The organism is Ilyomonas limi (assembly GCF_005233845.1).
GTDB lineage: Bacteria > Bacteroidota > Bacteroidia > Chitinophagales > Chitinophagaceae > Ilyomonas > Ilyomonas limi.
In genome coordinates, this window is sequence record NZ_SZQL01000001.1 from 1 (window position 1) to 57,671 (window position 57,671).

At 40.5% G+C, this 57,671-nt stretch carries 55 protein-coding genes and 1 tRNA gene (1 of these 56 running past the window's edge); 24 read left to right on the forward strand and 32 right to left on the reverse strand.

What is annotated here, in order from left to right:
* Window positions 1-83: 83 nt before the first annotated feature.
* The 3 genes from FC093_RS00005 (at window position 84) to FC093_RS00015 (ending at window position 1,531) form a co-directional block, all read left to right on the forward strand.
* The gene (locus FC093_RS00005; RefSeq protein WP_137259688.1) at window positions 84-842 is read left to right on the forward strand and encodes a hypothetical protein; all 759 of its coding nucleotides are present in this window, start codon (window positions 84-86) and stop codon (window positions 840-842) included.
* Window positions 839-1,156: a hypothetical protein gene (locus tag FC093_RS00010; protein ID WP_137259689.1), complete on the forward strand. Its 318-nt coding sequence runs from the start codon at window positions 839-841 to the stop codon at window positions 1,154-1,156. The genes FC093_RS00005 and FC093_RS00010 overlap by 4 nt, the downstream gene beginning before the upstream one ends.
* Window positions 1,157-1,366: 210 nt before the next feature.
* Window positions 1,367-1,531 carry a helix-turn-helix domain-containing protein gene (locus tag FC093_RS00015; protein ID WP_137259690.1) on the forward strand — a complete coding sequence of 55 codons (165 nt, stop codon included), beginning with the start codon at window positions 1,367-1,369 and terminating at the stop codon, window positions 1,529-1,531.
* 249 nt (window positions 1,532-1,780) lie between these two features.
* Here the strand turns inward: FC093_RS00015 and FC093_RS00020 are convergent.
* Window positions 1,781-1,854 (reverse strand) — tRNA-Ile (locus FC093_RS00020).
* Between the two features lie 90 nt (window positions 1,855-1,944).
* Here FC093_RS00020 and FC093_RS00025 point away from each other — a divergent pair.
* A complete protein-coding gene (locus FC093_RS00025; RefSeq protein WP_137259691.1) occupies window positions 1,945-2,559 on the forward strand; it encodes an HAD family hydrolase in 615 nt (204 codons plus the stop codon).
* Window positions 2,560-2,712: 153 nt separating this feature from the next.
* On the opposite strand, the gene mutL is transcribed toward FC093_RS00025, so the two are convergent.
* The 6 genes from mutL to FC093_RS00050 all read right to left on the reverse strand — a co-directional run bounded on the left by mutL (window position 2,713) and on the right by FC093_RS00050 (window position 12,464).
* A complete protein-coding gene (gene mutL, locus FC093_RS00030; RefSeq protein ID WP_137259692.1) occupies window positions 2,713-4,536 on the reverse strand; it encodes a DNA mismatch repair endonuclease MutL in 1,824 nt (607 codons plus the stop codon).
* A gap of 300 nt (window positions 4,537-4,836) precedes the next feature.
* On the reverse strand, window positions 4,837-6,363 hold the full coding sequence (gene gltX, locus FC093_RS00035) for a glutamate--tRNA ligase (RefSeq protein ID WP_137259693.1): 1,527 nt from the start codon (window positions 6,361-6,363) through the stop codon (window positions 4,837-4,839).
* 781 nt (window positions 6,364-7,144) lie between these two features.
* On the reverse strand, window positions 7,145-7,294 hold the full coding sequence (locus tag FC093_RS23615) for a hypothetical protein (RefSeq protein WP_170970938.1): 150 nt from the start codon (window positions 7,292-7,294) through the stop codon (window positions 7,145-7,147).
* Entirely contained in the window at window positions 7,295-9,790 is a 2,496-nt protein-coding gene (locus FC093_RS00040) for a PIG-L family deacetylase (protein WP_137259694.1), read from the reverse strand.
* Window positions 9,791-9,960: 170 nt separating this feature from the next.
* Window positions 9,961-11,562, reverse strand: coding sequence for a Na+/H+ antiporter (locus FC093_RS00045; RefSeq protein ID WP_137259695.1), 1,602 nt, complete (start codon window positions 11,560-11,562; stop codon window positions 9,961-9,963).
* Window positions 11,563-11,861: 299 nt separating this feature from the next.
* The gene (locus tag FC093_RS00050) at window positions 11,862-12,464 is read right to left on the reverse strand and encodes a hypothetical protein (protein ID WP_137259696.1); all 603 of its coding nucleotides are present in this window, start codon (window positions 12,462-12,464) and stop codon (window positions 11,862-11,864) included.
* A 289-nt stretch (window positions 12,465-12,753) separates the two neighbouring features.
* Between FC093_RS00050 and FC093_RS00055 the strand changes: the two genes are divergently transcribed.
* From FC093_RS00055 to hemN, 4 genes are all read left to right on the forward strand, one after another.
* Window positions 12,754-13,425, forward strand: coding sequence for a sensor histidine kinase (locus FC093_RS00055; protein ID WP_137259697.1), 672 nt, complete (start codon window positions 12,754-12,756; stop codon window positions 13,423-13,425).
* On the forward strand, window positions 13,418-14,080 hold the full coding sequence (locus tag FC093_RS00060; RefSeq protein WP_240743134.1) for a response regulator transcription factor: 663 nt from the start codon (window positions 13,418-13,420) through the stop codon (window positions 14,078-14,080). The genes FC093_RS00055 and FC093_RS00060 overlap by 8 nt, the downstream gene beginning before the upstream one ends.
* 300 nt (window positions 14,081-14,380) lie before the next feature.
* A complete protein-coding gene (locus tag FC093_RS00065) occupies window positions 14,381-15,370 on the forward strand; it encodes an aspartate-semialdehyde dehydrogenase (protein ID WP_137259699.1) in 990 nt (329 codons plus the stop codon).
* A 395-nt stretch (window positions 15,371-15,765) separates the two neighbouring features.
* Window positions 15,766-17,139: an oxygen-independent coproporphyrinogen III oxidase gene (hemN, locus tag FC093_RS00070; RefSeq protein WP_137259700.1), complete on the forward strand. Its 1,374-nt coding sequence runs from the start codon at window positions 15,766-15,768 to the stop codon at window positions 17,137-17,139.
* Window positions 17,140-17,254: 115 nt separating this feature from the next.
* Here hemN and FC093_RS00075 read toward each other — a convergent pair whose 3' ends face one another.
* The gene (locus FC093_RS00075; protein WP_137259701.1) at window positions 17,255-17,776 is read right to left on the reverse strand and encodes a DinB family protein; all 522 of its coding nucleotides are present in this window, start codon (window positions 17,774-17,776) and stop codon (window positions 17,255-17,257) included.
* Window positions 17,777-17,969: 193 nt separating this feature from the next.
* Here FC093_RS00075 and FC093_RS00080 point away from each other — a divergent pair, with 193 nt between their 5' ends.
* A complete protein-coding gene (locus FC093_RS00080) occupies window positions 17,970-19,478 on the forward strand; it encodes a GH3 auxin-responsive promoter family protein (RefSeq protein ID WP_137259702.1) in 1,509 nt (502 codons plus the stop codon).
* A gap of 74 nt (window positions 19,479-19,552) precedes the next feature.
* On the opposite strand, the gene FC093_RS00085 is transcribed toward FC093_RS00080, so the two are convergent.
* Together FC093_RS00085 and FC093_RS00090 are read right to left on the reverse strand one after the other, a co-directional pair.
* Entirely contained in the window at window positions 19,553-19,783 is a 231-nt protein-coding gene (locus FC093_RS00085) for a hypothetical protein (RefSeq protein ID WP_137259703.1), read from the reverse strand.
* A 192-nt stretch (window positions 19,784-19,975) separates the two neighbouring features.
* Window positions 19,976-21,781 (reverse strand): ABC transporter ATP-binding protein, encoded by a 1,806-nt coding sequence (locus FC093_RS00090; RefSeq protein WP_137259704.1) that lies wholly within the window; start codon window positions 21,779-21,781, stop codon window positions 19,976-19,978.
* Window positions 21,782-22,155: 374 nt separating this feature from the next.
* On the opposite strand from FC093_RS00090, the gene FC093_RS00095 reads away from it, so the two are divergent.
* On the forward strand, window positions 22,156-22,788 hold the full coding sequence (locus FC093_RS00095) for a DUF4136 domain-containing protein (RefSeq protein ID WP_137259705.1): 633 nt from the start codon (window positions 22,156-22,158) through the stop codon (window positions 22,786-22,788).
* Window positions 22,789-22,792: 4 nt separating this feature from the next.
* Window positions 22,793-23,422 (forward strand): outer membrane beta-barrel protein, encoded by a 630-nt coding sequence (locus FC093_RS00100; RefSeq protein WP_170970939.1) that lies wholly within the window; start codon window positions 22,793-22,795, stop codon window positions 23,420-23,422.
* Window positions 23,423-23,594: 172 nt separating this feature from the next.
* Here FC093_RS00100 and mqnC read toward each other — a convergent pair whose 3' ends face one another.
* Window positions 23,595-24,719 carry a cyclic dehypoxanthinyl futalosine synthase gene (mqnC, locus tag FC093_RS00105; protein ID WP_137259707.1) on the reverse strand — a complete coding sequence of 375 codons (1,125 nt, stop codon included), beginning with the start codon at window positions 24,717-24,719 and terminating at the stop codon, window positions 23,595-23,597.
* Between the two features lie 605 nt (window positions 24,720-25,324).
* On the opposite strand from mqnC, the gene recQ reads away from it, so the two are divergent.
* The 4 genes from recQ to chrA all read left to right on the forward strand — a co-directional run bounded on the left by recQ (window position 25,325) and on the right by chrA (window position 29,971).
* Entirely contained in the window at window positions 25,325-27,604 is a 2,280-nt protein-coding gene (gene recQ, locus FC093_RS00110; RefSeq protein ID WP_137259708.1) for a DNA helicase RecQ, read from the forward strand.
* A gap of 107 nt (window positions 27,605-27,711) precedes the next feature.
* Window positions 27,712-28,221 carry an ExbD/TolR family protein gene (locus FC093_RS00115; protein WP_170970940.1) on the forward strand — a complete coding sequence of 170 codons (510 nt, stop codon included), beginning with the start codon at window positions 27,712-27,714 and terminating at the stop codon, window positions 28,219-28,221.
* Between the two features lie 122 nt (window positions 28,222-28,343).
* Window positions 28,344-28,598 (forward strand): T9SS type A sorting domain-containing protein, encoded by a 255-nt coding sequence (locus FC093_RS00120; RefSeq protein ID WP_137259710.1) that lies wholly within the window; start codon window positions 28,344-28,346, stop codon window positions 28,596-28,598.
* A gap of 125 nt (window positions 28,599-28,723) precedes the next feature.
* Window positions 28,724-29,971 carry a chromate efflux transporter gene (chrA, locus tag FC093_RS00125; RefSeq protein ID WP_240743135.1) on the forward strand — a complete coding sequence of 416 codons (1,248 nt, stop codon included), beginning with the start codon at window positions 28,724-28,726 and terminating at the stop codon, window positions 29,969-29,971.
* Here chrA and nadD read toward each other — a convergent pair whose 3' ends face one another.
* Window positions 29,972-30,544, reverse strand: a complete 573-nt coding sequence (gene nadD, locus FC093_RS00130; protein ID WP_137259711.1) for a nicotinate (nicotinamide) nucleotide adenylyltransferase — start codon at window positions 30,542-30,544, stop codon at window positions 29,972-29,974. It abuts the gene before it with no gap.
* Window positions 30,541-30,774 (reverse strand): FeoA family protein, encoded by a 234-nt coding sequence (locus tag FC093_RS00135; RefSeq protein WP_137259712.1) that lies wholly within the window; start codon window positions 30,772-30,774, stop codon window positions 30,541-30,543. The genes nadD and FC093_RS00135 overlap by 4 nt, the downstream gene beginning before the upstream one ends.
* A 100-nt stretch (window positions 30,775-30,874) precedes the next feature.
* On the opposite strand from FC093_RS00135, the gene ybeY reads away from it, so the two are divergent.
* From ybeY to FC093_RS00150, 3 genes are all read left to right on the forward strand, one after another.
* Window positions 30,875-31,318: an rRNA maturation RNase YbeY gene (gene ybeY / locus FC093_RS00140; RefSeq protein WP_137259713.1), complete on the forward strand. Its 444-nt coding sequence runs from the start codon at window positions 30,875-30,877 to the stop codon at window positions 31,316-31,318.
* Window positions 31,319-31,346: 28 nt separating this feature from the next.
* Window positions 31,347-33,215, forward strand: a complete 1,869-nt coding sequence (mnmG, locus tag FC093_RS00145; protein ID WP_137259714.1) for a tRNA uridine-5-carboxymethylaminomethyl(34) synthesis enzyme MnmG — start codon at window positions 31,347-31,349, stop codon at window positions 33,213-33,215.
* 221 nt (window positions 33,216-33,436) lie between these two features.
* A complete protein-coding gene (locus tag FC093_RS00150; protein ID WP_137259715.1) occupies window positions 33,437-34,123 on the forward strand; it encodes a hypothetical protein in 687 nt (228 codons plus the stop codon).
* Window positions 34,124-34,243: 120 nt separating this feature from the next.
* On the opposite strand, the gene nadA is transcribed toward FC093_RS00150, so the two are convergent.
* Window positions 34,244-35,254 (reverse strand): quinolinate synthase NadA, encoded by a 1,011-nt coding sequence (gene nadA, locus FC093_RS00155; protein WP_137259716.1) that lies wholly within the window; start codon window positions 35,252-35,254, stop codon window positions 34,244-34,246.
* Window positions 35,255-35,722: 468 nt separating this feature from the next.
* On the opposite strand from nadA, the gene FC093_RS00160 reads away from it, so the two are divergent.
* From FC093_RS00160 to FC093_RS00170, 3 genes are all read left to right on the forward strand, one after another.
* Window positions 35,723-36,784, forward strand: coding sequence for a hypothetical protein (locus FC093_RS00160; RefSeq protein WP_137259717.1), 1,062 nt, complete (start codon window positions 35,723-35,725; stop codon window positions 36,782-36,784).
* A 308-nt stretch (window positions 36,785-37,092) separates the two neighbouring features.
* Window positions 37,093-38,052: a retropepsin-like aspartic protease gene (locus FC093_RS00165; RefSeq protein ID WP_170970941.1), complete on the forward strand. Its 960-nt coding sequence runs from the start codon at window positions 37,093-37,095 to the stop codon at window positions 38,050-38,052.
* 105 nt (window positions 38,053-38,157) lie between these two features.
* Window positions 38,158-38,868 carry a YqjF family protein gene (locus FC093_RS00170; protein WP_137259719.1) on the forward strand — a complete coding sequence of 237 codons (711 nt, stop codon included), beginning with the start codon at window positions 38,158-38,160 and terminating at the stop codon, window positions 38,866-38,868.
* A gap of 107 nt (window positions 38,869-38,975) precedes the next feature.
* On the opposite strand, the gene argH is transcribed toward FC093_RS00170, so the two are convergent.
* The 12 genes from argH to FC093_RS00230 form a co-directional block, all read right to left on the reverse strand.
* On the reverse strand, window positions 38,976-40,337 hold the full coding sequence (gene argH / locus FC093_RS00175; RefSeq protein WP_137259720.1) for an argininosuccinate lyase: 1,362 nt from the start codon (window positions 40,335-40,337) through the stop codon (window positions 38,976-38,978).
* A 59-nt stretch (window positions 40,338-40,396) separates the two neighbouring features.
* Window positions 40,397-40,789, reverse strand: coding sequence for a VOC family protein (locus FC093_RS00180; protein WP_137259721.1), 393 nt, complete (start codon window positions 40,787-40,789; stop codon window positions 40,397-40,399).
* Window positions 40,790-40,809: 20 nt separating this feature from the next.
* Window positions 40,810-41,208 carry a four helix bundle protein gene (locus FC093_RS00185; RefSeq protein ID WP_137259722.1) on the reverse strand — a complete coding sequence of 133 codons (399 nt, stop codon included), beginning with the start codon at window positions 41,206-41,208 and terminating at the stop codon, window positions 40,810-40,812.
* Between the two features lie 55 nt (window positions 41,209-41,263).
* The gene (locus FC093_RS00190; RefSeq protein ID WP_137259723.1) at window positions 41,264-42,340 is read right to left on the reverse strand and encodes a M20 family metallo-hydrolase; all 1,077 of its coding nucleotides are present in this window, start codon (window positions 42,338-42,340) and stop codon (window positions 41,264-41,266) included.
* An 85-nt stretch (window positions 42,341-42,425) separates the two neighbouring features.
* A complete protein-coding gene (gene argB, locus FC093_RS00195; RefSeq protein ID WP_137259724.1) occupies window positions 42,426-43,214 on the reverse strand; it encodes an acetylglutamate kinase in 789 nt (262 codons plus the stop codon).
* Between the two features lie 103 nt (window positions 43,215-43,317).
* Window positions 43,318-43,506, reverse strand: coding sequence for a hypothetical protein (locus FC093_RS00200; protein WP_137259725.1), 189 nt, complete (start codon window positions 43,504-43,506; stop codon window positions 43,318-43,320).
* A 238-nt stretch (window positions 43,507-43,744) separates the two neighbouring features.
* Window positions 43,745-44,791: a Rossmann-fold NAD(P)-binding domain-containing protein gene (locus tag FC093_RS00205; RefSeq protein ID WP_240743136.1), complete on the reverse strand. Its 1,047-nt coding sequence runs from the start codon at window positions 44,789-44,791 to the stop codon at window positions 43,745-43,747.
* A gap of 32 nt (window positions 44,792-44,823) precedes the next feature.
* Window positions 44,824-46,020 carry an aspartate aminotransferase family protein gene (locus tag FC093_RS00210; protein ID WP_137259726.1) on the reverse strand — a complete coding sequence of 399 codons (1,197 nt, stop codon included), beginning with the start codon at window positions 46,018-46,020 and terminating at the stop codon, window positions 44,824-44,826.
* 128 nt (window positions 46,021-46,148) lie between these two features.
* Complete coding sequence (argC, locus tag FC093_RS00215) at window positions 46,149-47,237, reverse strand: N-acetyl-gamma-glutamyl-phosphate reductase (protein ID WP_137259727.1); 1,089 nt, start codon at window positions 47,235-47,237, stop codon at window positions 46,149-46,151.
* Between the two features lie 100 nt (window positions 47,238-47,337).
* Window positions 47,338-48,624: an argininosuccinate synthase gene (argG, locus tag FC093_RS00220; RefSeq protein ID WP_137259728.1), complete on the reverse strand. Its 1,287-nt coding sequence runs from the start codon at window positions 48,622-48,624 to the stop codon at window positions 47,338-47,340.
* Window positions 48,625-48,782: 158 nt separating this feature from the next.
* The gene (locus FC093_RS00225; RefSeq protein ID WP_240743137.1) at window positions 48,783-49,577 is read right to left on the reverse strand and encodes a GNAT family N-acetyltransferase; all 795 of its coding nucleotides are present in this window, start codon (window positions 49,575-49,577) and stop codon (window positions 48,783-48,785) included.
* A gap of 321 nt (window positions 49,578-49,898) precedes the next feature.
* Window positions 49,899-50,237: a TfoX/Sxy family protein gene (locus FC093_RS00230; RefSeq protein ID WP_137259729.1), complete on the reverse strand. Its 339-nt coding sequence runs from the start codon at window positions 50,235-50,237 to the stop codon at window positions 49,899-49,901.
* A gap of 193 nt (window positions 50,238-50,430) precedes the next feature.
* Here FC093_RS00230 and FC093_RS00235 point away from each other — a divergent pair, with 193 nt between their 5' ends.
* The gene (locus FC093_RS00235; RefSeq protein ID WP_137259730.1) at window positions 50,431-52,101 is read left to right on the forward strand and encodes a glutamine--tRNA ligase/YqeY domain fusion protein; all 1,671 of its coding nucleotides are present in this window, start codon (window positions 50,431-50,433) and stop codon (window positions 52,099-52,101) included.
* 157 nt (window positions 52,102-52,258) lie between these two features.
* The gene (locus FC093_RS00240) at window positions 52,259-53,170 is read left to right on the forward strand and encodes a restriction endonuclease (RefSeq protein ID WP_137259731.1); all 912 of its coding nucleotides are present in this window, start codon (window positions 52,259-52,261) and stop codon (window positions 53,168-53,170) included.
* A gap of 22 nt (window positions 53,171-53,192) precedes the next feature.
* Here the strand turns inward: FC093_RS00240 and FC093_RS00245 are convergent, their stop codons facing one another.
* The 5 genes from FC093_RS00245 to FC093_RS00265 all read right to left on the reverse strand — a co-directional run bounded on the left by FC093_RS00245 (window position 53,193) and on the right by FC093_RS00265 (window position 55,948).
* The gene (locus FC093_RS00245) at window positions 53,193-53,423 is read right to left on the reverse strand and encodes a Txe/YoeB family addiction module toxin (protein WP_206106474.1); all 231 of its coding nucleotides are present in this window, start codon (window positions 53,421-53,423) and stop codon (window positions 53,193-53,195) included.
* 10 nt (window positions 53,424-53,433) lie between these two features.
* Window positions 53,434-53,643, reverse strand: a complete 210-nt coding sequence (locus tag FC093_RS00250; protein WP_137259733.1) for a hypothetical protein — start codon at window positions 53,641-53,643, stop codon at window positions 53,434-53,436.
* Window positions 53,644-53,754: 111 nt separating this feature from the next.
* Window positions 53,755-54,120 (reverse strand): HesB/IscA family protein, encoded by a 366-nt coding sequence (locus tag FC093_RS00255; RefSeq protein ID WP_206106475.1) that lies wholly within the window; start codon window positions 54,118-54,120, stop codon window positions 53,755-53,757.
* 124 nt (window positions 54,121-54,244) lie between these two features.
* A complete protein-coding gene (iscU, locus tag FC093_RS00260; RefSeq protein ID WP_137259734.1) occupies window positions 54,245-54,661 on the reverse strand; it encodes a Fe-S cluster assembly scaffold IscU in 417 nt (138 codons plus the stop codon).
* A gap of 69 nt (window positions 54,662-54,730) precedes the next feature.
* Window positions 54,731-55,948, reverse strand: a complete 1,218-nt coding sequence (locus tag FC093_RS00265) for an IscS subfamily cysteine desulfurase (protein WP_317129035.1) — start codon at window positions 55,946-55,948, stop codon at window positions 54,731-54,733.
* A 104-nt stretch (window positions 55,949-56,052) separates the two neighbouring features.
* Here FC093_RS00265 and mce point away from each other — a divergent pair, with 104 nt between their 5' ends.
* The gene (gene mce, locus FC093_RS00270) at window positions 56,053-56,460 is read left to right on the forward strand and encodes a methylmalonyl-CoA epimerase (protein WP_137259735.1); all 408 of its coding nucleotides are present in this window, start codon (window positions 56,053-56,055) and stop codon (window positions 56,458-56,460) included.
* 187 nt (window positions 56,461-56,647) lie between these two features.
* Here the strand turns inward: mce and dnaN are convergent, their stop codons facing one another.
* Window positions 56,648-57,671, reverse strand: partial view of a DNA polymerase III subunit beta gene (gene dnaN, locus FC093_RS00275; RefSeq protein ID WP_137259736.1) — the 3' portion only. 92 nt of this gene lie beyond the right edge of the window; the window shows 1,024 of its 1,116 coding nt (coding positions 93-1,116); its start codon lies beyond the right edge, outside the window — the gene reads right to left on this strand; it ends in the stop codon at window positions 56,648-56,650.

The following is a 57,671-nucleotide window of genomic DNA, read 5'->3' on the forward strand; positions in this document are numbered from 1 at the left end:
TATAAACCGGTAAACTTATTATTTTTGACAACTGCTTTTACAGCAAACTATACAACACTTCGCCAGCAAAACAGGTGGTCAATTTGCCACGAAATCACCTGGTCAACTTCTACGAAATATCCACATTGATTGAAGCACTTTCTTTATTAGGCTTTCCTGTCGCTACCAACAGAACACTATTCTTTAATGTCTGTCTCGGACAAAAGAGTTTCGTCATTGGGGAGCATATGCGCTTTGGAAGGGATACTGTTAACTATCAGATTTATTTTAAAGAGGATACTGCGTCAAAAAGGCTTACCTGCTCCTATTATGATACTACTTTGAGAAAAGCAGTAGCGGTTTCGTCTTCTATAGTTAACGGGATTGATGTAATGGATTTAGAAAAGCGAATGGGTGAAATAGACTGGAAATTGCCTGTAGATCACTATTCTTTAAACGAGCTTGATATAGCTGATAAGAATACCTGGAAGCAGGAAGCTGCAGTTGAAGCGGTTACGAGAGATCTGGAGGTGTTAGGTTCTACAGCAGAAGGTGCCGGCTTAGCAAACATGCTGAAATATAAGTTCTGGACCGATTTGACTTTACAAGGCATCATTCCCGAACTGCCTGCCTTAAAAAGCAGGTATGAACTGAGCCAAAGATTTTATATTATCAATGGAGATGGAATTACTGCAAGCGAAGCATATCGGTTCTTAAATAACCGGTGGACGGAACGAAGTATACATGCCAATAACCGTTTATTGCGTAAAAAAGAACCGGAGCAACGGAAAATAAAGGCAGTTACAAAAGGTACAAGTGATAGGACGAGAAATCGGCATTCAAAAGAAATTGTAGGAAAATGAATTGTATTTCGAGCGAAAGGAATGAAGTGCTTACACCTATTGATTCTTTTTATGAATCTGTTAAGAAGGATGCAATTATCAGTGCTACGCACATTAGCCTGTACTTTGCACTATATTATCAATGGCAGCTTAATCACTGCATCAGTCCTTTTGAAATAAAAAGAGATAACATTATGAAGCTGGCAAAAATCAGCTCTAGGAAAACATTTAATAAATGCATGCATGTGCTGCACGAAACCGGGTATATCAGGTATATTCCTTCCTATAATCCTGAAATCAGTAGCATGATTTGCCTTATAATGACAGATATTTAAAAGGCGGTAAAATAGTAAAGGTCATAATTTGTCATGGCAGCAAATGCAAATTGATTATTGCACAAGAAGCAAGGAGAATAGTTATCAACTCATATAGATGTTTTCCATTAACGCGCAAGAGTAGGGAGATAGTTAGTTAAGTATTGATTAGGAAATTACAGGAGGGATAATGTGGAAAATGGGGATAATGTGGAAACAATAAGTTCCAAAATGAACTATATCTTACAAAAGGAAATACTAACCTTTGAAGAAGCATGTATTTATTTAGGCAGAAGTGCATCATCTATGTATAAACTGACAAGCGCGCGATTGATACCGCATTATGTACCCACAGGCAAACTGATCTACTTTAAAAGAACAGAACTGGATGAATAGGTGCTTCAAAATAAGCGAAGTAGTTTGGAAGAAATACAATCGGAAAGCAAAAGGTTCCAAATAAGTTCCAATTACAGAGATAACAATCATTAGTAACATCATTAGCCATCAGTTCGATGGCTTTTTTCATATAATCCCTATCTCCACCAATTAAAATTGAGCTTGTTTAAATGGCATTCTTGTATGTATCTGGTATGTATTAAAAAGAACAAGGAGTTACAGTTTCAACGTAACTCCTTGATTATTAAGTGGGCCCACCTGGGCTTGAACCAGGGACCCCCTGATTATGAGTCAGGTGCTCTAACCAGCTGAGCTATAGGCCCTGAATCTGCTTAAAGATTCGGGAGCGCAAAAATAGAGAAATCCGGCAATTTTCCAAGAGCTAATATCGGCTACAAGCTATTTTTGCTTTTATGCAAAATATCCGCAACATTATCTTCGACCTTGGTGGCGTGTTCATCGAGATTGATTATGCCAAAACACAACAGGCGTTTACCAATCTGCAGGTGCAAAACTTCCATCAGTTTTACACACAAAGCCATGCCAATGATTTGTTTGAAGCATTGGAGATGGGTAAAATAGATGCTGCTACTTTTTACAACAATTTTCGCAGCCATACCAATACCACACTTGCTGATGAGCAGATAAAAGAATCGTGGAATGCTTTATTAGGCTCCTTTTACGAAGACCGGCTGCAATGGCTGGATAAAATAAAGAATAAATACAAGCTATTTTTACTATCTAACACCAATGCTATTCATCACAAAGCATTTACTAAAACATACCAGCAGCAAACCGGCAAGCGAAGCTTCGATGATTATTTTATTAAAGCCTATTACTCGCACGAAATAGGCTTGCGCAAGCCATACGTGGAGGCCTATCAATATGTGCTGAACGAGCAGGGTTTAAAGGCGGAAGAAACACTTTTTATAGATGACACTCTACCTAATATAGAAGGCGCAAAAAAAGCTGGTTTACAAACGATACACCTGAAGCCAGGCCTGTCCCTGCTGGATTTGGATTTGTAAAAATAAGGCTGACGGGGCTTAAAATCCTGTCAGCATTGTAGCAAGTGTACAATTTTCATTAACAGTAATAAGGCAAAACAAAGGAGCAATAACATGTATATCGAACAAATATAAATGCTACCATACAATCAATACTACAATTGCAGCATTGCATCACTTCACAAATAATCTATCTATATACTCTTCTCTAAGTTCAATATAGGTAGGATTGCCGCCGGGCGTAAGATTGGGCGTTTCACACGCAAACAGTTGCGCTATCACCATTTCCATTTCTTGTTGCGATAATGTTTTACCAGCTTTAATAGCCTGCTGCCGCGCCATGCAGCGCACCAGTTTTTCGCGCTTGCTAAACTTTATGTCGCTGGTAAAATGTTTAAATTGTTCCAGCAATAATTCAATCACCTGTTTTTCATTACCCTGCTGCACATCGGCGGGCGTGCCCTGCACTACAAAACTATCTCTGCCAAATGGCTCAATAGTGTAGCCAATCACCTGCAAATCAGGTAGTAAATCTTCCAATAAAATGGCATCTGCCGGCGAGAGCTGCAGCGTAACCGGGAACAAGCTTTTTTGAGTAGCTGCCTGCTTGCCATGAATGGCTGTACTGAGCTGCTCATACAATACGCGCTCGTGTGCCAGTTGCTGATGCACGAGTATTAAATCTTTATCAGCAACAGCAATAATGTAGGTATTGTTGAGTTGATAAACAGGCTTTGGCAGTGCAGGTTGCTTATCGAATGAAGTATGTTGAATTACCTGATTTTGTTCCGGTATTTCTTCCGTTTTTGCAGCGGTAAAGAATTCTTTCCAGTGCCGCAATTCACTTTTTTCATTTGGCTCTATTACATGCGCCTGGTGCTTTTGCGTAAAGGTTTTGTACAGGCTGGAGGAAGAGGCAGTTTGCTGCTCATTTTCTGTAAATGGCTTACTTACAGCTTCCAGTTGTTGGATGTCTGCATTGAGTGAGAAATCAAGCGATGGTGCAATGCTAAATTGCGCCAGCGCATGTTTCACCGCACTCTGCACAAAAGCATACACGATTTTTTCATCTTCAAACTTTATCTCCTGCTTGGTAGGATGCACGTTGATATCTATCTGGCCTGGGTCAAGATCAATGTATAAAACATACAACGGAAAGCAATCCTTCGGAATCAAATCTTCAAAAGCACTGCTTACGGCATGATTTAAATAGGCGCTGCGGATAAAACGGTTGTTTACAAAAAAAAATTGGTCACCACGGGTTTTGCGGGCAGCATCGGGCTTGCCTACAAAACCATAGATATTCATATAGTCGGTTTGCTCTTTTACACTTACTAGCTTGGTGCTGTATTGTGCGCCTAATATCTGTAGGATGCGTTGCTTGTGACTGCCCGCTTCTAAATAAAACACTTGCTGACCATTGCTCGTGAGCGAAAAAAATATATGCGGAAAAGCCATTGCTACACGGATAAATTCATCCATAATATGCCGCAACTCCGCTGTGTTACTCTTCAAAAAATTACGGCGAGCAGGCACATTAAAAAACAGGTTTTTCATGCAGATATTGGTGCCCGCAGGGCAGGCGCACGGCTGTTGTTTGGTTACAATGCCGTTTTCAATATCTATGCAGGTGCCCAATTCTTCCTGCGGTTTGCGTGTGCGCAATTCTACCTGCGCTACTGCTGCAATAGAAGCCAGCGCTTCGCCACGGAAACCCATGGTAGCTATTCTGAATAAATCGTCTATTGCTCTTATTTTACTCGTTGCATGGCGCTCAAAACTCATGCGCGCATCCGTTTCGCTCATGCCTTTGCCATTGTCAATTACCTGCACCAGGCTTTTACCGGCATCCGTTACAATAAGTTGAATTTGTGTTGCGCCTGCATCCACTGCATTCTCCAGCAATTCCTTTACAGCACTTGCCGGGCGTTGTATTACTTCGCCGGCAGCTATCTGGTTGGCTATGTTATCGGGCAACAGTTGTATAATATCCGCCACTTCACAATTCTTTTAAGGAAATCAAAATGTAAAACTAATCCTTCTTTAAGTAGCAACTAAAACCTGCGTTATACTTTTGTGTTATCGGAGTCCAATATCACTTTATCCAATATCAACAACATTATCCGATACTTCCAATATCAAATTCAACAAGCGTGGTTATAGCAGCATTTAAACCAAAGCGCTGCTATAACCATTCATCCAGCGTTATTTTTCAGCAATTATTATTCATGTGTATAAGAAGGGCATGCTACTCCTCAGTTCTATTGTAAGTAATTCCCTAATTTCATTCACCATTCATTACACCAGCAGCTGCAAGGTGTGTTTTATCCGTTTTAGCATTTCTTCTTTACCAATCATTGCGGCTATCTCAAACACGCCGGGGCCAAACTTGCCACCCACCAGCATAATGCGCAACGGCAACATCAATTCGCCGGGCTTCAACACTTGTACCGATGCAATTTCTTTAAATACTTTTTCCAGCGCTTCCGCTTCCCATGTTTGGAGCGATTGATAGGCGCTTATCAACTCTATAAAAAACAAATTTTTCTGCGCATTCCACTTAGGTTTAATAGCCGCAACGTCCACACTTTGTGGCTGCCGGAAAAAGAAAGCAGCTTGTGTTACAAAATCGGGCAATAGCGTGCAGCGGTCTTTTACCAGTTCCAATACTTTATCAAACTTTGCTTCATCCGTAATCGTTATACCCTGCGCTTCAAATAGTTCTTTTACGCTATCCCTGTATCGCGACACAGGCAGTCTTTTTATCCATTCATGGTTGAACCATTTGGCTTTCTCATAATCAAACTTGGCACCACCTTTATGCACGCGCTCAATAGAAAATTTTTGTATCAATTCATCCAGTGTAAATATTTCCTGGCCACTGCTATCGTTCCAGCCCAGCAAAGCCAGCATGTTTACAAATGCTTCGGGCAAAAAACCGGTTTCTTTAAAGCCGGGCGTCAGTTCGCCGGTAACCGGGTCTGTCCAGTTCATGGCATACACCGGAAAGCCAAACCGGGCACCATCGCGCTTGCTTAATTTACCCTTTCCATCCGGCTTCAGTATTAAAGGTAAATGTGCCCATTGCGGCATTTTGTCTTCGCCAAACAAATAACGCCACAGCAGTATGTGCACAGGCGCACTTGGCAACCACTCCTCGCCACGAAAAGCATGTGTTATCTGCATCAGAAAATCATCTACTACCACCGCCAGATGATAGGTGGGCATACCGTCGGCTTTCAATAATACTTTATCATCCACCTGTGCCGTATTAAAACTCACTTCGCCACGAATCATATCGGTAAACGTAATATCTTCCGGTACGTCGGGCATTTTAATGCGTACTACATGTGGCACGCCTTCGCTGAGCAATTGAGCTACTTCATCCGGCCCCAACGTGAGCGAATTGCGCATCTTACTGCGCAATACACTGTTGTACTGTGCGGTAGCATTTTCGGTTTTATAAGTATTGCGCATCGCTTCCAGTTCTTCAGGCGTATCAAAGGCATAATAGGCATGCCCATGTTTTACCAGTTGTTCTGCATAGAGTTTATACATTGCTTTGCGTTCGCTTTGCCGGTAAGGCGCAAAATTGCCACCGTGAATCACACTCTCATCCGGCTCTAACCCGCACCACGCAAGCGTTTCGAAAATATATTCTTCAGCGCCGGGCACATAGCGGTTTTGGTCGGTATCTTCTACGCGCAGTATAAAAGTGCCGCCATGCTTATGGGCAAAGAGATAATTAAACAACACCGTTCTTACACCGCCCAAATGCAAGCCGCCCGTAGGTGAAGGCGCAAAACGTACACGTACATTATTCATTTATAAAAAATTTTTTGTGCGATGAAACAGTACAAATAGTTACTACATTTTCATCAGTCGGCAAAAGTAATCCATTGTTGAGTAAGGCCGGGATAATGAATGATACCGCTTTCAGCCAGGCGGGCATGCATAAGCTGTGAACTTTGAGCATTTAGCAAAATACATTGCCTGGTATGCCATGAAAATGGGATAAGGTGCCCGGACAGCAAGATTTATTTGCAAAAACAGGCAGCGCATGATTGTATAACCGCCTCTTATAATTAGCTGAAAAAAGATAAATCATACAAGCAGGTTACCTTTTTCAAAGTTTGGTATTATATATGAGTTATAAAAACAGTTCAGCAGATTAACAATTGAAAAGGATTTTATTCGCGATCGTTACTATTACATTTGCTGCGTGCAGCAGTCAATCTTCGGTAGAAGCTTCAGGTGATTCGATAACGCAGGTAATGGATACACAAAGAAGTGCAGTGAGAGATTCGGTAACGATGAAATCTGACTCAAACGAAAAAAGAATTGATTCTTCTTTTAAGGTGTTAAAGGATTCAATTAAAAAGGCAAGATAAGTCTTTGAAATTATTATAGGTTTTGTGTTGATAGATTAGTTTCCGACTTGCAGGAAACGGGTATAAATTTTTTTATATGGCAAGCAATCGTTAGAGGCCGTCCCTATTCTTAGGGAGGGCTTTTTTATTGGGATATGGGAGGAAAATACATTGCAGCATTCAATTCCAATATCAGTCTTTTCAGCGGCTTTATCAGTATAATCTTTATTCAAAAATTACTTTCTTCCACCGGCCAGGCTGCCGGCCAGCAAGCCAATGAGTAAACCAATGATAAGCCCTGCCTTTACGTTTTTTAATGCAAAACCAATAGCTACGCCCAGTATTACCAAAAACCAAATACCTACTTCTCTTCTGCTTTTTCTCATCTATTTATTTTGTGGTAATGCAATCAGGTTAGCTATCAGCCGGTAAGCGCCCGCTATGCCTGCCGGCAATTCGCGAAAGAAAACAAGTCCGTCATACACAAAGTTGCCTTTGCCATAAGGCGCAATAATGAGACCTCCATTACTTTCGGCTTCATCAGGATCGTGCATACCCAAGGGGGCTGTATAATGCGCATCCATATTTTGGGCATGGTAGGTACTGCGCTCCTGCACCCAGCCTTCAAAATCTTTTGCTGTTATTTTGTTAGGATAGTTGAGCACCGGGCTGGATGGCAATAAAAAATGCACTTCGGCATTTTCGTCTGTTACGCGCGTGCGGCCAATGGTAAAAGGATATGGACCAATTGTATTGGTGACCAAATCAAGCTGGTTATACTGCACTATATAATTGCCGCCCTGCTGTATGTAGCTCATCAATATGTCGTATTTGGCAACGAGCCACTCGTGCAGGTTATAAGCCCTGACGCCGGCAATCACCGCATCAAACTGCGCAAGGTTGGCAGCAGTGATGTCGTTTTCACCCAACAGTTTTACATCATAGCCCATTTGCTCCAGCGCCTGTGGCACTTTATCGCCTGCACCCACAATATAGCCAATGTGCTTACCACGTGTTTTTATATCTTCGGTTATCACGCGAATATTATCGTGCAGGGTATAATGTATATCGGGAATATGGTCGTAATGAATGCTGCGCAAATACCTGTCATAATGAGCCGTGCTGTTCTTCATTCTCACATCCAGTACCGTATTTATAATATTATCACCGGTTTTATTGTACAGTTTGCTGAGGCTTTCCGAAAAACTGTATTCTTTACCCACTTCTGCATTCACCACCGTATCTTTTTTATACACCGCCTTATTGCCCTGCAATGCCGAGATAGTAACCGGCAATGTGGCTGCATTGATATACGATTTAAAAGTAAATTTCAGCAATGGATCGGGTGCTTTGCCACTTTCGGGGTGTACATTGAGCAGCGCAATACCTGGTGTGGCAGCAACAGAAAACGGTGCAATTACTACCAATGGCTCATATTGCTCTCCTTTGATAGCATCGGTAAATTTATACTGCACCGGCTTTGTTATTTGCAATGGATAACCATTAACCAAAAAATGAAACGTCACCTCATACGCAGCATTATTTTCTGCCTTTCCAATCAACTGCTGGTCGGCTACTTCAAAATAGCCTTTTTGCGAAGGGTTTACCAGCCAATATGGCTGTGAGAGTGGCTTGCTCTGTGCCACAGGAAGCTGTTTTATAATATTTACATTGGTGTTGGTAGCTAATGGCCGACTGATAGTAGTATCGAAGTTATCAAGCTGAATACTGGTGAGCGAAACAGAATTGTTGTTTCGTTTATCAATAAAAAATTGAATAGGCAACGTATCGCCAATAACAGCAAAAGGTTTATTGGTAGTTGCTTCTATAAACAAACCGCTGCAGGCGACAATAATATTGCTTACTTCATCCATTTTTTTATATACCCAATAGCTTGCCGGCATGGCTGCCAGGGCTTTGTGCAATGCTACCAGGCTATCTACCGAATACTCGGGATGCTCAAAGTTGTAATGACTGATGATTGCATTGATTGTAGTTTCAATTGTATTACCACCGGGCACACGCTCCCAGGTAGTATTTACACCATCCATCAGGCCGTCTTTGAAGGGTGCACCGCCGGTGAGTTTAAAGTATTCCAGCGATTGCCCGCGCTGCTTGGTTGCACCAAATCCCTGGCTCTTATGCTGACTGCGACTTTCGGCGGCAATTTCGCCATAACTCTTCCCCAGTAAAGGATTGAAGCCGCCAATATCCATCGTAAACTGGTCGCCGGAGGTAGTATTGTTGCTGCCAAAGTTGTACGTGTTCCAAAAGATTCTCTTTGCCTGCCAGGGCTTTACACCAAGGGCAAACTGGTCTGTAAATTTTGTAGAATCGGCGGCTGCGGTAAACGCTTCATTGGCCAATAAAGCAGAAGCCCAGTGGTGTCCATGGCCGGCGCGCGCATCACCGGGAAAGCGGGTAATAATTACATCGGGGTGGAATTTGCGGATAACCCACACCACATCGCTCAATATTTTATCGTGATTCCAGAAGCTTAATGCTTCTGCAGCATTTTTACTAAAGCCAAAATCTATTGCGGTGCTAAAAAATTGCTCAGCGCCATCTATACGCCGGGCGGCTAATAATTCCTGTGTGCGTATCATGCCCAACTCTATGCCTTGTTCGTCGCCAATGAGGTTTTGCCCGCCATCGCCACGCGTGAGGCTCAGGTAGCCGGTGCGGTATTGTTTTTCTTTGGAAAAATAAGCCAGCAGCCTTGTATTTTCATCATCGGGGTGGGCGGCTATGTATAGTACGCTGCCCAATACATTAAGCTTTTTTAGTTGCGTGTAAATATCGTCGCTGTTATAGGTAGCTGGTGCTTGCGCCCGGGTGTTAATGCTTATCAGTAAAACTAATGCCCAAAAGAATTTGCTCATCGTACAAAATGCCTTGTTAGTTGTTTTCAAATGCCAAACTTAGTCAGAAAATTTCTTCTTTTATTGCACAGGGCAACGATACAGCAAATTTTACAATGTGCGCATGTATGTAAAAGGTCTATTTATACCTGTTCGCATCCCAATAGTTTTTGGAGCATACCTGCCTTCTATCATACGCCTATACGTCTGAGGCGGGCTTCTTCAAGGTCCAGCTCATGTTCTTTATTACGAAGCAATTCTTCTTTATATTCATCCTTACTGTACATTTCTTCCAGTTGCGCGCGTTGTATTTTTATCAGTTCGAGCGAGGCCGTACGTATTCCTCTAATGCTATGCTTTGCCGGCTTACTTTGCCGGTAGTCGCTCATTAACTGGTCTGACTGTTGCGCTATACGCTCGTAGCGATCTCTTATTCTCCTGTAATCTTCATTATTGTTCAGCTCCCGTGCAAAATGATCATTTAAATAATGTATTGCCACCTCGGCAAGCTGCTTGTTAAGTTGCAGTTTTTGCTCACTCATGCTTACATCATCTCCTTCTATTTTCAGCCATTTGATAAGCAGGGGCAAAGACAAACCCTGTAATACCAGGGTAAAAAGAATAACCGAAAAAGTGATGAATAAAATAAGGTTGCGATGCGGAAATAGTTGCCCGTTTAAAAGCAGTTGAGGTATAGCAAATGCCGCTGCCAGCGATACCACGCCGCGCATGCCGCTCCATGCTATAATAAACACTTCCTTCCAGTTTTGTTTTTCTTCTTCAGCTCTTATTCGTTCGCTTAATAGCCCGGGTAAATACGAACCTAGAAACACCCATACTATGCGTATAACTACTGTAGATAAGGAGATAATAACAGCATACCCGATAGCCTGCGATACAGAATAAGTTTCGAGCCCGCGGATGATGAAAGGCAGTTGCATGCCTATCAGTATAAATACAATACCATTAAGCAAAAACACAAGTGTGTTCCATACGCTTTGCACCTGCAGCCTGGAGTCGTAGTTGAAATAGCTGCTGGAGTGATAACTAAGAAACAAACCGCCGCTTACTACTGCGAGTACGCCGGAACAATGGAAATGTTCGGCCGATAGATACATCAGGTAAGGAGCCATTAAGGTAATACCGGTGTCTATGGCCGGGTCGGTAGGCAAATAACGAAAGAGCAGATAAATAATGGCGGCAATAGCCAGACCTATGAAAACGCCACCGCCGGCTATAACAAAAAAAGTGAATACAGCCTTACCCAGCACAAAATGGCCGGAGGATATAGCTACCAACGCAAAACGGAATACGGTAAGGCTGGAGGCATCATTTACCAGACTTTCGCCTTCCAGAATACCTATTACCCGACGCGGAACTTTTAGCCTGCTGATTACACTGGTTGCCGCTACTGCATCGGGCGGCGAAATAATGCCGCCTAATACAAAACCCAACGCCAGCGGAAAATCTGTAATAAGCGCATTGGATATATAAGCAATAGCATACGATGTAAAAAAAACCAGCCCGATTGCCAGCAATGCAATGGAGCGCCGGTAAGCCCAAAACTCCCTCCACGAAGTATTCCAGGCAGCGGAGTATAAAAGCGGTGGCAGAAAAATGATAAACACCAGGTCGGGGTCCAAATTGAGATTTGGAATACCTGGCGTAATGCCAATGATTAAACCTGCTATCACCAGGAATATAGGATAAGCAATACCCAGCCGGTTGCTAAGCATAGATAGCAGGGATACTGCAAAAAGAAGGGAAATAATAATCAGCAGACCACTTTCCATTTTAATACTGCCCGTTTATTACATATGCTCAAAGTTGGGAAGATAAATAAAAATAGTCATCAGCACATATAATATTGCTTGCAAGCAATAAGCTACGAACTAAATACATTAAGTGCTACTGAATTGAAAATGGTTTAAGTATCTTTTTCAATTCAGTAGCATACATGTTTTCTTGCCGTAACTCAAATCTCACAACTCACGGCTTGTAGCTTTTAAGCATATTTTTGCCACAGATTAAAAACAAAAGAGGCTGCCCTTTGGCAGCCTCTTTTGTTTCATAAAAGGGCCAAGGTTTATTGCTAATTAGCTTTGGTGTATTCCTCAAGCAGGTTTACATCACCATCATACACGGATACTTTTTTAAATGTTGTTTTACCTTCCAGTTGTACAATGTAAAATAGCATGTTGCCTTCTTCCACCTTAACAGTCAGCTTAACGTCGTCTTTAGGGTAAACTGCATCCATAACAGCAATAATATCTGCAGGCGTTTTGCTTTCGGGATAGTACGTAAGCGTATGTAGCCAGTTTCCATTTTTTTTGTACACTACATTAGTCTTTACATCGTCTTTGCTGAAGGAAGCAATGATACCGTCCTGCGCAAAAGTCCATTCTGCATTCGGCATATTTTTTCTGTAAATAGACTTAAAGCTCCTCAGGGCTTTGTTATTTGCTTTTATGGCTTTTAACTCTGCCTTTGAAGTTTTGCTGGTGGCATTCGTTGTAGCTGTAGTGTCTCTGGCACCCCCGGCAGCGTAGCTTTTGGTGATAAAAGAAACATAAGCTGCATGGTTTTTTGCCGGAATAAAAGCAATGTCTTTGTCGCCTGTTTGTGCGGTGGCATAGCCTGTTGCTGCAAAAGCAATAGCGATTGCGAGAAGCGGAATTGAAATCATCTTTTTCATTTTTGTTGTTTTTAATGGTTAAAGGATGTGTTTTTATTAGTGTATTATCATTGTAAAAATGGTGTATGCAGCAAGCAGTTTCAAGCGTTATTTGCCTGTAATTATTACCGTAAAAACGCTTGTTGTCACTGCATGTTTCACCACTATAGGTTTGTTAATGGCGGGGATGAGCGGCAAACAGGTATAATAAAAAAGTAGCTTATTTATTCATTGATATTGTGAAATACACAAGGAAAGAAACCGTGTTTTTCACGGTGTTTGCGGCTTAGGCATTTGTTAACATTGCATAATGAGTAATAATTTACAGACACAGGAGCAACTGTTGTTCAGGCACGAAGTATTGAAAGCACGATTGGACATCCGGGATTTTTTTTTGAAGAATACGGTAAAGGAAGTGTATGAAAATATTGGTCAGGTGTTGAGCCTTGTGAGGATGCAGCTTGCCATGCTGGACGTTGATAAAAAAGAGATAATAAAAAGCAGCGAATCGCCCGGGCACCTGGTGGGGCAGTCCATAAGAGACCTGAGGGTGATGTGTAAAAGCTTTTATCCCGATGCCGACATTGTAAGCGAAGAAGGATTTGTAGAAGTAGTTAGAGATACAATAAAAATTCTTTTTCAATATACCGACCCGGTTATTGAAATAACAGGAATACCCAAAGAAATACAACCCGAGCTAAAGCTGGTGGTATTTAAAATGATTCAGGAAATACTAACTTTAATTAAAGAACCGGAAGGAACATTTGTATGCCTGACGATTGCATATACAGAGCAGGAAGTACAATTTATAATTCTTTATAAGGGAAGAGCTATTCCGTTTAATAATAAAATAAATGATAGTACAGACTTAACCCTTGAGGAAAGAGCGCAGCTAATAAAAGGAAAACTGAACCTGACAAAACGAAAAAATGGATTAATGCAAATACAGTTAACTCACCCTTTAAAATATGCTTATGAATAATACTGCAAAAATTGTGTTGGTAGATGACCATGTATTGCTGCGCAATGGTCTTGCCGCACTGGTAACCAGCCTTGGCTATACAATATTGTATGAGTGTAGCAACGGCAGGCAACTGATAGAAAAACTGAATAAAAACAATGAGCCTGATCTGATTTTAATGGACATCAACATGCCCGAACTGGATGGCTTTGAAACCACACTTTGGCTAAAGAAGAATTATCCTTTAATTAATGTATTGGCCTTAAGCATGTACGATAATGAAAGCTCTATCATCCGCATGATTAAAAATGGTGCTAAAGGATACATTTTAAAAGATACCGATCCTTCCGAACTAAAGCAGGCGATCAGTTCGGTTATTTCCAAAGGATTCTATTATTCCGACTTGGTTTCGGGCAGGCTCGTGCGCTGCATTCGCGATGATGAAGATGATGAGCACGACAACAATAAAGCAATGCTTGGGCTGAACGAAAAGGAAATAGAATTTTTAAAGCTTGCCGCTACCGAGATGACCTATAAAGAGATAGCGCAGCAAATGCACCTCAGCCCCCGCACCATCGATGGCTACCGCGACCAGTTGTTTCAAAAGCTCAATGTGGTAAGCCGCGTTGGACTTGTATTATTTGCAGTGAAGCACGGGATTGTGCATTGTAATTAAGGAGGTATGAAGTATTCTTTAGGTATAGAATTTTTTAAATCAATAAAATTATTTTCTCCACAATTCCTTTTTCCTCCTTACCTTTGCGCAGCAAAAAATGAGAACAGCACTGTACACTACAAAGCGCATTAAGAAACCTCTCTCCTAAGGGAAGGATCAATCGCTTGTGTATATACAACATAACTGAAAGCCTTCCTTACACAGGGAAGGCTTTTTTGTTAATAAAATAATACACGGTTGTTGCAGGTAAGCGAGTATTTCTTTTTATAAAAAATAAAAAACAATCAACACCAACACACAATGAAAGTAGCAGTTGTAGGCGCCACCGGGCTGGTAGGCACCAAAATGTTGCAGGTACTGGAAGAAAGGGCATTTCCCGTAACCGAGCTGATACCTGTAGCTTCTGAAAGATCGGTAGGTAAAGAAGTACAATTTAAGGGTAAAGGCTACAAAGTAGTAAGTGCCGAAGATGCCATTACTGCCAAGCCTAATGTGGCTATCTTTTCGGCTGGCGGCAGCACCTCCCTGGCACTTGCCCCCAAGTTTGCCGAAGCAGGTATTACCGTAATAGACAACAGCAGTGCATGGCGCATGGACCCCAGCAAAAAGTTGGTAGTGCCCGAAATAAATGCCGACGCGCTCACCCCTGAAGATAAAATTATTGCCAACCCCAATTGCTCTACTATTCAAATGGTAGTTGCCATTAATCCTTTGCACAAAAAATATAAGATTAAGCGCATTGTAGTAAGCACTTACCAGAGCGTAACGGGCACCGGCAAGAAAGCGGTAGACCAGCTCTTCAACGAGCGCAAAGGCGAGCAGGGCGAAATGGCTTATAAATATCAGATTGACCTGAATGTAATACCGCAGATTGACGTTTTCCTGGATAATGGCTATACCAAAGAAGAGATGAAAATGGTAAATGAAACCAAGAAAATCATGCGTGATGACAGCATTAAAGTAACGGCTACAACCGTGCGCATTCCGGTGGTTGGCGGACATAGTGAGAGTGTAAATATTGAGTTTGAAAACGACTTTGACCTGGATGAAGTAAGACAGATATTAAGCAATGCACCCGGCGTAGTGCTGCAGGATGATATTGCCAATGCAGAATACCCGATGCCAATGTGGGCGCACGATAAAGATGAAGTATTTGTAGGCAGATTGCGTCGCGATGAAACGCAGCCCAATACACTAAACATGTGGATTGTAAGCGATAACCTGCGCAAAGGCGCTGCTACCAATGCCATTCAGATTGCTGAATATCTGCAATCGCAAAACATGTTGTAGGTGTTTGCCCCTAAGGTGCAAAGACACAAAGGAAATAAATGGTAAAAGAATAAAAGCCTTCTTAATAAAAAGAAGGCTTTTGGTTTTATGCTATGCAGCAGTAAGGTAAAAAGAACGGCAGTTTTCATAATTGCAGGATGTTAGTTTTCACCACATAGGCACGATAGAAACATAGAAATAAACACATGAAAGTGCTATGTGAAGACCCTATGTTCCTATTGTGTGTAATATGTTTATATTATACAAATCGAAAACAAGAGCAAAAGGGCTTTGGAGGAGTTCGCACCATCTTAAAAAGATTTGGTTTAGCAAACTATTGCACGTGTGACAGAAATCTGGCTTCCGGCTAACCACAATCATGTTTTAAAAACATACATCATTCTACTTTTGGCTTTATGAATGAAAGTCCTGCAATAGTTGATGTATTGGTAGAAAAATACAATCTGCCGGTGCCACGCTACACCAGCTATCCAACGGTTCCTTACTGGAATGAACAGATTGATGTAAATGACTGGCAACAAAATATACAACAACAATTTGCCATACACAATAGCACCAAAGGCATCAGCCTGTACATTCATCTGCCTTTTTGCGAATCACTCTGCACCTATTGCGGCTGCAACAAAAAGATTACTACCAACCATACAGTAGAAGAAGAATATTTAATAGCTATTGAAAAAGAATGGCAGTTGTACACAGCGTTGATGCACGGGAAACCTGTGATATGCGAAATTCATTTGGGCGGCGGTACACCCACTTTCTTTTCTCCACGAAATTTAGAACAATTAATTACAAATATTTTAAAAAATACAACCGTGCATCCACAGCACGAGTTTAGCATAGAAGGGCATCCGAATAACACTACGAAAGAACACCTGGAAACCTTATACAGATTAGGCTTCCGGCGCATCAGCTATGGTGTACAGGACAATAATCCCGAAGTACAACGGGTGATTAATCGTATTCAGCCGATAGAGAATGTGGAGCTTGCTACGAAGCTGGCAAGAGCCATTGGTTTCACTTCTGTTAACTACGATTTGATTTATGGCTTGCCTTTACAAACAGTAGAGAGCATCACCACCACTATTTTACAAACGATACAATTAAAGCCCGACAGGATTGCATTTTACAGCTATGCGCATGTACCATGGACAAGTAAAGCACAGCGCTTGTTTGATGAAAACGATTTACCATCGGCAGCAATAAAATTGTTGTTATATAAAAAAGGTAAAGAACTGCTTATGCAACATGGGTATGTTGACATTGGAATGGACCACTTTGCATTGCCACATGATGAGTTGTATAATGCACGCATGAATGGTACATTGCACCGCAACTTTATGGGCTATACTACACAACATGCCGGTATGCTCATTGGCTTGGGCGTTTCTTCCATCAGCGATAGCGGCAATGCGTATGCACAAAACGAAAAGACATTACACAATTACTACCGGCAGGTAAGCAGCGGACAATTAGCCATTAAAAAGGGCTACTTTTTAAATGCAGAAGATCTTCGTTTTAAACGGTATATTTTAGATATTAGTTGCACAGGCAAAACTTTGTTTAATGAAGGTGATTTGCCTTTATTACAACAATATAGCTTTCCTCAGTTGGCATTGTTTGCAGCAGATAAACTCATTACTTACAACGAAACCGGCATAGCGGTTTTGCCCACAGGTCAGCATTTTATACGCAATATTTGCAGTGCATTTGATGTACATCTGCAACGTAATGCTTTTGGAAAAATGCTCTTTAGCAAGAGTATATAAGTTGAGCCACAAGAAGACATAAAAGCGCTAAGCTGCATGTAGAAAAGTAAAAAAATCTTCTTTGTGCAACTTCTATTCTTACTGCTTTTGCCGTTCAAAAAAAGTACGCATTATTTTACAAATACTTCTCTCTGATAATTTGCAGATGGTGCAGTTCGTGCCCGGCAATAATGTATAAAGCCGCGCGTACACTCAGCGGTGCACCATTTGCAAAGCCTGTGCGTGTAAAAGCACTTTCATCAAAGTTGCTGAATAATGCAACTGTGGACTTTCGCTGCAAACCATACTCTTCCATTATGTTTGCTATGCTGCGCTCATTGGCATACAAGTAAGGCGTGTACTCATCCTGCTCAAAACCGGGCAGGTCAGTTTTATCGTTACGTGCAATGCGCAAAGCGCGATAAGCAAAAATGCGCTCTGTATCCATCATGTGCACCAATATTTCTTTCAGTGTCCATTTGCCAGGTGCATAAGCACTTAACAATTTTTCTTCGGGCAAATCCATTACCAGTGTACGAATAGTTTCAAAGTCTGTTTGCAGGTATTGCAGCACCATACCATCATCGGGCACTTTGGAGATGTAAGCGGCAGAATAATCCTTGTATTCGCCGGCAGCAGGTTTTTGTATTTTTTGCATAGGCATAAAGATAAGCCGCTATTGAAATAACCATACACCATTATTACTGTATAATCACTCAATTTACGAACTCATAAACTATCAAATTTTTTGTGGTTCATCTTTTGCGTAAAGGGTAACAGAAATAAAATTTAAATAATATCCGGAAAAAAGCTATGCTCCTTTCAACAACATTTGCTATTTTGCTGTATCCATGAAACTGATTAGTCCTGCCATATCTCGTCTTGCACGCCTGCGCTATGCGCAAATAGAAGAGTGGACCGCCAATCCGCTTACTGCCCAGCGCGAAGTGCTCCAGGACCTTATTACACACGGTCAATATACCGAGTTTGGACGCAAACACCATTTTACGGAAATATTTAGCATCCGCACATTCAAGCAGTTGGTGCCCATCAGCGAGTACAACAATATAAAGCCTTATATAGAGCGATTGATGCAGGGCGAAGAAAATTTACTATGGAATACGCCGGTTAACTGGTTTGCAAAAAGCAGTGGTACCACCAGCGATAAAAGCAAGTTTATTCCCATTACCGAAGAAAGCCTGAACGAGTGCCACTACCAGGCTGCTAAGGATGTACTCACGGCTTATTATCATTTCAATCCCGAAAGTGACTTACTTACCGGCAAAGGTTTGGTAATTGGCGGCAGCCACCAGGTAAGCCAATTAAATGAAAATATCTTTTATGGCGATTTAAGTGCTGTATTGCTGCAGAATACACCTTTTTGGGGGCAGTGGCTGCGCACACCCGAGTTGTCTATTGCACTGATGGATGAGTGGGAGCTAAAGATTGAGGCTTTAGCACAAAGCACTATACAGGAAAATGTAACTTCTATTTCAGGCGTACCTACGTGGACACTCATTCTTATAAAATATATTCTGGAAATTACCGGCTGCAAAACATTAAAAGAAGTGTGGCCTAACCTGGAGTTGTACATTCATGGCGGTGTATCGTTTGTACCTTATAAAGAGCAGTTTAGTAAGCTGATTGGTGATGATATTCATTACCTTGAAATGTATAATGCAAGCGAAGGTTTTTTTGCTGCACAAACGGCTCCATATGATGATGGCATGACTTTGTTTTTGGCGCATGGCATTTTTTACGAGTTTATGCCGGTGGAAGAATACGGAAAGGACAATCCGAAAACTATTGGTTTGGACAAAGTAGAACTGAATAAAAATTATGCTATTGTTATTTCTACCAATGGCGGCTTATGGCGCTATATGCCGGGCGATACGGTGCAGTTTACTTCGCTCTATCCTTTCCGCATCAAGGTAAGCGGGCGCATCAGGCATTACATTAATGCTTTTGGTGAAGAAGTGATTGTAGAAAATACCGATAAAGCAATTGCTATTGCCTGCGAAAAAACCGGTGCTGTTGTAAACGATTATACTGCAGCTCCACTCTATTTCTCTGATAACAGCAATGGCGCACACGAATGGCTGATAGCATTTGAGCAAGAGCCGGCATCTATCCAACATTTCACTTACGAATTGGATTGCGCACTCAAAGCACTCAACAGCGACTACGAAGCCAAGCGGCATAAAGACATGGCCTTGCGCATGCCGGTGGTACATAGCTTACCAAAAAATGCATTTAATCGTTGGCTGAAGCAAAAAGGAAAATTAGGCGGGCAACATAAAGTACCACGCCTTTGCAATGATAGAAAATATGTGGAAGATATTATGAATATAGTGGAATGAACAATTTGATATAGTACCTTTTTCATTATAAAGAAGAGACGCTGTGTAAGCGTCTCTTCTTTATAATTCGTTACTTATCCTTCTGCCGGTAATTTTACCTGCGGGTCATCTACCAGATGCGTATTGCGGTTAGCAGATTGATCAACAGTTTTTGCCTGCGGAATAGAAGGCTCGCCACCGGTTTGATGTTTGTTATGATTTGACTTTAGTTCATCCTGACCATCGGCTACAAAAGGCTGATTACTTTGATTGCTGGCACCTTGCCCTGAAGTACCGTGCTTGTTGTTATCTCCACGTCCTGACATAATAATAAATTTTCAAGTTCACAAATAGATTAACACTATCAGGAATACAGTAATTGTGCCACTACTTTTCTTTCACCATTCTTTACCGCAGAAAACAGGAGTAAATGGAGTTAAGCACAGAGATTATTTATTCTCTGCGAAACTGCTACTAATGCTTGTTCTCTGCGGTAAAAATTTTCAAACACTACAACATTATACAACAGCAACCTGGGGAGTAGCAGTAGGCGCAGTTGCCGCATATTTACGTTCACCAATTTGCTGGCGCCACATGGCATAATACAATCCTTTTTCCTCCAGCAACTCACTATGCGTACCAGTTTCGGCTACGCGTCCTTTTTCCAGCACATAAATTCTATCGGCGTGCATAATGGTGCTGAGGCGGTGAGCAATCAACACGGTTATCTGTTCGCGCTGTGCAGAAACGTTTTTGATAGTCGTAGTAATTTCTTCTTCGGTAATGGAATCCAATGCCGAAGTTGCTTCATCAAATATTAATAATCTTGGATGGCGCAACAGCGAGCGGGCAATGGAGATGCGTTGTTTTTCACCACCGCTCAGCTTCAATCCGCCTTCACCAATCATCGTATCTAATCCTTTTTCGGCACGTGCCAGCAAAGTGTTACAGCTTGCCTGAAACAGCACATTTTGTATGTCTTCATCAGTGGCAGTTGGGTTTACAAATAACAGGTTTTCTTTTATTGTGCCCGAAAACAATTGTGTATCCTGCGTTACAAAGCCTATTTGCCCGCGCAACTCATCAAAGTCTATATCCTGCTCGCGGATGCCGTTGTACAAAATGGTGCCTTGCTGCGGATGATACAAACCAACTAACAATTTTACCAATGTACTTTTTCCTGCACCTGAAGGGCCAACAAATGCAATGGTTTCGCCCTTTTTTACACCAAAACTGATGCTGTCCAAAGCCTTGAACTGCGCCGTTTGATGTTTAAAAGAAACATGACTGAATTGCAGCGTTTCTATCCATCCGACATGCTGCGGTATAGCCGGTTTTGGCTCGCCTTTCTTTTGCATTAAAGATTGAAAATTATTGAGCGATGCTTCCGCTTCGCGATAGGTGATAATGATGTTTCCAATTTCCTGCAACGGACTGAAAACAAAGAAGGAAAACAACTGCATTGTTACGAGTTGACTGGCATCCATTATCCGGTGAAAAATAAGCCACATCAGAATAAACAAAATTGTTTGTCGCAACGTATTCACCATCGTGCCCTGAATAAAACTAATGCTGCGAATGCGCTTTACCTTAGTTAGTTCTAAGTTTAATATTTTATACGTGTTTTTATTCAGCCGCTCTACTTCCTGCTGTGTTAAACCCAAACTTTTTACCAGTTCAATATTGCGTAGCGATTCGGTAGAAGCGCCTGCCAGGGCATTGGTTTGTGAAACAATATTTTTCTGGATACTTTTTATTTTACGACTCAATACACTCGTTGCCCACGTTATTATAAATATACCGGCAAAGTACACCAGCGGCAACGACCAGTGAATGCGAAATGAATAGATAATAATGAATACAATGCCCACCACAATCGCAAACAGTACATTTACAAAGCTGGTAATAAACCGTTCGGTATCGGTGCGTACTTTGGTAAGCGTACTCAATGTTTCTCCGCTACGTTGGTCTTCAAAGTCCTGATAGGGCAGCTTCATGGCGTGGCGCAATCCATCGGTAAAAACTTTAGCGCCAAATTTTTGCTGGATCACATTCATACAATAATCCTGAAAGTTTTTGGCAATACGGCTCACCATGGCAACACCAATAGAAGCAAGTAAGAGCCAGCCAACAGCCCGGCCAAAGGTGCCAAATTCGGGATAATGAAATTGTGCAGGATCTTTTTTGAACTCGTAGGCGAGATTGATGATTTTACCAAAGATAATAGGATCAATTAATGAAAAACTGGTATTGATGGCTGCCAGCAGCAAAGTAAGCGCTACCAGCCATTTATAAGGCTTGAGGTACTGATATAAAATTTTCATAGATAATAAATGGGTTGCTTAATGAGCAGACTAACAAATGTAATAAGGAAGCAAGAATGCACCGTCATATTTAGGTTAAGAAAAAGCGAGGACAAAAGATTGTGATTGTTTAATGTTTAAAGCCTAAGGTTTAAAGTTACAGGCAGATATAGCTTCCAATTCTCCTGTCTTATTAACATTGCAAATCATGTGTCTGTTTAACATTCTTTATGTTAATAGAATGCAATGTTTTAGCTATTAAAGTTATATAATGAAGGTGCTCCTTTCTAATACCTTTAAAGGGTTCTTAAAAAATGGTTTTGTGTTCCTTTCGCATACAATTTGTGCTCACAATTACGTGTTATTAAAAATTCCTTAAACAAAAACTTTAATGTATGAAAAAGACAGGAGCATTGCTGGCAGCAGCGGCATTGATATTATCGCTCGGAGCCTGCCAGAAAGATGCAGTGAGCAACTTAAGCACGGAAGAATCGCGCATTTACATTACCGATCACGATTCAACAGTTAATTTTTCTTCTTATAAAACCTACAGTATTTCCGACTCTGTAGCGGTGATTGATGGTAACCAGAGTACCAAGCAACTGGATGAGGCCGACGCTGCTTATATAACTGCAGTAAAAAAGTACATGGATGGGATGGGCTACACACAGGTAACAAAAAATGATAACCCCGATCTGGGCGTTGATGTAAGTCATATTATCAAAACCTCTACCGGATTAATAAGCTACCCGGACTATTGGGGTTATTACGACTATTACTACGATCCTTACTATTGGGGCTATGGCGGCTACGACTATTACGTGCCTTATGCCTATGATGTATATACCGTACGCGAGGGGGCACTATCTATTGACTTATTGGACTTGAAAAATGCCGCTTCTACCAACAAGATAAAACTGGTATGGACGGGAGTAATACGTGGTGAGGGTATTTTTAATACCTCTACGGCAGACAGCCAGGTGAAGGCTTTATTTGATCAATCTCCTTATTTAAAAACAAATGATTAATTGTATGAAACAGTTTAGAATAATAATAGGCGCTGCATTGTTGCTGGTGATAGGCAGCACAGCAGCAAGTGCACAATCGGGTCAGTTGAAGTTGGATTTGAATTATAATTACAGCCTGCCACTGGGTAGCTTTAAAAGCGACCTGATTAATCAGGGAAGCGGCCGAGGTTTTAGCGGTTCGTTGCAATATGGCATTAATAATAAGTGGGCAGCCGGGTTGGGTGTTGGCTTTCAGGATTATTACCAAAAATATCCGCGTGCTGTGTATCAGTTAGATAAAACACAATCCGTATCGGCTGTATTGACCAATTCTATCCAGGTAACGCCAATTATGGCTAAGGGTACTTTTATGCCGATGGGTGGCAAAGGCGCAGTGCAGCCATACATTAGTGTGGGCGCAGGTGCAAGTCTTGTGGACTTTAAGCAATACTTAGGCGAATTTACCTCCAACAGTAAAACCAGTGCTTCCTTTGTAGCGCAAGGCGGTGTTGGGGTAAATATTCCGTTTGGACGACTTAGCGCTTCGGGTATAAAAATAGGTGCCGATTATAACTATGTGCCTTACAAAAACTTTGGTTATAACAACCTGAGCTCGGTTAACTTCCATGCAGGCGTGTTCTTTCCATTACGATAAAAATGTACATTCATAGTTATACAAAGAAGCCTCTCTTTATATAGGAGAGGCTTTTATTTTGTAAAATAATATGTATAATTAAGAAGAGACTTGCTGCTGTTTTTCAATGCCAACAGGGTGTGGAACCTCTGTCAGCGCTTATGCAGGAAGTATTGGAAAAATTCGCATTAAATTAATAATCAATCACCTGTTCTTCTATCAACTCCGGAATCTCGCGCCATTCATATTGCTGATTGCGGAGCTGCGGCTCAAAACCTGCCTCACTAATAGCACTTTGAATCGTTTTGAACGTAAAGCGATGTGGCGCACCGGCAGCACTTACCACATTTTCTTCTATCATAATGCTGCCCCAATCGTTGGCACCGGCATGGAGGCACAGTTGCGCCGTTTGCCTGCCCACCGTTAGCCAGCTTGCCTGTATATTTACAATATTTGACAGCATGATACGGCTCAACGCAATCATTCTGATATATTCTTCAGCAGTTGTCAAATTATGCACCCCGCGAATGCGTGCTAATAATGTATCTACATCCTGGAATGTCCACGGAATAAATGCTAAAAAACCCTTTGCATCAGCAGGTTTTATTGCCTGTACTTCACGCAGGCGTACTAAGTGAATGAAACGTTCTTCAATAGTTTCTACGTGCCCAAACATCATGGTGGCGCTCGTAGTGATATGTAGCTTATGTGCTTCGTGCATAATAGCCAGCCATTCATCGGCACCGCATTTTCCCTTGCTGATAAGGCGACGCACCCTGTCCACCAGAATTTCAGCGCCGGCACCAGGCAAAGAGTTTAAACCGGCAGCTTTCAACTCTTTCAGCACATCATGGTGACTCATTTTTTCCAGCTTGCAGATATGCGCCACTTCGGGCGGTCCAAGCGCATGCAGCTTCAGGGTAGGAAATTCCTGCTTTATCTGGCGGAAGGTATTGGTATAAAAGTCAAGTCCAAGGTTTGGATGATGGCCACCCTGCAAAAGCAACTGGTCTCCGCCGTATTTGAATGTCTCTTTTATCTTACGGCGATAGGTATCCATATCGGTGATGTATGCTTCGGGATGACCGGGAATACGGTAGAAATTGCAAAACTTGCAGTTTGCTACGCATACATTGGTGGTATTCACGTTCCGGTCTATCTGCCAGGTAACCTTGCCATGTGGCACCTGTTGCTTGCGGAGTGTATCAGCTACCTGCATCAGCTCGGCAAGAGGTGCACGATGAAATAAAAAAACGCCTTCTTCTACGGTTAAGAATTCAAAGTTTAATGCTTTGTCGTACAACGCTGCTATATCCATGTGTACACTTTATTTATTAGAATACAAAAATACAGTGGTAAAGATGAATGATAGAAGTAGTAGTGGTAATTCGGTGTAAATAATGGAACACGGATAGTATAGACTGGGTGCACAAGCAGGAACAGTGCATTTTACAAGGTTAGACGAAGCTATTATAGATATACAAAATTGTAGTTGCAGAATAATAGCAAATAACACCGCCGTATAATGCTGGAGATATAAGATTTCCGGATTGTGAAGTGGCGGTGCAGCAAATCAAATTCCCGGCTCATAATTTAAAATGAAAATCAATTTAAACACTTGTTTAAATTACTGAAAATAACATACTTAACCCATCACAAGATTTTATATACATAAATATTCTGAAATAACAGGAGTTGTTATTATTTATTGTGTAGCTTGTTGCTTATTAACAATTATTAGACTATTACTCACTCATTTTAAACTTTTAACAATTATAGGTTGGAACAATCGTTTTTTTGGGTTTAATTTCGTTACCCGGTATTGCTTTTTTAAGCAGTATTTATTTCTATGTTTTCATAGAAATGTGTAATTTAATTTTTAAAGTTATCCTCTCGAAATAAACGGACAGAGATTTTTTAATTATGGCAACAGTTAGTAAAAGACCTGCAAAAGCCCGCACAGCTAAAAGCAGTACAACCAAAGCAGCCAATGCTGCAGCTACACTTAGTGATTTTGACATTCATACACACTTACACACCAACTTCGGATTCGAAACATTTAAAGGCTTACAGGAAGATGCAATTAAGAGCCTGCTCAGTGGCAAGGACACATTTGTAATAATGCCAACAGGTGGCGGTAAAAGCCTTTGTTATCAACTGCCGGCACTGATGCTGGATGGTTGCGCTATCATTGTAAGTCCTTTAATAGCCCTGATGAAAAACCAGGTGGACCTGGTGCGCGGTTACAGCGAAAATGATAATGTGGCGCATTTTCTTAATTCCTCGCTAAATAAAGGACAAATCAATCAGGTAAAAGCCGACCTGCTGGACGGCAAAACAAAACTGCTGTACGTAGCGCCCGAAACGCTTACCAAGCAGGAAAACCTGGACTTTTTTAAAGACCTGAAAATCTCCTTTTTTGCAGTGGACGAAGCACACTGTATTTCGGAGTGGGGGCATGATTTCCGCCCTGAATACCGCCGCTTGCGCGAAATGATGGATATTATTAATCCAAGCATCCCGGTAATTGCTTTAACGGCAACAGCTACACCCAAGGTGCAAAGCGATATTGTAAAGAACCTCGATTTACGCAGCCCGAATGTGTTTATTTCTTCGTTCAACCGCCCCAATTTGTATTATGAAATTGTACCAAAAGTAAAGAAGGAACAAACGGTAAAAAGCATTGTCCGCTTTATTACGCAGATGAAAAATAAAAGCGGTATTATTTATACATTAAACAGAAAAACCACCGAAGAACTGGCTGAATTGCTGGTAGCTAATGGTATTAAAGCAGTGGCTTATCATGCCGGACTGGATGCGAAGTTGCGTGCAGAAAGGCAAGATCAGTTTTTGAACGAAGATGTACAGGTAATTGTTGCCACCATTGCATTTGGAATGGGTATTGACAAACCAGATATCCGTTTTGTGATCCACTTCAACATACCAAAATCTATTGAGAATTATTACCAGGAAACCGGTCGTGCAGGCAGAGATGGCTTGGAAGGCAAATGTCTGCTGTATTATTCGCATAAAGATGTATCGAAGCTGGAGCATTTAATGCGCGATAAACCATTAAGCGAGCGGGAGGTAGGTGCACAGTTAATTAATGAAACACTGGCTTTTGCCGAAACATCTGTATGCCGCCGTAAGGTGCTGATGCACTACTTTGGCGAAGATTGGCATACTGAAAACTGTGGTAACTGTGATAACTGCCTGCATCCAAAAGAAAAAATAGAAACAAAAGACGAAGCTGTGAAAGTGCTGAAGGTAGTACAAGCCTTAGATGAGCGCTTTCCTGCCGATTATGCGGTGGCTATTTTGATGGGTAGGCAAACGCCACAGGTAAGCATGTACCGTCACGAAAAACTCGACGCGTTTGGTATTGGTAAAGATAAAGATGAGCATTTTTGGAACAGCCTGATCCGTCAGTTGCTACTGGCTAATTTGCTGCGCAAGGATATAGAAGAATATGGCTTACTGAAGTTTACAGAAGCTGGTGAGAAGTTCCTGAAAAAGCCACAATCGTTTAAAATTGTGCTCAACAACCTGTTTGAAGATGCCAATGAAGACGACGAGGAAACAGAAGGTGGCAATGCTACCGGCGCTGCAGCAGATGAAAAGCTGTTCGACATGCTAAAAGATCTGCGCCAGAAAGAAGCCAAGAAAAAAGGCCTGCCACCATTTGTCGTTTTCTTGGAAAGTTCGCTGTTGGATATGGCTACGATGTACCCCACTACAATGGCAGAACTGGAAAAATGCCAGGGTGTGAGCAAGGGCAAGGCAATTAAATTTGGAAGACCATTTATCGAATTGATTGCCAGCTATGTAGAAGCCAATGATATAGAAAAGCCAGACGACTTTGTAATGAAAAGCGTGGCAAATAAAAGCAGTAATAAAATTTACATTATTCAGAATGTAGATAAAAAAATACCGCTGGAGACTATTGCCCGCAATAAGGACTTAAGGTTGGATTCGTTATTGGAAGAAATGGAAACCATTGTAGCAAGCGGTACCAAGCTCAACCTGAATTATGCAATAGAAGATATGCTGGACGAAGACGACCAGGATGAAATTATTGATTACTTCCGCAGTTGCGAAACTTCATCGTTGCAGGTAGCGCAGGAAGAACTGGCAGATAGTAATTACAACTGGGAACAGTTGAAAATCATGCGCATTAAGTTCATAAGCGAATACGGCAATTAATAATTGTAAAAAATACACTTAAAAACCTCCCGCTTAAACCGGGAGGTTTTTTATTTCATTAGTTATGGAAATTTTATACTTCTCCATCTTATAGGAAACCAATGTTTATGGCAGAAGTACAAACCGCCGTACTAACCGGCAAAAGAGGCATCACAAGAGGTAAAAAACTATCCACCCGTGTAGATTTAACACCAATGGTTGATTTAGGTTTCTTATTAATTACTTTTTTCATCTTCACTACTACACTGAACGAGCAAAAAGCAATGCGGCTTAATTTGCCGCAGGATGGTGCAGGCGGAGTAACAGCCGTTAGCAAAACCATTAGTTTATTGCTTTGTGAGGACAATAAGGTGAAATATTATGCAGGCGATAATCCCACATCAATGCAGGAAACGAACTATTCACCGGCAGGCATACGTAGCGTAATTCTGCAACAAACGCAAAAAGTAGCTGCACAATTTGGCGACAGAAACGAAACAGTAGTGTTGATAAAACCCACACCAGATTGTACATATGAGAATATTGTCAACACTTTAGATGAAATGACCATCACTGATGTGAGACGATATATTTTGATGGATGCAAACAAAGAGGAATTAAATTTAATAAAACGGTAGTATTTAACTGTAAATCTGCTATTTTATCTAATTCTATCGCACTACCCCGTTCTGTGCTTTCGTTGGCATATCGTTTGAATTCTTATTCCTCTATTTTCCTCACATTTTTTCAACAAAGCCATATGCTAGCGCAACACAGTATATCTGCCTTGAGTGACGGTTTATCTTACATAGATATTGTTGCAGATTGCTCAGGACAATTGGTAGTAAAAATATTAGACATACAGGGCAAAATGGCCAAAACTATTAAAGAGACAATAGGGGAGGGTGCACAAAAACTCTCCATTAAAGTAGATGATTTAAAGAAGGGAAACTATGTAATGAATATTTTCAACGACTTTGGCTTTGTAAAGTCAATCCGATATACAAAGTGTTAGGACTTGTATAGCTTAATATAACCCGTTCTATGTAAATGGAACGGGTTTTTTATGTAATAACGTCTTACTTTTACCCGGTGTAAATCTGTAGCTTACATCACCACTAAAAATTATATTGCTTGATTTTGAAGCGCCATATTCCTTTTTTAAAAGCGGTTTTTTTTTATAGTATTACTGCATTTGGCGGCCCGCAAGGGCACTTTGGTATGATGTTGAAGACCTTTGTTCAACAGCGCAAAGACTTAACAGAACAAGAATTGATGGAGTACAATGCATTCTGTCAGATGTTGCCGGGCGCTTCTTCTACGCAAACACTTACACTGATAGGTTATAAGCGCGGTGGACTGCCATTGGCCTTGCTCACTTTGCTGCTCTGGATTTTGCCTGCTTGTACACTGATGAGTTTGCTTTCTTTCTTACTCAACTTTATAGATGACAAAGAGATAAATACTAATATTTTCCATTATATACAATCAATGGCGGTTGGTTTCGTCACTTTTTCTGCCTTTAAATTGTTTAGAATTTCTATTCATAATACCATTACCCGTGTTATTATGGTGTTGGTAGCACTACTTACCTTCTTACTCTTCAAAACACCTTGGATTTTTCCTTCCTGCCTTGTGGCAGCAGGTATTATTACTAATTTTAGCGACAAACGCTATCCGGATAAAAATGAAGAAAAGAGGAAGACAAATTGGGGCAACATATTAATTTTCCTTTGCGTTTTTGGATTAGCCGGGTTTGTGAGTGAAACTGCCAGAAAACAGGAATGGAAAAATCGCGGTCCTTATAATTTATTTGAAAACTTTTATCGTTTTGGTAGCCTGGTATTTGGCGGTGGCGATGTGCTAATGCCCATGATGTACGAGCAATATGTAGTAAGACCTCAAATACCTGCAGTACAACAAAAGAATCCAAATGCATTGCGTATGTCCAAAGCAGAATTTCTAACCGGCTTTGGTATGGTGCGGGCAATTCCAGGACCAGTATTTTCTATTGGCGCCTTTGTAGGTGGTATGGTACTGCGCGACAAAGGTTCCAGCTTTCAATTACTTGGATGTGTAATTGGCATGATTGCCATCTTTTTGCCAAGCGCTTTATTAGTACTCTTCTTTTTTCCGGTATGGAGCAATCTTAAAAAATATACGGTTATTTATCGCTCGATGGAAGGTATTAAAGCAGCCGTTGTTGGTATTATTACCGGCTCGAGTTTCTTTCTTATAAAAGATGTGTTTTCAAACACTCACTGGAGCGTACACGATATTGTACTAAACATTATTGTAATTGGCTCAACGTTTTATTTATTATCCTTTACCAAAGTGCGTGCACCTTTTATTGCTGCAGGCTGTCTTCTGTTGGGTTTACTGTTTTAGCTATTGGTAATATTTATTGTCTATTATTTCCTGGTACACATTTGCCGGTAACATATATCGGATACTTTTTCTCATCTTCAACTGACTGCGAATTTGGGTAGCAGATATTTCTAAAAGCGGTGCTCCTTGTAAAAGCGTATGGTTTCCTAATACATCAGTATTTACCTTAAAGCCAGGACGTTCGTAAATAATTATCTCATACATTTTTAATAGTAATTCATAATTCTTCCAGTTTTTTATATTTTGAAAGCTGTCTGAACCCATAATAACTACAAACTGATGCTGTGGATATTTTTCATTTAAATAAGTAAGCGTATCTATCGTATAAGAGGGAACAGGTAATTTAAATTCTACATCGGAAACCTGAAAAACGGGATTATCTTCAATGGCTAACTTTAGCAGGTGGAGCCGGTCATAAGCTTTCAATAGAGTAGCAGAAACCTTGAGTGGATTTTGTGGCGAAAGTACAAACCACACCTGCTCCACTGAAGTATTGTTATATACATACTCACTTATAATTAAATGCCCGATATGTATAGGATTAAAAGAACCGAAGTACAGACCAATTTTCATAACATACTCAACTCCTCTACAAATATAGAAGATGCCTCGTTTAGCCGCAAGCTTAAATTGTAACCCGCCACTGTTACCGAGATAGGGTCACCTAAGGGAGCAATCATTTCTACCTTTATTTTTTCGCCGGGTACACACCCCATTTCCATCAGCTTGATAAATATTTCGTCATTTTCAAACTCCTTAATTACTGCACTTACGCCTGCCTTAACTTCTGATAATCTTTTCATAGTTAAAAGCAAAGGTAAGCTTAGCTAAATCCTTGTTATTACGAATTATGGAATGAGCCATTATTACTATAACAACTTTCATCTTCTTAATTTTGCAATTATGTCTGCTATAAAATTTTATGTAATTGATATAAATCCTGCATTTACTCAAAAAATCAAACTCAAACAGTTCATAAAACATATCTTTTCTATTGAAGGAAAAAAATTAGATAGAATTGATTTCATTTTTTGTAGTGACGAATATCTACTCTCCTTAAATCAGCAATTTTTGCAGCATGATTATCTTACCGATATTCTCACATTTGATTTATCTACAAACAATAAGGCAATCACTGGCGAAGTATATATTAGTATAGATAGAATAAAGGAAAATGCAGCAACAAACAACGCTACTTATTTACATGAATTAAAAAGAGTGATTTTCCACGGCGTTTTGCATTTATGCGGATACCTGGATAAAACAAGTGAGGAAAAAGCATTGATGACCGAAATGGAAAACTATTATTTAAATCAGTTTGAAGTGTTTCACGTGGAAACAAGATAAATATTCCACACAAAAAAGAAGTACTAATATGTTTAACGAATACGATGTGATTGTAGCTGGAGCTGGCCATGCCGGAAGTGAAGCTGCGGCGGCGGCAGCCAATATGGGCAGCAAAGTGCTACTTATAACCATGAACATGCAGACAATTGCACAAATGAGTTGCAATCCAGCCATGGGTGGCATAGCCAAAGGACAAATAGTTAGAGAAATAGACGCATTAGGAGGCTATAGCGGAATTGTAACCAATAAAAGCATGTTGCAATTCAGAATGCTAAACAAAAGTAAGGGACCGGCTATGTGGAGCCCCAGAGCACAATGCGATAGAATGTTGTTTGCGCTCTCCTGGAGAGAAATGCTGGAAAATACACCCAACCTTGACTTTTACCAAGACACAGTAAAAGAAATAATTGTAAAAAATAACCGCGTGTGCGGTGTGTTAACCGGTTTAGGCCATTACATTTATTCTAAAGCGGTAATATTAACCAGCGGAACCTTTCTGAACGGCATTATTCACATTGGTGAAAAAAAGTTTGGTGGCGGCAGGGTAGCGGAGAAAGCCGCAACAGGCTTAACAGAGCAACTAGTTGAATTAGGTTTTGTAAGTAATCGTTTAAAAACAGGGACACCACCACGTGTAGATGGCAGAAGTCTGAATTATAGGGTAATGGAGGAGCAAAAAGGAGATAAAGAACTTACCGGCTTTTCTTTTATACAACAGCCATCAATTAAACCGGCTCAACAATTAAGCTGTTATATAACTTATACCAACCAGGAAGTGCATGATATTTTAAAAACCGGCTTCGACAGAAGTCCAATGTTCACTGGCAGGATAGAAGGCACCGGACCAAGATATTGCCCAAGCATAGAAGATAAAATCAACCGCTTTGCCGAAAGGGACCGGCACCAGATTTTTGTGGAACCGGAAGGTTTTCACACGGTAGAAATATATGTAAATGGATTTTCTACTTCGCTGCCTGAGGAAGTGCAATATGAAGCTTTGAAATTAATTCCCGGATTTGAAGAGGCAAAGATGTTTCGCCCGGGTTATGCTATTGAGTATGATTTCTTTCCACCCACTCAGCTTACTAATTCATTAGAAACAAAGCTCATTAAAAATTTATTCTTTGCAGGGCAAATAAATGGTACTACAGGATACGAAGAAGCAGCCTGCCAGGGAATTATTGCCGGCATGAATGCATACCTGGCAATTAAAGAAGAAGCACCCTTTGTGTTGAAAAGAAATGAAGCATATATTGGTGTATTGATAGATGACTTAATTAATAAAGGTACCGATGAGCCTTACCGCATGTTTACCAGCCGTGCAGAATATAGAACTTTGCTTCGCCAGGACAATGCAGACTTACGTCTTACTGAAAAAAGCTACAAAATGGGCTTAGCTTTGGAAGAAAGATTTAAAAAGGTAGAGCGGAAAAAAGAGAACATTCAGGAAGTAGTAAAAAGCTTGCAAACTACGGTGATAGAACCGCAAGAAATAAACAATTATTTACTGCAACAAAACTCTGCTGTACTAATTGAAAAACAGAGAGCAGCTAAACTATTATTACGCCCGGATATTTCTTTGAATGGTATAATTGAATCTGTAGATAAACTGCAGGATCTGTCCCACAAATATGACGCAGCAGTATTGGAACAGGCAGAAATACAAATCAAGTATGAACGATATATAGAAAAAGAAGAGGAGCTGGCAAAGAGAATCAGCCAGTTAGAAGAATTAAATATTCCCGAAACTTTTGATTATAACCGCATCACAGCTTTAAGCAACGAAGCCATGCAGAAATTTAAAAAAATTAAACCTAAAACATTGGGACAGGCAAGCCGCATTAGTGGTGTAAACCCAAGTGATATACAGATGCTAATGGTATATATTGGAAGATAAAGTAACATAACTAATTAACTATCAATAAATTATATTCTAAATTTTAAGTATTTCATTTGTAAACAGCAGGTTAAAACCTGCTGTTTTATTGTGTTAATACATGGAGTGTTGTAATATTACCCTTTTAAAACCGCTCAATAACTATCCGGTACTTACTTTCCATACTATTACTCATCATTGGTGTTGCTTCAAAAGCGCAAACGTTCGATCTGCAGGGTACTGTGTATGACTTTGCTAACCGCCAGCCAATTGATGCAGTTTCAGTTATCTGTACCTGCGGCAGTGGTGTAGTTACCGATTCAAACGGGCATTATTCCATTCGCGTCTCGCTAAAAGACTCCATCTATTTTTCTTACCTGGGTAAAAACACGATGAAGTATCCGGTGGACACGATCAATAATGTATCTGCTTTTGAAGTAGGACTGCATATAGATGTAAAATGGTTACCGGAAGTAAAGGTATTAACTCACAATTACCGGCTCGATTCTATCCAGAACAGAAGAGATTACGCTAAGATTTTTGATTATAAGAAACCAGGCTTAAGCATCAACAGCAGCTCTGGTACTTATGTACCTGGCTCTGTAACGGTAGGGCTTGATTTGGATGCTTTAATTAATATGTTTCGTTTTAGGCGTAACCGGCAGTTGCAAAGCTTTCAAAACCGGTTACTGCAGGAAGAGCAGGACAAGTATATTGACCACCGCTATAGCGTGCGTCTGGTAAAGCAATTAACACAACTGGAAGATCCGGAATTAGACTCATTTATGACTGCCTACCGCCCTGATTATGAATTACTTCAGCAAATGAATGACTTGGAATTAGGCTATTATATCCAGCTTTGCTTTAAAGATTACACCCAACAAAAATTAAGAAGTCCGGCTAAACGTAGTATTTTAGGTGTGGAGTGATTTTTTGAATTACAAAAGCACAAATAATAATGATAAGGATTCCCTTGTGTAACTTCCCTTTATCGTGCCTTTGTAATTCAAAAAAGAAAACCCGTTTTAAAGCCAATTAAAGCCCTGTTATTACTTAATCAACCCAACCTTACGGCTTATCTCCATCATGCGCTCTATGGGCTTTAAAGCAGCCTTTCTGAGCGCTTCATCCATCACCAGCTCAGGCGTTTCGTACTCCATGCAGAGATAGAGTTTTTCCAGCGTATTCAGCTTCATGTGCGGACAATCGTTGCAGGCACAGCTATTATTGGGCGGGGCGGGGATAAAGGTCTTTTCCGGCGCATCTTTCTGCATCTGGTGAATAATGCCGGTTTCGGTAGCTACAATAAATTCCTGCGTGGTTTTATCCTGCACGGCATATTGCAATATCTGTGTAGTGCTGCCTACATAATCTGCTACCCGCAGGATGGCTTCTTCACATTCAGGGTGGGCGAGGACTTTGGCATTTGGATGACGCGTTTTTAGTTTAATAATTTTTTCCAGGCTAAAGATCTCGTGCACCATGCAGGCACCATTCCACAGCACCATATTTCTGCCTGTTTTCTTGTTCAGGTATCCACCCAGGTTTTTATCCGGTGCAAAAATGATAGGCTGATCTTCCGGAATGCTTTCAATAATCCGCTCGGCATTGGAGGAGGTGCAGATAATGTCGCTCAATGCTTTAATTTCTGCAGAGCAATTCACATAGCTTACTACCAAATGCCCCGGATGCTGTTCTTTGAAGCATTTGAACAGGTCTGCCGGCGCACTATCGGCTAATGAACAGCCGGCGTTTAAATCGGGCAGCAACACCTTCTTTGTAGGATTGAGTATTTTGGCTGTTTCTGCCATGAAATGTACGCCGGCGAACACAATGATGTCTGCATTTGTTTTAGCCGCATATTGCGCCAATCCGAGGCTGTCACCTATATAATCGGCTACATCCTGGATGTCTGCTTCCTGGTAGTAATGTGCGAGGAGCACAGCGTTCTTTTCTTTTTTCAGCCGTTCTATCTCAGCAAACAAATCAAGCGTTGGATCTATATCAATGTCAAGGAACCCTCTTTTGGGTACTTTCAGTATAGCCTCTTCAATGTTCATAACTGTTGTAGTATTTATTTAATAATACTTATTTATATAAAAAAGCTACTACTATTAGGAGTGTTAATATCGTAATAACTTACTTATACACATTGTACAAAGTTAATTATACCATAGCTTATTCACAGCTATCCACATCAACCTTAACAAGTACAATATAATACCAGCCTACATTGCTGCTTATTTATACACACCGGTGCGTTATCTCTGTTCACAATACACAAAAGAGCTATTCACCATTATGCACTGTGGATTAAGAGCGGTAAAAAAGTTCATAGTTTTTCAGCTGGGCGGTTTTGGGGAGAAAGGGCTGTTTTTATTCGAGTCGTTTTCACAAATGGAAAGTGGGAAAGGAGTGTTTTTACACTGGTTTTTAGGGTTATGCACAGGGTGGGTGTGGATTTATTAGTAAATTATGAAGTAGTTATATAGATTTCGATAATTTTAGATAGTAAGACAAAAATTTATATGGAAGAAAGTAAAAAGGATGAATCAGCTAAAAGGAATACAGAAATTTTTCGTAAGTATTTTAAGTATAGGATATACAAGTTTGCATTTCCTTTCTCGTTTGCATTTTATGGGTTACTTGGATTAGTTCTTACAATATTTTTTCCTAATGTTCTAGGTAGTAATAATAGTAAGAGTTTCCAGTATCTATTCATTAGTATGGGAACTATAGGTTTGTTTTGGATGATGTCGAATTATTTGGACACCTCTAAAGCAGATTCAAATAATTTTGACGGCAGAGCTGATAGTAGAGACATTCTTGAGCGCTTAAGAGAATTAAGCTATCAGCATGAAGATAGAGTAAAAGAAATATTTCTTTCATTTTCTAAAAGAATTGAGGAAAACATTAACCGGAGAGAATCTGAGTTGTTAACTTCAGAACAAAAATTAGCTATATATGAAAAATTACATCATTCTTTATCTGAAAATTTAAATACAAATTTTTATGCTCAGATTGAAACAGCAATAAAAAATAGTATATTAGAACAAAAAAGGGAGGAAACATATAATGCTACTAAAAGCTATGATGATGCGATAAAAAGGTTAAAAGCTGAAATCATAATCTTAACTAAACGAGCAAATTTAAATTTGATTATTGGTACTATGATTTCAATTTCTGCACTTTTTCTCTTAGGATATTTTGTATTAAGGGAAAATTTCAATTCTTCGAATCTTTTCAATGTACTTCTTCACTTTATTCCGCGGCTCAGTTTAGTTGTGTTTATTGAATTATTTGCATTCTTCTTTTTAAAATTATATAGAACAAGTTTATCAGAAATCAAATACTATCAAAACGAATTAACTAATATAGAACTGCGACAAATCTCTTTGCTTGCTGCTTTGAATAGGGGAAGCCAAGAGGGTTTAAGTATAGTAATTAAAGAGTTGATTATGACTGAAAGAAATTTTAAATTAAGTAAAGGTGAGTCAACCGTTGAATTAGAAAAGACTAAGCTGGAAAATAAGGGATTGAAGGAAATGTTATCAATTGTATCAGCAAGTAGTAAAGGTAAAAAGGATTAAATAGTATAAACGATATAGTACGATTTCAATTTAATACAACTTTCTTAGTAAAATCATATATCCATGTACCTGAACGATTCTCTCTCGACTGCTTCTGCATCAGTTTACATACTGTGAATAACATGGTAATAGCAGGTGAATAACTTTCCACGTGGAAAGTACCAACCAACTACTTATAATTACCTTAATCCTCCATCAGCAGCAAACTTTCCTAATATTGTAACTTATTATTAATCCAATACAGTCCAGTATTCATGTTATTAAAATATTGCAGCTTTCTGCTGCTTGCAGTTTTACCCTTAACGACTTTGTTTGCGCAAAACGATTTTATTCACACCAAAGAAGGGTTTTCTATTTTAAGAAAAAGGGAATTAATAAATGATTGTCTTAACTCGCTGCATAAAGATCGTAGCGATGCTACTGCGCTATCTATATGTGAATGTCAGGTAAGTAAGTTGGACTGGCATTTTACCAAAAAACAGTATAAACAGTTCACTAATGGAAGTACCATATACATTGATAAGTTGGTGGAAAGTGATAGCGCTTTGAAAAACGAAATTGACCAATGTTATACCGGCTCGGGCAAAACAACATTACTGCAGGCAGAAGGTTTTGAAGACGAGTTTATAGATAAATGCAAGCAATCTATACAACAAAGTACGGAGCGTAAATTGGACGACAATCGGTTGAATACTTTTTGTCGCTGCCAGCTAAATATGGTGAAAACAAAAAAGCTCACCGATGCAGATATGCAAACTTTATCTAACCCCAACTCGTTATTGTTTTATGAAACGATGTACACCTGCGGCGATCCTTTTGCCGAACAAGATAGTTTAGATAATACATGGAGCGAAGCCGTTGCCAAAGATATTAATGGCCCATTATCAGATACCATTCATGTGCTGAATATGAATGGTATGACTTACCTCAAAATGAAAACGGGTAGTATGGTGCAGTTCTGGCTTTTTGATACTGGTTCATCGGATTTGCTCATCAATAAAGATATGGAAACAACCCTGAAAGCAGAAGGCATTATTACAGATGAAAACTACTTAGGCATTGGGCAATATGAAATGGCAAATGGCATGATAGATACCTGTCGCAAATACATGATCAGTGGCGTTCGTGTTGGCAAGTTTACGCTGGATAATGTGGTGGTAGCCGTTACCGATAAAGGCAAAAAGATAATAGCCGGGAGAAGCCTGCTCAACAAGTTTACTAATTGGATCATTGACAATAAAAACAATACATTGGTATTAACGAAATAGCAAAGAAGAATACCAGGGCTATGCTTCCTGTATAGTTTGTAAATCCATCCCACCAACCACCTTCGTATTTTTACCACGAGCAGTTGAAAAACTGCAACTATTATTATGGCAACAACATTCCTTACTGCCGAATGGCGCAAGTTGGTAATGGCGAATTATGCAATAGATAAAAAAGTATTGCTGCCTTACCTACCGGCAAAAACAGAACTGGACTTGTGGAATAACAACTGTTATGTAAGTCTTGTTGGCTTTCGATTTCAGGATGTAAAACTGCGAGGCTTTAGCATTCCCCTGCACACCAACTTTGAAGAAGTAAACCTCCGCTTTTATGTACGCCACAAAAGCAGCGAAGGCTGGAAGCGTGGGGTAGTGTTTATAAGCGAAATTGTGCCCCGCCGCGCCATCACTTTTGTGGCCAATACACTGTATGGCGAAAAGTATGCAACGATGCCCATGGCTTATTCCTGGGCAGAAAATGAGGATGCTTTAACGGTGAGTTATAAATGGAAAAAGAGGAAGTGGAACGAACTGAAAGTAACCACCAGCATCAACCCGTTAGCTATTGCCGAAGGTAGCGAAGAGGAATTTATTACCGAGCATTACTGGGGCTACGCCAAACTGAAAAATAATGGAACCAACGAATATGAAGTAGCACACCCCAGATGGGAAGTGTACCAAACCAAAGAGCACCATATTGATGTGGATTTTAAAAACATTTACGGCGAAGACTTTCAACTTTTGCAGCAGGAAAAACCCGCATCTGTGTTCTTAGCCGAAGGCTCGGCAGTGAGTGTAAAGGCGGGTAGAAAAATATAGTTTGTTTGCTCACCGATGTTACAGATGAGCACCGACAAGCAAAAATCCGCTGCATGTATTATTATACAATTCCAGCGGATATTATATCTAAGTTGTCTAATTATGCATCAGTCCTGTAACAGCTTTCCGATAGCCTGATGATAAGTTTCAAAAGCAAAAGAATCTACTACCTTTTGCATGTTAGCTTCTATTTTATCGTTGCACAAATTGCCAATGCTGCCTTCGTGGGTGTGATGGATTTGAGTGGAATACTGGAAGTTATTTGCCTCAATATCCAGCCCTACTTTTTTATACGCATCGCGAAAAGGTGTGCCTTTTAAAACCAGTTTATTCACTTCTTCCACGCTAAAAAGATACTTATATTTTTCGTCTTCCAGGATGTTCTTTTTCACTTCCATATTACTCAGCATCAAACCAGCCATACCAATACAATTGCGGAGTATTTCAAAAGATGGAAAAAGATGCTCCTTCAGTAACTGTAAATCGCGGTGATAACCCGAAGGCAGATTGGTGGTCATCATCATGATTTCGTTGGGTAACGCTTTAATACGGTTGCAATAGGAACGAATCAATTCAAATACATCCGGGTTTTTCTTGTGTGGCATGATGCTGCTGCCCGTTGTTAATTCCGGCGGAAAAGAAATAAAACCAAAATTTTGGTTGAGATACAGGCAGGCATCCATGCTCAATCTTGCCAGTGTATCCGCCACATTTGCCAGCGCGCTGGCTACAATGCGCTCTGCTTTACCACGGCCCATTTGCGCATACACCACATTATAATTCAAACCGGTAAAGCCCAACAATTGGGTAGTTAATGTACGGTTGATAGGAAAAGAAGAGCCGTACCCAGCAGCCGAGCCTAATGGATTTTTATTTACCACGTCATAAGCCGCTTTGAGGGTAATGGTATCATCCACTAAACCTTCTGCATAAGCACCCAGCCACAAGCCAAAGGAGGATGGCATAGCGAGTTGCAAATGCGTGTAGCCGGGCAGCAATACATCTTTAAACTCATTACTTTTTGCAATCAGCAGTTGAAAAAAAGATTCAATAGTATGTACTGTTTTTTCTATTTCGCTGCGCAAAAACAACTTTACATCTACCAGCACCTGGTCGTTGCGGCTGCGTGCAGAATGTATTTTTTTGCCAATATCACCCAGTTTTTGCGTTAATAAATATTCTATTTGCGAGTGCACATCTTCAATAGCATTGTCGATGGTGAATGTGCCTCCATCCTCTAAAGGGGAGTTTGAAGTGGACTGCGTAGTTTTATAAATTGCTCTTAACTCTTTTACCAGTTGCTCACATTCTTCGGCAGTAAGCAAGCCAATTGTTGCGAGCATTTTTGCATGCGCAATATTACCCAGCACATCAAAAGGTGCCAGCAACAAATCAAACTCACGGTCTTTGCCTACGGTGAATTGTTCTACTTCTTTAAGTGAGGTGGTGTTCTTTTGCCAGAGTTTCATAGTAGTTTACCGGTTACAGGTTTCCGGATGCCGGTTGATATTTTTATTCTTTAATGCTGCTATTTGGATGGTTCTATCAAGTCCCACAAGTTGCCGTATAAATCTTTAAATACAGCTACAGTGCCCCAGGCTTCTGTAGCTGGCATGCGTACAAAGATGACTCCTTTGCTTTGCAATGCCTCATAATCTCTTTGTAAATTATCGGTGTGTAAAAACAAAAAAACGCGTCCACCGGTTTGGTTTCCAACCCTGCCCAGTTGTTCTTCGGAAGCTGCTTTTGCCAGTAATAAATTGCAACTATCAGAGCCTTTTGGTGCAACAATCACCCATCTTTTGGTGTCACTCAGCTTTGTATCTTCTATGAGATCAAAAGAAAGTTTTTCGGTGTAGAAATGAATAGCTTCATCATAATCGCGAACCACCAATGCTATGTGGGCAAGCTTTTGTTGCATTTATATATTTTGGTTTCCAGTTACAGGTTTCCGGATGCCGGTTTTGTAAAGTCATTTAAATTTGTCTCTACCCATTGAATGAACTTATTAATTCTTTTACTCAAAGCATCGTATTCTTTCTTTAATTTATTATACTGTTGTTCATCCTTCCATGATCCTGTTTCAAGTAGAAAATCAAGATGTACAATGGTTTCGTCACATTCACTTTGTGCATACACCAGATGTTTTATAAAATCAGCTTTATATCGCCTTCTGCCGTATCCTTCTGCAATGGCGGTTGTTACTGCTTTTGAAGAACGGCGTATTTGACTACCTTCTTCAAATAGTTCAAACTTTGGAAGTGTCAGGCTCATCTTATGCACTTCAACCGCCAGCCGTTTTGATTCCGTATAAACTTCTAATTCCCTATAACTTTTCATAGCAATCAATGTTGTCAAAAACTGGTATCCGGCATCTGGTATATGGCAACTTGAATCACACATTCACAACTCTACTCACCAATTTGATATAAGTGTCAATTCCATTCCTGATTTCATCCAAGTAAATATATTCGTCTGCAGTATGACTTCTTGCACTATCACCAGGTCCCATCTTTAATGCCGGAAAATGCATCAGTGCTTTATCGCTGGTAGTAGGTGAGCCATAATAACCATGACCTAAGGCAATGCCTGCCTGCACCAATGGATGCTCCACCGGAATAGAAGTAGAACGCATACGCGTGGTACGTGGCTTGAAAGTGCTTTGCAGATTTTGCTTTAATGCGTCCAGAATTTCTTCAAATGTGTATAGCTCGTTTACCCGCACATCTATCACATACTTGCATTGCGAAGGCACTACATTGTGTTGCTTGTTTTCTGTTTCAATAATCGTTACAGAAAGCCTGGATTCACCCAACAGCGGACTTACTTTTTCAAACTTATAGTTGCGTATCCAGTTAATGTCATCTACCGCTTTGTACAGCGCATTCTCGCCTTCGTTGCGAGCCGCATGACCAGCACGGCCATGTGCCACACAATCAATTACCATTAAGCCGCGCTCAGCAATTGCCATTTCCAGTTTGGTAGGTTCGCCCACAATACCAAAGTCAATATTGCCCAAATACGGCAACACCAGTTCTATCCCGTTTACACCGCTTATTTCTTCTTCCGCAGAAGCGGCAAATACAATGTTGTGATTGAGAGCCGGTTCGTTATAAAAATAAAGAAAAGTAGCCATGAGCGACACCAGGCAACCGCCCGCATCATTGCTGCCTAAGCCAAACAGTTTACCATCTTTTACAATGGGTGTAAACGGGTCCATGGTGTAGCCTTTGTTGGGCTTTACTGTATCGTGGTGCGAGTTGAGTAAGATAGAAGGTTTGGCTGCATCGTAGTATGCATTCTTCGCATAAATGTTATTACCCACTCTGGAGCAGGGAATTTCATTTTGGTTGAAAAATTCAACAATCAATTCTGCCGTATCATTTTCTTCTTTGGAAAAAGAGGGCGTACTGATGAGCTGCTTTAGTAGAGCAACCGCCTTATCAGTTAATATGTTTATATCATTATTCATCTAAAAGGGTATTATTGAAGCAAAATGGAAGTCGCATTTTTAAATGTATGCACCTTTCTCCCCCCTTGAGGGAGAAGTGGTTTTGCTACATTTCATTTATAATACTTGTGCCGGCAGTTTGTGCCACTAATTGTTCCAGTTGTTCGGCCTTACCAATCACCACACGGTGAACGCCTTTCTTCAATGCTGCAAAGGCATTATCCAGTTTCGGTATCATGCCGGCAAAGATTTTCTGTTCTTTTTTTAGTTCTTCATAATAAGACAAATTAATAGACTGTATAACCGAATTATCATCATTAGTGTCTAATAATACACCTTTTTTTTCAAAGGAATAAAGGAGGTGTACTTCATATAATATACTCATTGCCTGTGCTACTTCCCGGGCAATGGTATCGGCATTGGTATTGAGTAATAAGCCTTTTTTATTGTGCGTAATAGGTGCTAATACCACGTTAATATGTTGTGCTAATAAGCTTTGCAGTAAAGGCGTATTTATAACATCTACATCACCTACAAACCCATAATCTATAAAAGGATGCTGACGTTTATGCGCCTGTATTACATTACCATCTGCACCGCATAAGCCAATAGCATTGCACCCATTTGCCTGCAGTTGCGCCACAATATTTTTGTTGATAAAGCCGGCATATACCATGGTTACAATCTTCAATGTTTCGGCATCCGTTATTCTTCTGCCGTCAATTAATTGTTGTTCTATGCCTAACTGTGCAGCGAGTTTAGTAGCTAATTTCCCACCACCATGAACGAGTATTTTAGGTGCGTGGATAGATGCAAAAGATTGGAGAAAAGCAGCCAGTTTTTGCTCATCATCTATAATGTTGCCGCCAATTTTTATAACGTAGAGTTTGTCCATGAAAATTAATCAACCAGCGATTTAAATAAGTTTTTGAAAGTAGTAAGTTGTACAGATGAAAGCTTGCCAGTAACAGCCACAATCTTGCTTTCTTCCACTGTTACTAATCTTGAAACCCCATTACCATTTGATATGGTAAACCTGTTGCTGGTACAACAGAAGAAATTAAAGCAACAGTAACATCGTTGTAATTATCCTTTGTCTGAGCTACAATTGCAGCAGGTCTTACTTTAAACGAAGCTAAATCGGTGTAATGAAATGAAACAATAACAATATTACCTGTTTGTACCATAGCTTATTACTTTATATAACCTTGATACAGATCTTCATTGTTGTCTTCGGGATAATTATTACATGCAGGTGACTGTTGCTGAAACGAAATATTCCTTACGGTTTCTTCCTCTTCTATAAAGGTAACCAGCACTTTATTACCTGCTTTTACCGGCGCTGCTTACAGCAATTTAATTTCGCCATTTTCATACACATCCTTTACAGTAATCAGAGTACCTTTTTTATTTACAACCAACTTACTAAAGACCTTCAAGAATGGATGCTATTACGGCTTGTGCTGCCCATACCCTGTTTGCCGCTTCCTGTGTTACAATGCTGTTTGGTCCATCCAGCACTTCGTCGCTCAGTTCCACATTTCTTCTTACCGGCAGGCAGTGCATTACTTTAGCATTATTGGTTAATTGAAGCTTTTTTTCGGTGAGCATCCAACCAGGGTCATTTTCGTAAATTTTACCATAGTCCTTATACGTGCTCCAATTTTTTACATACACAAAGTTTGCATTTTTTAATGCTTCATCCTGATTGTGTGTGATGGTGGCGCCTTTAGTAAACTGTTCTGCCAACTCATAATCTTCCGGATGCGTAATTACAAAGTCCACTTCGCCCCAGGCATTCATCCATTGCGAAAAACTGTTGGCCACACACTGCGGCAAAGCCTTTACATGTGGTGCCCAGGTAAGCACAACTTTAGGTTTCGGATTGCCACTTAACGGATTCTGGTTCAGTTGTTCTTTTATGGTAATAACATCCGTTAAACTCTGCAATGGATGCAGCGTTGCGCTTTCCAAACTAACCACCGGCACACCGCAATATTTGATGAATTCAGTGATGTACAATTCGCTGTAATCATCTTCTCTGTTCTTTAGCGAAGGAAAGGTGCGGATACATAAAATATCAAAATAATTACCGAGTATGGGCGCAGCGTCTTTCACGTGCTCTACGGTGTTGCCGCTCATGATAGCACCTTCTTCAAATTCCAGTGCCCAGCCTTCTTTGTCCACATTAAACACAATGGCTTCCATGCCTATGTTTTTGGCTGCAATTTGTGTACTTAAACGTGTGCGTAACGATGGATTTAAGAACAATAATCCAATACGTTTGCCAACGCCTAACGTGCGGTCTTTAAAAGGCTCGGCTTTATAAGCTAATGCTTTTGCTACGAGTGCATCAATATCTGTAACATCGTGTACTGATATAAATTGTTTCATGCCCCTAACCCCTAAAAGGGGAAAATTTCGATGATTGTAAATAATGTTGTTTTGCTTGTGTTCCGCTATTTCTGCCATACAAAGTCTCCAAATTTCATACAGCTTTTCACCTAATCTTCTGCCCTTACCTCTTCTTCCTGCTGCACATTTTCAGTTTCTTTTGCCTTTGGTTTCAACTCTGCAATGGCTTCCTGCAAAGCTTCCAAAAATTCATCGGATTGCTTGCGTGATAATGCTAATGAAGGCAGTAACCGGATTATATTAGGCTTGGCTTCGCCGGTAAAAATGTTGAAATCGTACAACAATTTCTTGCGTAAATCTTTCAGGTCTTCCGGCACGTCAAAACCAATCATCAAGCCTTTGCCGCGCACATTTTCAATACCTTCAATAGTTCTCAAACGGTTCATCAGGTACATGCCACGTTGTTTGGCAAGTTCAATCAGGTTTTCTTCTTCTATTACTTCCAACACAGCTAATGCTGCTGCACATGCCAGGTGATTGCCACCAAAGGTGGTACCCAGCATACCGTGTTTTGGTTGAATGTGTGGTGCAATGAGAATGCCCCCAACCGGAAAGCCATTACCCATGCCTTTCGCCATAGTATAAATATCTGCCTGCACACCTGCATGGTCGTGACTGAAGAACTTGCCTGTTCTGCCAAAACCACATTGCACGCTGTCGGCAATAAATACCGCATCGTTCTGGTCGCACAGGCGGCGAATAAGTTGTAAAAAGCTGTCGGTTGCAATATTAATACCACCTACACCTTGTATGCCTTCGATAATTACAGCACATACTTCTTTGCCGTTGGTCTGGAAATATCTTTTTAGTGCTGCTTCATCATTGAAGGGTAGAAAATCTACATTATCTGTTTCATTCACGGGTGCTATAAGCGCTTTGTTATCTGTAGCTGCAACGGCTAAAGAAGTCCTGCCATGAAACGCTTTTTTAAAAGCCACAATCTTCTTTTTACCATTATGGAAAGAAGCAAGCTTCATAGCATTTTCGTTAGCTTCGGCACCGCTGTTTACCAAAAATAACTGGTAATCTTCCTTGCCACTTACTTTGGCTAATTTATCCGCCAGTTGTTGCTGAATAGGTATATGTACACTATTGGAATAGAACGCAATTTTTTCTAATTGGTCTTCTATTCTTTTCACCCAGTGCGGGTGCGTGTGTCCAATGCTGATAACAGCATGACCGCCGTACATATCCAGGTATTGTACACCATTTTCATCCCACACGTAAGAGCCTTGTGCTTTCGTAATGGTGATGTTGTTGAGCGGGTAAACGTCAAAAAGTTTCATAACCCTTAATCCGCCGGCCGGCGGAGATTTTGTTTTGTCTTAAATCATCGCCCTATTTGGCTATGTAGATTTAAGTTGTTAAGAGATATTGTTTGATGTTGCCATTCATTTCCCTTGAGGGGAAGGGGCTAAAAATAATTTGCTTTCAATCTTAATCCTGCTTCTTCTTCTACCCCAAACATTAAGTTCATGTTCTGCACCGCCTGTCCTGATGCGCCTTTCAATAGATTATCTGTAATGGAATGTACTACCAATTTGCTGCCTACTTTTTCTAATTGTATCAAACATTTATTGGTATTCACCACTTGTTTCAAAAAAATAGGTTCATCACTTACCGTCGTAAACGGCTGTGCTGTATAAAAATCTTTATACAACTTTTTTGCTTCTTCTAAAGATACATCCGTATCAATAGTAGAGCTTATAAAAATACCACGTGCAAAATCGCCACGCCAGGGAACAAAGCTTAAATCAATAGCCTCTTGTGTGGGTTGCAGTTGTAAAAGCGACTGAACGATTTCGCCTAAATGCTGATGAGACAATGTTTTATAAGCTTGTATGTTATTAGCACGCCAGCTAAAGTGTGAAGTGGCACTTAGGCTTTGCCCGGCGCCGGTACTACCTGTAATGCCAGTAGTATAAATATCGCTTAGCAAACCTGCTTTTGCCAAAGGCAGTAATCCTAATTGTATTGCAGTAGCAAAGCAGCCGGGATTGGCAATATTATGAGCTGTTTTTATTGCTTCTTTGTTCAACTCGGGCAAGCCATAAATAAAGTTGCGGATAAAAGTGTGATGGCTTGCAGTTGGCTGGTGAAATTCTGCGTCTTTTAATAACCGAAAGTCGTTGGAAAGGTCAATAATTTTGATGTGTGCAGGGATGGTATGGGCCTCTAAAAATTTTTTTGCCGCGCCGTGTCCGGTGCAGAGAAAAAGTACATCTGTATCCAGTAAATTGTCTGCACTCAGTGCTTCATTGCCGCTGAATTTTAGATCCGTTTCTCCAATCAAATCGGCATGTACTTTACTTACTGCATTGCCTGCATTGCTGTTGCTGTGCATAAACGCAATAGTTGCATGCGGATGATTAATTAATAACCTTATCAATTCGCCACCGGTATATCCTGCACCGCCAATAATGCCCACACGGATGACGTCCCCATCCCCTAAAGGGGAGTTTGTAGCAGCGTTTTCAAATTTATCTTCTAAGTTGTTATTCATGTTCGATTACTCTGTGTAAATGTCAATAGATGATGAACTTCAAAAGAGTTTGGTTTTCTAAGCTCCTCCTTCAGGAGGGGTTTGGAGAGGCTTGGGTTTGTTACTCCCCTTTAGGCATTGGGGGCTGTTGCTCCTCCTGTACTTTTTGGTACATGGCTACCTGATTGCCAAATATTTTGCTAAAGCCACGCACATCTTCGCCGGTCCAGCCGTTGTTCATTTCACCATATTTACCAAACTTGCTATTCATTAAATCGTACGGACTTTCAATACCAATAACCTGAAAACGATAAGGTTGCAGTTGTACAAAAACATCACCCGTTACATTTTGTTGCGAGCTTTGCAAGAAGGCTTCAATATCGCGCATCACCGGGTCTAATATCTGCCCTTCGTGCAGCCAGTTGCCATAAAAATTAGCGATGTTGTCTTTCCAGCTTAATTGCCATTTGGTAAGCACATGTTTTTCCAACGCATGATGTGCCTTAAGAATAACCATCGGTGCGGCAGCTTCAAAACCCACACGACCTTTAATGCCGATAATGGTATCGCCTACATGAATATCCCTGCCAATGCCGTAAGGTCCGGCGATGGTTTGTAAATATTGTATGGTTTCAGATGGATGATTGAATTGTTTGTCATTTACGGCAGTTAATTCCCCTTTTTCAAAATGCAGTTTTACTTCTTCGCTGCCTTGTTTGGTAACTTGTGTTGGCCATGCTTCTTCGGGCAACATGCCTTTGCTACTCAGCGTCTCTCTGCCACCTATGCTGGTGCCCCATAAACCCTTATTGATGGAGTATGCTGCTTTCTCAAAATTCATCTCCACACCCCTTTCTTTGAGGTATGCAATTTCTTCTTCACGGCTCAGTTTTAAGTCACGGATAGGTGTAATAATTTCTACATTAGGAATCATAATGTGAAATACCATGTCAAACCGTACCTGGTCATTACCTGCACCGGTGCTACCATGCGCCACTGCATCGGCATCCAGTTTTTTTGCGTGCTCCGCAATGTGTAACGCCTGCACCAGTCGCTCTGCACTTACACTTAAAGGATAGGTATTATTCTTCAGTACATTACCAAATACAAGATATTTAATAATGCGGACGTAATAACCTTTTACAGCATCTACCGTAGTATGTGTTTTTACACCTAAGCGATAAGCATGTGCTTCTATTTTTTGCAGTTCTTCTTCGCTAAAGCCGCCAGTATTTACAATAATACTATGTACTTCATAGCCACGATCTTCGGTGAGATATTTTACACAAAAAGTAGTATCGAGCCCACCACTAAAACCTAAAACTACTTTGCCCCCGTTTTCTGTATGGGAGCTTTGAGATACATTCTTTTCTGAAGGTAAAACAGAATTGGATGAGGTGTTTTGCATGTTTGCCAATGAATGAAAATTATGTACGGTTAACAGAAAGAGATTGGATGAATGCGCTTTTGCGCTGCAAAGTAACAGGTAAAAAGTTACTTATGAGAAGTTTATAACCTCACTCCTGCCCCTCTCCACAGGTGAAGAGGGGCAGGAATAGGAAAAATTTATGCGAATAGAGTAAGCAACATGCTTACAAACGAACGTCGTTGCTGCTTCTTCTCTCCTTTTGCTTTTTCTTTTTTGCGAAATACTTTGAGGAAACGGTTCCGCTTGCTTTCCATCAAACGGCCATAAGCTTCCTTTTTCTCCTCAAAATACTCTTTGGTTTCCTGTGGCTCGTAGTGGTCGGCAGGGTCATACAGCATAGCGGTGCACAGGCAATTTTTACGCTCTTTCATCATAAGAATGTCGTAATTCACACAGCTTTTACAACCTGCCCAAAAGGCTTCATCCTGTGTAAGCTCGCTGTAAGTAACCGGCTCATAACCCAGCTCGCTGTTGATTTTCATTACTGCCAAACCAGTAGTTAAGCCAAATATTTTTGCGGCGGGATATTTTTCTCTGGAGAGATTAAAAATGGCTTGCTTGATGCGCTTTGCCACACCGCTTTTTCTAAACTCGGGTGCTACTATTAAGCCGCTATTGGCTACATACTCGCCATGGCTCCAGGTTTCTATATAACAAAAGCCTACCCATCTGCCATCGGCAGTAACGGCTATTACTGCTTTGCCTTCGAGCATTTTGTTCTCTATGTATTCGGGTTTACGCTTGGCAATGCCGGTACCGCGAGCCTTGGCGCTGGCTTCCATCTCGTTGGTGATAGTTTCGGCAAAATGTATGTCGGCTATGTTGGCTATTCTTACGATAATTTCTTGTTGCTGCTCCACTGTCAATTGAAAATTAAAAAGACAAAATTGATTAATGACGAAAACGATGCCTGACTTTGCTAAGTCTTGCATAAAACGGTTTCCTGAAAAATTGTGTTTTGCGGAAAACGGATATTAAAGGCGCGGTCGTCGTGCCGGTCGGAGACAACAAGGATTGGGTATAACAACAACACCCATCAGCGAAGGATGGAAAGCGATAGATAAGTTATGTGTTGTGTACTGTTTCAATTTCAGTTCTTGTATAAAAGGTGAACCAAAGTTTTTTATTGCGGCGTAAAGTTAATAATGTTTATAAAATGTGAGCTACTTTTTTTGAAAAAGTTTAATAAAGTAACATTAAAGTTTGATAAAAGCGCAACGAACTACACAAATGGTTGTAAGAGAATAGGGTTGTTATTTACGCTTTGATGCTTTAGCTTTTGGATTAAAGGCGAGGGCAAGCGACAGCCAATAATCCAGTTCTTTTTTTGTTGTAATACTATCTTCTGCTACATATACGTATCCTTTGTACTCCCGGTTTTTCATGATGGTTGCCCGGCAGCCTTTTTCTTCAATAAGCTCATCATGCAGTGCCGGGTCTATGCGGCACATCAGTTCATCATCGCCAACACTCACGCACAATTTTCCATTTACCATAAATGCAATGCCGCGAAACATTTTCTTTTCTTCCACATTCGGAATTTCGGCAAGCGCTTCTCTTACTCTGTTGGTTAGCACTTCATTATAAGCCATAGTATCCGGTTTAAGGAATGAGGATTAAAACTACATTATTAATACTTATGTTTCAAATTAGTAAAGATGAAAAGCATTTGCATACCCGTGAGTATGTTTTTTCATTATTCCGTGCTTTATCAATCTTCTAACGCAGCCGCTCCCCTCCTTCTATTGTCTTATTGCTATATTTGTTTTTTATCAACGTTTTATTATGAGCACGACCGAAGAAAAATCATTGAATTTTATTGAAGAAATTGTAGAAGAGGATTTGCGAAGCGGAAAATATAAAACTATTCTCACACGCTTTCCGCCCGAGCCAAATGGCTACCTGCATATTGGTCATGCAAAAAGTATTTGTTTAAACTTTGGACTGGCTAATAAATATGGTGGTGCCACCAACCTGCGCTTTGATGATACCAACCCCACTACCGAAGAAACAGAATATGTAGAAAGCATAAAGGCAGATGTGAAATGGCTGGGTTTTAACTGGGCAAAAGAATTGTATGCTTCGGATTATTTTGAACAATTATACAACTTTGCCGTTGACCTGATAAAAAAAGGGCTGGCATATGTAGATGACAGCACGAGCGATGAAATAGCTGCCAGTAAAGGCACGCCTACACAACCCGGCACGCCAAGCATATACCGCGACCGGAGTGTGGAAGAAAACCTGCAACTCTTTGCCGAGATGCGTGCAGGTAAATATAAAGATGGTGAAAAAGTATTGCGTGCTAAAGTGGATATGGCGTCGCCCAACATGCACCTGCGCGACCCAATTATGTACCGCATCAAACACGCACATCACCACCGCACCGGCGATAAATGGTGCATTTACCCGCTGTACGATTTTGCGCATGGGCAAAGCGATAGCATTGAGCATATTACGCATTCTATTTGTACGCTGGAGTTTATTCCGCACCGCCCTTTGTACGATTGGTTTATAGAAAAATTAGATATTTTTCCATCGCATCAATATGAGTTTGCAAGACTTAATGTGACTTATACAATTGTGAGTAAACGCAAGCTGCTACAGTTGGTAAATGAGAAAATTGTAGATGGCTGGGACGACCCGCGGATGCCTACTATCAGTGCCATGCGCCGGCGTGGTTTTACACCCGAAAGTCTTCGTGATTTTTGTGAAAAAATAGGTGTTGCTAAAAGGGAAAATTTAATTGATTATAGTCTGTTGGAGTTTTGCGTGCGTGAGCATTTGAATAAAATAGCCCTCCGTCGTATGGTGGTGTTTGATCCACTGAAAGTGGTAATTACCAACTACGAAGTGGGCAAAGTAGAAATGCTGAAGGGTGAAAATAACCCGGAAGATGAAGACACTACTTACCGCGATATACCCTTTAGCCGTGAAATATATATAGAACGGGAAGACTTTATGGAAAACCCGCCAAAGAAGTATTTCCGCCTGGCGCCAGGGCAAATGGTGCGCCTTAAGAATGCATACATTATTAAGTGTGAGGAAGTGATGAAGGATGAGCAGGGCAATATTACCGAAGTGCACTGTACCTATTTGCCCGAGAGCAAAAGCGGGGGCGACCATAGCAATATAAAAGTGAAAGGCACGCTGCACTGGGTAAGTATTCCACACGCCATTAATGCTGAGGTGCGCGAATATGACCGGTTGTTTACAGTAGAAAATGTGGATGAAGCGCCGGGTGATTTTAAAGATTACATCAATAAAGATTCGCTGCATGTTGTTGCCAATGCCTATGCAGAGCCCGCGTTGCAACATGCAAAGTTTGATGAGCGTTACCAGTTTTTACGCAAAGGATATTTTACGCTGGATATGGATACAAGTGAAGAGAAATTGGTGTTTAATAGAACAGTTACATTGAGAGATACCTGGGCAAAGGAGAAGGGAAAAGCATAAGATTGATTTTACACATTTTTGAAAGCACCTGCTGATTGATTTCGGTGGGTGCTTTTTTTGTTTCAATAAAATAGGTAGGATACATATTCAAATAAATGAAGGACTTTAAAAAAGGTAGTTATGTATATTTGGAACTTACTGCCATTTAAGAGATATCATGATACCTGACTACCAGACATTAATGCTTCCGCTTTTAAAACTTGTATCTGATAAGAAAGAGCATAAATATAGAGACTTAATTGAGAAATTAGCTATTGAATTTAATGTAACGGATGTGGAAAGAAAAGAGCTTTTAGCAAGTGGTAGTCAAGCTATTTTTGATAACAGGGTAGGTTGGGCAAAAACTTACTTGAAGAAAGCAGGCTTGCTTGACTCTCCTAAGCGTGCAACATTTGTTATTACTAATATAGGGTTACAGACCTTAGCTAAACAACCTCCATTTATTGATGCAAAATATTTAAAACAATTTCCATCCTTTCTGGAGTTTCAAAATGCAAGTCGTAATGATAGTGAAGCAGATGTGTATGTGCAAGAGCAAAATGAAGAAACACCGGAAGAGAGCCTTGACAAAGCATACCAAAGGATTAGAAAATCATTAGTATCTGAACTACTGAATAAAGTTGTTGAGTTATCACCAACTTTCTTTGAGCGATTAGTTGTGGAGCTTTTAGTAAAAATGGGATATGGCGGCTCTATAAAAGATGCAGGTAAAGCAATTGGCAAAAGCGGTGATGAAGGAATTGACGGAACTATTAAGGAAGACCGGTTAGGGCTTGATATCATCTATATTCAAGCCAAGCGCTGGAAGCCCGAAAACGTAGTTGGCCGACCAGAACTTCACAAGTTTGTTGGTGCTTTAGCCGGACAAGGTGCTAAGAAGGGAATTTTCATTACCACTTCAAAGTTCACTAAAGAGGCATTAGGCTACACTCCTAAAAACGAAACAAAAATTGTTTTGATTGATGGTGAACAATTAGCACAACTAATGATTGATTATAATTTGGGTTGTACTACTCAGCAGACTTATGAGGTTAAGAAAATAGATAGTGATTACTTTGGGGAAGAATAAGGTGAGCAATTTACTGGTAATGTCAATGCAAAGAATGAATGATAATATTGTTAGCTTCTACTTTGTAAATTATTCTATGCTCAAGATTAATACGTTTGCTCCTGTAGCCGCTATAATTTGCTTTTAAAGGCTCTGGTTGTCCGGTTCCTGTAAAAGGTGTTTGACAGCAATTTTCTAATAAGGAGTAAATTTTCTTTACTGTTTTCAGATCATTCTTTATCCACCAACCTATATCTTCCCACACTTTAGGCATGAATAAAAGATTATGCATCTATCAATGCTTTTAAATCTTCCAGATTACATGGCGTTGGTTGTACTTTACCACTTTCATAATCCTCAATACTTTTCAGTATTGCAGGATTGGTAATTTCAGTATCCCCTGTTTGTTTGGCATCTTTTATAAAGGAGATATCTTTTAGCAGTTCTAACAATAAATCAGCTTTATTATCAGCCACTTCCAATAAAATTTTCATACTGTATTGCTTTACTACAAAGTAAAACCTTCTACATAAACCAAAAAAGCCGAACAAAACTGCCCGGCTCTTTTATAAAAATTATCCTTCGCGCCTTAGCGGTTAACAATCTTACACCGCAAAGCTTTCCCCGCAGGCGCAGCTACGACTGGCATTCGGGTTATTAAAATAAAATCCTTTACCATTCAAGCCATCTGAAAATTCAAGTTCGGTATTCACCAGGTACAAAAAGCTTTTCAGGTCGGTGACCACTTTTATTCCGTTGTTTTCAAACACCTGGTCTCTGGGCTTTATTTCATTGTCAAAATCCATCTTATAGCTCAGTCCGCTGCAGCCGCCGCCCACCACAGATACTCTTAAAAAATAAGAAGGATCGTTGGCAATACCGGCATCTTCCATCAGCTTGCGAACTTTGGCTTTTGCCTTTTCGCTTACGTATATCGCGTTATCTGTTGCAACCATAACTAAATCCTCCATCCCCCTTGAAGGGGAGTTTTATCTTAAATCCCTAAAGAGACTTAAGCATTCATAAAATAATTTTTTATTGTATCACATACATTCATTAGTCAAGCTCCCTTTATTCCCCTTTAAGGGCAAGGGGCTAATGAATTCTTTCTTCAAACACCAACTCTTCCAATCCCTGCTTTTTGCGGTAGTCGTTGATAGCTGCTTTAATAGCATCTTCAGCAAGTACCGAGCAGTGGATTTTTACCGGTGGCAGGCTCAGTTCTTCCACAATAGTCATATTATCTATTGTTAATGCTTCCTCTACTGATTTGCCTTTCAGCCATTCGGTAGCCAGTGAAGAAGAAGCAATAGCAGAACCGCAGCCAAAGGTTTTAAACTTTGCATCAGAGATTACGCCGGTAGCTTCATCTACTTCTATCTGCAGGCGCATTACGTCGCCGCACTCAGGTGCGCCCACCAGGCCAGTACCTACATTTTTTTTACTTTTATCCAGCGTGCCTACATTTTTAGGGTTGCTGTAGTGGTCAATAACTTTATCGGAATATGACATATCTATTTAAGATTTTAGATGTGCGATGTACAATTTTATTTTTATTAAATAATACCCAAATATTCAATATTAGTGCGCTGCCCATTCAATCGAATTAAGATCTATACCTTCTTTGTACATTTCCCAAAGCGGGCTCATTTCACGTAGCTTTAGTACGGTATTTTTTACCTGCTCAATGGTATAGTCAATTTGTTCTTCGGTAGTAAAACGCCCCAAACCAAAGCGGAGCGAACTATGTGCCAGGTCGTCACCTAAACCTAATGCTTTCAATACGTAACTGGGCTCTAACGAAGCGGAAGTACAAGCCGAACCGGATGATAAAGCAATGTTTTTATTAAAGCCCATCATCAAACCTTCGCCCTCTACATATTTAAAAGAAATATTGGTTACATGTGGCAGGCGATGCTCGCGGTTGCCATTTACATAAGACTCCTCTATTTGCAGCAATGCATTTTCCAGCTTATCGCGCAGCTTGCTGATGCGCTTGCTTTCTTCTTCCATTTCCAAACGGCACAGTTCGCAGGCTTGGCCAAAACCTACAATACCCGGAACATTGAGCGTACCACTACGCATACCACGCTCGTGACCCCCACCGTCCATTTGTGCAGTAACTTTTACACGGGGGTTTTTACGGCGGACGTACAATGCACCAACACCTTTAGGTCCGTACATTTTATGTGCAGAAAAAGTAAGTAAATCAATGCCATCTTTATTTACATCCACTGGAATTTTACCGGCAGCCTGGGTAGCATCGGTAAAGAACAATACACCGTGCTTGCGGGCAATAGTACTGATTTCTCTTACCGGCTGAATAACACCCACTTCATTATTAGCATACATCACCGAAATCAAAATAGTGGTTGGTTTAATAGCAGCTTCCAGTTGTTTCAAATCAATCAATCCATCTGCTGCAACAGGCAGGTAAGTAACCTCACCACCCAATTTTTCAATGTGTTTGCAGGTATCCAGCACCGCTTTGTGCTCGGTAACTACGGTAATAATGTGATTGCCTTTGCTGGCATACATCTCATACACCCCTTTAATAGCCAGGTTATCACCTTCGGTAGCGCCGGAAGTAAAAATAATTTCTTTGGGGTCCGAGCCAATCAGTTTTGCTACCTGTTCGCGAGCGTAATCCACTGCTTCTTCCGCCTCCCAGCCAAATGGATGGTTACGACTGGCCGCATTGCCAAAATGCTCGGTAAAGTATGGAATCATTGCTTCCAACACCCGCGGGTCCATAGGCGTAGTGGCATTGTTATCTAAATAAATCGGGAGTTTCAGCATAATAAAATCTTCTTGATTATTCACAAAATTAGGCTAAAGCGATGTATTTTACCAGCGCTCGCTTTTTACTTAACGTCCTTTTTACCAAAATATGAAATAGGTATATGTTGAAAGTTGAACACATTGGTATTGCTGTACAGGATTTAACCACTGCTATTCCATTATACGAAAAACTATTGAATACCGGTTGCTATAAGACCGAGGAAGTGACGTCGGAAAACGTAAATACTGCGTTTTACAAACAAGGCGACACCAAGATTGAATTATTGGAAAGTGTAGCTGCTGAAAGTGCCATTGCAAAGTTCATTGCTAAACGTGGTGAAGGACTGCACCATATTGCTTTTGAAGTGGAAGATATTGTTGCAGAAATGGAGCGCCTGCAAGGCGCAGGATTTACACTGATCAATGAACTGCCCAAAAAAGGTGCAGATAATAAGCTGGTGTGTTTTCTTCATCCGAAAGATGCGTGTGGTGTGTTGATAGAGTTGTGCCAGGAAATAAAGGAAGAATAACACCAGGTTCAAACAGATAATCCTATCTAAGCTACAAACCACAAGCTGCAAACAAAATAAAACTTTGAACTAAACGTATTTCGTGTTGCTTAATTGAAATGAAATTGGTAACATTCATAATTACAATAAAAAACGCTGGCAGGATTCCAAACCCTGCCAGCGTTTAATTAAACATGACATATAATTCTTAACTATTCAGCATTAGCGGCATTACCAGCATCAGCAAATCTTCGCCCTCTTCCTGTTCGGTAGGTTTTAAAATGCCGGCTTTGGTAGGCGTAGATAATTCTACCCGTACTTCATCATCATCGGCGGCACTGAGCATTTCTATTAAAAACTTAGCATTAAAAGCAATCTGCAAATCCTCGCCGTTATAATTGCAATTCATACGCTCGTGACCTTCAAAAGAAAAGTCCACGTCCTGTGCAGCCAGCTTCAGTTCGCTGCCGCTGATGTTGAGTGCCACCTGGTTGGTGCTTTTATTACTAAACACATTAATGCGGCGTAGCGCGCCCTGAAAATCATTTTTATTCACCACCAGTTTATATGGATTATCCTGCGGTATTACCACTTTATAATCAGGGAAGCGGGCATCTATCAGGCGGCAGGTCAACTGTGTAGTACCATGCATTACAAACAGGTGATTGCTGTTGTAGCTAATGGTAATTTCATCATCATTATCGGGCAAGGCATTGCGCAATAAATTCAATGGTTTTTTAGGTACAATGAAGCTATCCTGGTTGGGACAGTGCACATCGGTGCGGCGGTAGCGAACCAGGCGGTGCGCATCGGTGGCAACAAACTGGATAGCATCTTTATTCAACTCAAAATAAACGCCGGTCATGGCAGGACGTAAATCATCGGAGCTTACGGCAAATAAGGTTTTATTAATAGCAGTAATCAACGCGCGACTCGTCATGGTAAAAGAGTTGGTATCATCGGCAACCGGCTCTTTGGGAAAGTTGTCGGGGTTCTCTCCCATCACTTTATACTTACCATTATCGCTCGTAATTTCTACTGCAAAGTTTTTATCAATGCTGAATGTAAGCGGCTGGTCGGGTATATTTTTTAATGAATCAATCAATATCTTGGCAGGAATACATACGCGGCTGTTTTCCTGACTTTCCACATCCATCTGTACGCGCATTACCGTTTCGAGGTCAGTAGCAACAATGTTTAGCTTTTTATCAGTTATATCAAATAAAAAATCT

Excerpts from the sequence above, each read along its gene's own strand:
- FC093_RS00010 (WP_137259689.1), top strand. The coding sequence starts at position 839 with ATGAATTGTATTTCGAGCGAAAGGAATGAAGTGCTTACACCTATTGAT.
- FC093_RS00015 (WP_137259690.1), top strand. The coding sequence starts at position 1,367 with ATGAACTATATCTTACAAAAGGAAATACTAACCTTTGAAGAAGCATGT.
- FC093_RS00025 (WP_137259691.1), top strand. The coding sequence starts at position 1,945 with ATGCAAAATATCCGCAACATTATCTTCGACCTTGGTGGCGTGTTCATC.
- gltX (WP_137259693.1), bottom strand. The coding sequence starts at position 6,363 with ATGAATAATGTACGTGTACGTTTTGCGCCTTCACCTACGGGCGGCTTG.
- FC093_RS23615 (WP_170970938.1), bottom strand. The coding sequence starts at position 7,294 with ATGAGAAAAAGCAGAAGAGAAGTAGGTATTTGGTTTTTGGTAATACTG.
- FC093_RS00040 (WP_137259694.1), bottom strand. The coding sequence starts at position 9,790 with ATGAGCAAATTCTTTTGGGCATTAGTTTTACTGATAAGCATTAACACC.
- FC093_RS00045 (WP_137259695.1), bottom strand. The coding sequence starts at position 11,562 with ATGGAAAGTGGTCTGCTGATTATTATTTCCCTTCTTTTTGCAGTATCC.
- FC093_RS00050 (WP_137259696.1), bottom strand. The coding sequence starts at position 12,464 with ATGAAAAAGATGATTTCAATTCCGCTTCTCGCAATCGCTATTGCTTTT.
- FC093_RS00055 (WP_137259697.1), top strand. The coding sequence starts at position 12,754 with ATGAGTAATAATTTACAGACACAGGAGCAACTGTTGTTCAGGCACGAA.
- FC093_RS00060 (WP_240743134.1), top strand. The coding sequence starts at position 13,418 with ATGAATAATACTGCAAAAATTGTGTTGGTAGATGACCATGTATTGCTG.
- FC093_RS00065 (WP_137259699.1), top strand. The coding sequence starts at position 14,381 with ATGAAAGTAGCAGTTGTAGGCGCCACCGGGCTGGTAGGCACCAAAATG.
- hemN (WP_137259700.1), top strand. The coding sequence starts at position 15,766 with ATGAATGAAAGTCCTGCAATAGTTGATGTATTGGTAGAAAAATACAAT.
- FC093_RS00075 (WP_137259701.1), bottom strand. The coding sequence starts at position 17,776 with ATGCAAAAAATACAAAAACCTGCTGCCGGCGAATACAAGGATTATTCT.
- FC093_RS00080 (WP_137259702.1), top strand. The coding sequence starts at position 17,970 with ATGAAACTGATTAGTCCTGCCATATCTCGTCTTGCACGCCTGCGCTAT.
- FC093_RS00085 (WP_137259703.1), bottom strand. The coding sequence starts at position 19,783 with ATGTCAGGACGTGGAGATAACAACAAGCACGGTACTTCAGGGCAAGGT.
- FC093_RS00090 (WP_137259704.1), bottom strand. The coding sequence starts at position 21,781 with ATGAAAATTTTATATCAGTACCTCAAGCCTTATAAATGGCTGGTAGCG.
- FC093_RS00095 (WP_137259705.1), top strand. The coding sequence starts at position 22,156 with ATGAAAAAGACAGGAGCATTGCTGGCAGCAGCGGCATTGATATTATCG.
- FC093_RS00100 (WP_170970939.1), top strand. The coding sequence starts at position 22,793 with ATGAAACAGTTTAGAATAATAATAGGCGCTGCATTGTTGCTGGTGATA.
- mqnC (WP_137259707.1), bottom strand. The coding sequence starts at position 24,719 with ATGGATATAGCAGCGTTGTACGACAAAGCATTAAACTTTGAATTCTTA.
- recQ (WP_137259708.1), top strand. The coding sequence starts at position 25,325 with ATGGCAACAGTTAGTAAAAGACCTGCAAAAGCCCGCACAGCTAAAAGC.
- FC093_RS00115 (WP_170970940.1), top strand. The coding sequence starts at position 27,712 with ATGGCAGAAGTACAAACCGCCGTACTAACCGGCAAAAGAGGCATCACA.
- FC093_RS00120 (WP_137259710.1), top strand. The coding sequence starts at position 28,344 with ATGCTAGCGCAACACAGTATATCTGCCTTGAGTGACGGTTTATCTTAC.
- nadD (WP_137259711.1), bottom strand. The coding sequence starts at position 30,544 with ATGAAAATTGGTCTGTACTTCGGTTCTTTTAATCCTATACATATCGGG.
- FC093_RS00135 (WP_137259712.1), bottom strand. The coding sequence starts at position 30,774 with ATGAAAAGATTATCAGAAGTTAAGGCAGGCGTAAGTGCAGTAATTAAG.
- ybeY (WP_137259713.1), top strand. The coding sequence starts at position 30,875 with ATGTCTGCTATAAAATTTTATGTAATTGATATAAATCCTGCATTTACT.
- mnmG (WP_137259714.1), top strand. The coding sequence starts at position 31,347 with ATGTTTAACGAATACGATGTGATTGTAGCTGGAGCTGGCCATGCCGGA.
- nadA (WP_137259716.1), bottom strand. The coding sequence starts at position 35,254 with ATGAACATTGAAGAGGCTATACTGAAAGTACCCAAAAGAGGGTTCCTT.
- FC093_RS00160 (WP_137259717.1), top strand. The coding sequence starts at position 35,723 with ATGGAAGAAAGTAAAAAGGATGAATCAGCTAAAAGGAATACAGAAATT.
- FC093_RS00170 (WP_137259719.1), top strand. The coding sequence starts at position 38,158 with ATGGCAACAACATTCCTTACTGCCGAATGGCGCAAGTTGGTAATGGCG.
- argH (WP_137259720.1), bottom strand. The coding sequence starts at position 40,337 with ATGAAACTCTGGCAAAAGAACACCACCTCACTTAAAGAAGTAGAACAA.
- FC093_RS00180 (WP_137259721.1), bottom strand. The coding sequence starts at position 40,789 with ATGCAACAAAAGCTTGCCCACATAGCATTGGTGGTTCGCGATTATGAT.
- FC093_RS00185 (WP_137259722.1), bottom strand. The coding sequence starts at position 41,208 with ATGAAAAGTTATAGGGAATTAGAAGTTTATACGGAATCAAAACGGCTG.
- FC093_RS00190 (WP_137259723.1), bottom strand. The coding sequence starts at position 42,340 with ATGAATAATGATATAAACATATTAACTGATAAGGCGGTTGCTCTACTA.
- argB (WP_137259724.1), bottom strand. The coding sequence starts at position 43,214 with ATGGACAAACTCTACGTTATAAAAATTGGCGGCAACATTATAGATGAT.
- FC093_RS00200 (WP_137259725.1), bottom strand. The coding sequence starts at position 43,506 with ATGGTACAAACAGGTAATATTGTTATTGTTTCATTTCATTACACCGAT.
- FC093_RS00205 (WP_240743136.1), bottom strand. The coding sequence starts at position 44,791 with ATGGCAGAAATAGCGGAACACAAGCAAAACAACATTATTTACAATCAT.
- FC093_RS00210 (WP_137259726.1), bottom strand. The coding sequence starts at position 46,020 with ATGAAACTTTTTGACGTTTACCCGCTCAACAACATCACCATTACGAAA.
- argC (WP_137259727.1), bottom strand. The coding sequence starts at position 47,237 with ATGAATAACAACTTAGAAGATAAATTTGAAAACGCTGCTACAAACTCC.
- argG (WP_137259728.1), bottom strand. The coding sequence starts at position 48,624 with ATGCAAAACACCTCATCCAATTCTGTTTTACCTTCAGAAAAGAATGTA.
- FC093_RS00225 (WP_240743137.1), bottom strand. The coding sequence starts at position 49,577 with ATGCAAGACTTAGCAAAGTCAGGCATCGTTTTCGTCATTAATCAATTT.
- FC093_RS00230 (WP_137259729.1), bottom strand. The coding sequence starts at position 50,237 with ATGGCTTATAATGAAGTGCTAACCAACAGAGTAAGAGAAGCGCTTGCC.
- FC093_RS00235 (WP_137259730.1), top strand. The coding sequence starts at position 50,431 with ATGAGCACGACCGAAGAAAAATCATTGAATTTTATTGAAGAAATTGTA.
- FC093_RS00240 (WP_137259731.1), top strand. The coding sequence starts at position 52,259 with ATGATACCTGACTACCAGACATTAATGCTTCCGCTTTTAAAACTTGTA.
- FC093_RS00245 (WP_206106474.1), bottom strand. The coding sequence starts at position 53,423 with ATGCCTAAAGTGTGGGAAGATATAGGTTGGTGGATAAAGAATGATCTG.
- FC093_RS00250 (WP_137259733.1), bottom strand. The coding sequence starts at position 53,643 with ATGAAAATTTTATTGGAAGTGGCTGATAATAAAGCTGATTTATTGTTA.
- FC093_RS00255 (WP_206106475.1), bottom strand. The coding sequence starts at position 54,120 with ATGGAGGATTTAGTTATGGTTGCAACAGATAACGCGATATACGTAAGC.
- iscU (WP_137259734.1), bottom strand. The coding sequence starts at position 54,661 with ATGTCATATTCCGATAAAGTTATTGACCACTACAGCAACCCTAAAAAT.
- FC093_RS00265 (WP_317129035.1), bottom strand. The coding sequence starts at position 55,948 with ATGCTGAAACTCCCGATTTATTTAGATAACAATGCCACTACGCCTATG.
- mce (WP_137259735.1), top strand. The coding sequence starts at position 56,053 with ATGTTGAAAGTTGAACACATTGGTATTGCTGTACAGGATTTAACCACT.